The sequence below is a fragment of the Planococcus sp. CAU13 genome, assembly GCF_000775575.1.
In the GTDB taxonomy this organism is placed as follows: domain Bacteria; phylum Bacillota; class Bacilli; order Bacillales_A; family Planococcaceae; genus Planococcus.
In genome coordinates this window covers 1-55,137 of the sequence record NZ_JRGN01000216.1, presented here as the reverse complement: position 1 = coordinate 55,137, position 55,137 = coordinate 1, and the positions used below count along the sequence as shown (strand labels likewise).

Genomic DNA, 55,137 nt, shown 5'->3' with positions numbered 1-55,137 from the left:
AAAGGTCGTTACCGCATCTGCGGTAGCGGCTTTTTTTTCGCGTCGCTTTATAATACTTTGTTATGTTGTATGTAGCACGAGTATGAGGTTTTATTTGAAATATAATGGAATTCTTGATGTTTTTTCAGGAATTTAAGTATCTGGTTAATCAGAGTAAATACAAGCACACTACTTAAGAAAAATTACTAGTATTTATATGTTATTATTTGCCGAATAGAAAAGAAACGATTGGATCACGGGCCATGGTTAATTAGTGGGCAAGACAACATAGAGTCTTTCAAAAGTAAGATACATTCAAGTAAATTTAAAAGAACAATAAATCAATAACTAGAGATTATCTAATTTTTCAGATAAAATAGGTTCTATAGATATTACTAATAAAAATTTTTGGTTTGTTTATGTTAACGTATCTTAAATACACAAAAATTAATAAAGAATTTTTAAAACTTAAGATATAGAAAAATAGAAATGAGGCGGCTATTATGAAGTCAGGTATATATAAAGTAGAAATTATTGATAAAAGAACTGCATTATTAAAACCTTTAAATGAGGAAGATGAACAGTATACCTTCCCTGTAAGTGAGTTTACACATGAAGTATCAGCTGGAGATATGGTTGAGATTTGGCTTGAAGGTACCCACTGGAGAACAAAATACCTTGAAGAAGAAACGAGATCAGTTAAAAGTCATTTAAAAGATTTTAAGAAGCGTTTACTTAATGAAGATTAAAAGCTTACCCGGAATAAAATATTCCGGGATTTTTTTAATTTCAGTACGTACTATTTGAATTATATAAAAAACATAGGCTATAATTAAGTCAAAGATAGTCAAAGTCAATTTTAGAAATGCAGGATGTAGAGGTGAATGCAATGCGTAACATTTCTGATGTGATTGAAGGTTATTTAAAGCAGGTTATCGAATTAAGCGAAAGAGAATATATTGAAATTAAAAGAAATGAAGTAGCAGAAAAATTTCAATGTGTTCCTTCCCAGATTAATTATGTAATTAATACAAGGTTTACCCCGGAGAGAGGATATCTGGTGGAGAGTAAAAGAGGTGGCGGTGGCTATATCCGCATTAAACGTATACGTCTTCACCGCAAGTCAGATGTTATTGCAGGTATTGTAAAGCACTTGGAGAATGGCGCTACTCAAAGCATGGCTGAAGACATTGTGTATCGATTATTAGATGAAGACATTGTAACGAAGCGGGAAGCAAAAATGATTTTAAGTGCGATCGATCGATCGACACTTTTGCTGGGGCTCCCTTTAAGAGATGAAGTCAGGGCACGAATTCTAATAGCCATGTTATTCACAATTAAATTTGAGTCGAGTTAACGAGGAGTGGTAAGATGATTTGCAACCAATGCGGAGAACGTCCTGCATCTGTATTAGTGAAACAAAAAAGAAATGGACAACTGACGGAGAGACATCTTTGCCATGTGTGTGCAGCGGAAAATCATAATTTGAATTTAGCATTTGAGCAGGATCCACTGGCAATTCACCAACTGCTTTCAAATTGGTTTCCGGTTCAATCGCCGTCTGTTAGTCCAGTTAAAAAAGAAGTTTCAGTCTGTCCTTCATGCGGATTTACTTTCAACAATTTTTTGAAGTTAGGTAAATTCGGTTGTGCGAATTGCTATGAAGCTTTCGAATCGAATCTGGAAGAGATTTTTAAACGTCTCCATAATGGCAATAAAGAACATGCCGGTAAAATACCTGCCTCTTATGGAAGTACATTAAAAATAAAAAAAGAAATCGAAGAGTTAAGGAAACAACTGAAAGCCTCAATAGACGCAGAGGAGTTTGAAGAAGCAGCAAGACTGCGTGATAAAGTTCGTGAATTGAGTAAAGAGCTCGAAGGGAGTGCTAATCATGGCGATTGACCGTTTTTTAGAGCCAAAAGCGAGCAGTTGGATGGCTAATGAGGGTGAAAATACCGATATAGCCATGAGTACCAGAATCAGGTTGGCACGAAATCTAAGTGAATTTAAATTTCCTTATGCTTTTACAGAAGATGAAGCTTTGAAAGTTGATAAGGCTATTTCTTCGGTTCTATTGGATAAAGGAAATGAATTAAATCAGGAGTTCACCCATATTGACATCCATGAGATTTCTCCGTTGCATAGAGAATTATTAGTGGAAAAGCATTTGATCAGTCCGCATTTGGCGGCTGGAGCACATGCTGGTTCAGTTCTATTGTCGAAGAATGAAGAACTGAGTATTATGGTGAATGAAGAAGATCATCTTCGGATTCAGAGTTTGCAATCCGGTTTTCATCTGCAGGAAACTTATAAAATTGCAAACGAGCTGGATACTTTGATAGAAGAGAATCTGCAGTATGCATTTCACGAGAAATTCGGGTATTTGACAAGTTGTCCGACGAATACGGGAACGGGCATGAGAGCTTCGGTAATGCTCCATTTGCCGGCTTTGACAATGTCGCAGCAGATTACTCGCATTATTCCTGCTATTTCACGCTTAGGAATGGTCGTGAGGGGTATCTATGGAGAAGGAAGCGAAGCTTTGGGCAACGTTTACCAGATTTCCAATCAATTGACGCTTGGAAAATCAGAATATGAAATTCTTCAGGATCTGCAGAATATGACCGAGCAGATTATTGAGCAGGAGCGCAGGGCAAGAGAGGCAATTTTAAATAATTCGCCATTGAAGCTTGAGGACCGTATTTACCGCTCGCTCGGTATTCTGACTTATTCAAGATTGCTGACGACTGAAGAAGCGGCAAAATGCCTTTCAGATGTCCGTTTGGGAATAGATTTAAGATTGATTAAGAATATTGATATGTCGATTCTGAACGAGTTGATGATATTTATGCAACCGGCTTTTCTGCAGCGCTATTCAGAAAAACCATTGTCACCAAACGAACGGGATATCGCCCGGGCACAGCTTTTCCGGGAACGCCTGAAAGAAGAATATAAAATTAATGGAGATAAAGAAGGAGAGGATTCTGAATGATGTTAAACAGATTTACACAAAGAGCACAGAAGGTTCTTCAACTGGCTCAAGAAGAAGCGATTCGCATGAAACATGATTCTATCGGAACAGAACATATTTTACTTGGTTTAATTCATGAAGGCGGCGGTATTGCAGCTAAAGCTTTGGAAGCAATCGAAGTCAATACGCAATTGATCGAAGAAGGAGTTACCGAACTTGTAGGAATTGGCGAAAAAAATGTGGGACCGATTGTACATTATACGCCGAGAGCAAAAAAAGTTATTGAATTATCGGTTGATGAATCCAGAAAACTGGGTCATTCTTATATAGGTACTGAACATTTGCTGTTGGCTCTGATCCGTGAAGGTGAAGGAGTAGCGGCACGGGTGCTTGGCAACGCTGGAGTGAGCCTGAACAAAGCACGCCAGCAAGTGCTGCAGCTGCTGGGCAGCAATGAACAGGCGTCGGCTGGCGGCATGAGCCCGAACGCATCAGCCAATACACCGACACTGGATGGTTTGGCCCGTGATTTGACACAGGTTGCGCGTGAAGGCAGCCTGGATCCGGTAATCGGCAGAAACGATGAAATTACGCGAGTGATTGAAATATTAAGCCGCCGTACCAAGAATAACCCGGTTCTGATCGGAGAGCCTGGTGTCGGTAAAACGGCAATTGCAGAAGGTTTGGCGCAACAAATTGTAAACAATGAAATTCCCGAAACGCTTCGCGATAAACGCGTTATGGTGCTGGATATGGGTACAGTTGTTGCGGGCACGAAATACCGGGGTGAATTTGAAGACCGCCTGAAAAAAGTGATGGATGAAATCCGTCAGGCAGGCAACGTCATCCTGTTTATCGATGAGCTTCACACATTGATCGGTGCAGGCGGAGCAGAAGGTGCGATTGACGCTTCGAATATCCTTAAGCCGGCACTGGCAAGAGGGGAACTGCAATGTATCGGTGCTACGACATTGGATGAATACCGTAAATATATTGAAAAAGATGCGGCTCTTGAACGACGTTTCCAGCCGATTCAAGTGGATGAGCCGACTGTGGAAGAGTCAATCCAAATCATCAAAGGTCTGCGTGACCGCTATGAAGCGCATCACCGCGTGAAAATTACGGACGAAGCGATTGATGCTGCAGCCAGAATGTCTGACCGTTACATCTCCGACCGTTTCCTGCCGGACAAAGCGATTGATTTGATTGATGAAGCGGGTTCGAAAGTTAGACTTCGCTCGTATACAACTCCACCGGATCTGAAAGAATTGGAAGCGAAGCTCGAAGCTGCACGTTCTGAAAAGAATGAAGCGGTGCAAAGCCAGGAATTTGAAAAAGCGGCTTCTCTCCGTGATTCTGAACAGAAATTAAAAGATCAATTGGAGAAAACCAAGAAAGAATGGAAAGAAAAGCAAGGCAAGGAAGAGTCTGAAGTGACTGTGGAAGATATTGCGAAAGTCGTATCCATGTGGACAGGCATTCCGGTATCAAGACTGGCACAGACTGAATCCGATAAATTATTGAATCTGGAAGAGATTCTTCATGGACGTGTTATTGGCCAGTCTGAAGCTGTCACTTCCATCTCGAAAGCGATCAGACGTGCACGTGCTGGATTGAAAGATCCGAAACGTCCTATCGGGTCATTTATCTTCCTTGGCCCAACTGGTGTCGGTAAAACAGAATTGGCACGCGCTTTGGCTGAATCCATGTTCGGTGACGAAGAAGCGATGATCCGCATCGATATGTCCGAGTATATGGAAAGACATTCAACTTCGCGTCTTGTCGGTTCACCTCCAGGGTATGTCGGCTATGACGAAGGTGGTCAGCTGACTGAAAAAGTCCGCAGAAAACCATATTCTGTCGTGCTCCTTGATGAAATTGAAAAAGCGCATCCGGATGTATTCAATATCCTCCTGCAGGTGCTTGAAGACGGACGCTTAACAGACTCAAAAGGGCGCCGGGTCGATTTCCGCAACACGGTCATCATCATGACTTCGAACGTTGGAGCGGAAGAATTGAAGTACAATAAATACGTCGGTTTCAATCTCGAAGACTCGAAGACGGATTATAAAGACATGAAATCAAAAATGCTTGCAGAATTGAAAAAAGCATTCCGTCCTGAATTCCTGAACCGGATTGACGATATGATTGTGTTCCATTCACTTGAAAAAGAAAATCTGCGCGAAATTGTGACATTGATGTCGAAACAATTGGCTGACAGACTGAAAGAGCAGGATATCAATCTTGAATTGACAGACGCGGCTCTTGATAAGATTGCGAAAGAAGGCTACGATCCGGAATACGGAGCGCGTCCGCTTCGCCGGGCATTGCAAAAGCATGTCGAGGACCGTTTGTCTGAAGAGCTGTTGAAAGGCAACGCACTCGCTGGACAGCAAATTGTCTTTGATGTCGAAAATGATGAATTTGTAGTGCGTACAAATGAAACAGTTAAGAAATAAGCGATAAGATATTCCGCTCGCCGGAGAGATTTCCCGGCGGGCGGTTTTTCATTAGAAGGAGGAGCCCATGGCTAAAAAGAAATCAAAGTTCGTCTGCCAATCGTGTGGCTACGAATCGGCAAAATGGATGGGGAAATGCCCGAACTGCGGCGAATGGAATCAAATGACCGAAGAAGTGGAGATGGCTGTCCCGAAAGGCACAAGAAATGCTTTCCAGCACACAGCATCTGCGCCTCAAAAAGCCATTCCCATCAATTCGATTGAAACAAAAGAAGAACCACGGGTGGAAACGGAACTCAGTGAACTGAACCGGGTACTCGGTGGGGGGATTGTGCCGGGCTCTCTGATCTTAATCGGAGGAGATCCGGGAATCGGGAAATCGACGCTGCTGCTGCAAGTGTCGGCGATGCTCGCGAACAGCGGCAGCCGCGTGCTTTACATTTCCGGGGAAGAATCGGTGCGCCAGACAAAACTGCGGGCAGAGCGCCTTGACGCTTCCTCATCGGAGTTGTACATTTACGCCGAAACGAATCTCGAGATGATCAACCACACCATCGAAGAAGTGGCTCCTGATTTCGTTATCGTCGATTCCATTCAGACTGTCCATCACCCTGAAGTGACATCCGCTCCCGGCAGTGTCACGCAAGTTCGTGAAAGTACAGCGGAATTGATGCGGATTGCCAAGACGAAAAATATTGCCATCTTCCTTGTCGGGCATGTGACAAAAGAAGGCCAGATTGCCGGACCGCGAATCCTTGAACATATGGTGGATACTGTGCTGTATTTTGAAGGGGAACGCCATCACACGTACCGGATTTTGCGCAGTGTGAAAAACCGTTTTGGTTCAACGAATGAAATCGCGATTTTTGAAATGCTGCAAAGCGGGCTGAAAGAAGTGTTGAACCCATCTGAATTGTTCCTGCAGGAGCGTTCAAGCGGATCGGCAGGTTCAACTGTAGTCGCTTCAATGGAAGGGACACGGCCGATTCTGGTGGAAATCCAGGCACTTGTTACACAGTCCAGCTTTAATTATCCGAAGCGGATGGCGACAGGGCTGGATCAGAACCGGGTGTCTCTTTTGATGGCTGTGCTGGAAAAACGGATGGGCATGCTCCTGCAGGCTCAGGATGCTTATATTAAAGTGGCGGGTGGTGTTAAACTGGATGAGCCGGCAATCGATCTGGCGGTTCTTGCGAGTATTGTGTCCAGTTACCGAGATACCGCCCCCAACGGCTTTGATTGTATTATCGGTGAAGTCGGCCTGACCGGCGAAGTGCGGCGCGTCTCCCGAATTGAACAACGGGTGCAGGAAGCGGCGAAACTTGGATTCAAGCGGGCGATTATTCCCAAGTCCAATATCGGGGGCTGGGATTTCCCGGAAGGCATTCGGGTAGTTGGCGTTGAAACAGTGAATGATGCATTAAAAGAGATTTTTCCACAATAAGGGGGCTTTTAGCCTCCTTTATTTTTTTCAGTGCATGGTCATAACAGCGTTTTGTAAATGATGTGTGTATAATTAAGTACAAGGAGGTGGAAAAATGTTAAAAAGAATTATTCAAGTGTTATTTTTATTGATCGGTGCAACTGTCGGAATTATATTCTTACCTTATGTTTTTGAACTTATACCTATTGTCGACAATCCTTGGATCAATAATGCAATTGTTTCCGCTCTTGTGGGAGCCGTCATTTTTTTCCTGTTATCTCTGTTGTTTGCAGATACGCTGGTGCGGTTTATGAAGTGGATGGAAGAGAAATTGCTTCATGCGCCGACGCCGGATCTGTTATTCGGGACCGTGGGGCTAATTATAGGTCTGATTGTGGCATTCCTCATCGGATTTGCGCTCAGTACGATTGATATTCCGCTTGTTGCGACTGCCGCTCCGATCATACTTTCAGTGGTGCTCGGTTACCTCGGATTTCAGGTAGGTTTTCAGAAACGCGAAGAAATGCTGGGCATGCTGACGCCAACCCGGCTTTCATTAAATTCCAAGAAAAATGAAGCGGGGCAGGAAATCACAGCTTTGCCTGCAGAGAAAACGGCTTATAAACTATTGGATACAAGCGTCATCATCGATGGCCGGATTGCAGATATTTCAGCTACCGGATTTATGGAAGGAACTTTTGTGGTGCCGCAATTTGTGTTATCGGAACTGCAGCATATCGCGGATTCGTCGGATACGCTGAAACGCACAAGAGGACGCCGCGGACTAGATATTTTAAAACGGCTTCAAAGTGAGCGCGAAGGTGCGATCATGATCACGGAAGAGAATTTCGATGAAGTGGCGGAAGTCGATTTGAAGCTGATGCGCGCTGCCAAGAAAATGGGCGGCCAGGTCGTGACGAACGATTTCAATCTTAATAAAGTTTGCGAATTGCATAATGTGCCTGTTCTGAACATCAACGATTTGGCGAACGCCGTAAAACCGGTGGTCATACCCGGTGAGGATATGCACGTGGTCGTCATTAAAGACGGCAAAGAACAGAACCAGGGTGTCGCCTATCTCGATGACGGCACGATGATCGTCATTGAAGACGGCAAGAAATACATCGGCGATGCGATTGATGTTACGGTGACAAGTGTGCTGCAGACTTCTGCGGGACGCATGATTTTCGCTAAGCCACGTAACGGGAAATGATGGATAAAAGGATGTAAGCTCATGAAATATACAGTAGTACTGCCTGCCGCCGGGAGCGGCAAGCGCATGAAAGCTGATAAAAATAAATTACTGCTGGAATTATTCGATAAACCGATTTTCATCTATACGCTGGAAGTTTTTCAGCGGGACCCGAACTGCGAGTCGATTTGGCTGGCTGTAAAGGAAGAAGAGCGGTTGTTGATCAAGAATTATGTGGGGAAATATGGAATTTCGAAAGTGGCGGGTTTTGCTGCAGGCGGCGCTGAACGGCAGGATAGCGTCAGAGCCTGTCTCGACATGATTCCTGCGTGTGACGTGGTACTGGTCCATGACGCGGCACGGCCTTTTATTGAACCGGCTGTGATTTCCGGTCTTGCGGAAGAAGCGGCGGAAACTGGAGCAGCGATTGCCGCTGTGCGGGTAAAGGATACGATCAAAAAAGCGGAATCCGGCATTATTACGGAGACCGTGGAGCGGGATAAATTGTGGATCATCCAGACTCCGCAGGCATTTGATTATTCATTGATCAAACGAGCGGCAACTACGGCTTTTGAAGACGGATATCTGGGAACTGATGAAGCGATGCTTGTGGAACGGCTGGGGCATCCCGTGAAGATAGTGGAAAGCAATTATGAAAATGTGAAAATGACGACGCCGGATGATCTGATTTATGGAAAAGCCATTTTGGAGAGCCGCAGACAGGAGGAGCAGCAATGATTCGGATTGGACAGGGATATGATGTGCATCAATTGGTGGGGGGCAGGCCACTCATATTAGGAGGGATTGAAATTCCCCATAGTAAAGGGCTTCTCGGACATTCGGATGCGGATGTGCTGCTGCATACCATTACGGATGCGGCACTCGGCGCGATTGGCGGAGGCGACATCGGCAAGCATTTCCCGGATACGGATCCGGAATTCAAGGATGCCGATTCACGCAAGCTGCTGACGCACATTTGGCAGTATGTGAAAGAGCAGGGCTATGAACTCGGCAATGTGGATTGCACGGTGATTGCGCAAAAACCGAAATTGGCACCTTATATCGAACAATTGCGGGAGTCGATCGCCGGTTTACTGGAAGCGGATGTTTCGCAGGTAAACGTCAAGGCGACAACGAATGAAAAGCTCGGATATTTAGGGCGAGAAGAAGGAATTGCGGCACTGGCCGTGATTTTATTGGTGGAACGGAAGGTTTAAACGCTTTCCCGGAAGTGATAGAATAGCAGAAGATAAACGTTTTCTAGGAGGAAATTTTATGACACAGGAAGTACGCGTACGCTATGCGCCGAGTCCGACCGGACATTTACATATCGGCGGAGCACGCACAGCGCTTTTCAATTATTTATATGCACGTCATCATGACGGCAAATTCATCGTCCGCATTGAAGATACGGACACGGCCCGCAATATCGAAACGGGAATTGAATCACAGCTTGATAATCTGAAATGGCTTGGCATCGATTACGACGAATCGGTGGATGTTGGAGGCGATTATGGTCCGTACCGCCAGATGGAGCGGTTGGATATCTATAAAGGCTATGCCGATGAAATGCTGGAAAAAGGCCTGGCGTTCAAATGTTTCTGTACGGCAGAAGAATTGGAAGCAGAGCGCGAGTCGCAAAAAGCTTCCGGCATTGCTGCGCCGCAGTACAGCGGAACTTGCCGCAATTTGACGGCTGACGAAGTGGCAGAGCGGGAAGCTGCTGGCAAAACGTATACACTGCGTGCGAAAGTGCCGACTGACGTTACGTATAAGTTTGACGATTTGGTGCGCGGACCGATTTCATTCGAATCAAAAGATGTCGGCGATTGGGTTATGGTGAAGACGAACGGCATCCCAACGTATAATTTCGCTGTTGTAATCGATGATCACCTGATGAAGATCACGCATGTGTTCCGCGGAGAAGAGCATCTGTCTAACACGCCGCGTCAGCAGATGATTTACGATGCATTCGGCTGGGAGCATCCGACTTACGGCCATATGACATTAATCATTAATGAAGACCGCAAGAAACTGTCGAAACGTGATGAGTCGATCATCCAGTTCATCTCTCAATATAAAGATCTTGGTTATATCCCTGAAGCGCTTTTCAATTTCTTCGCGCTGCTCGGCTGGTCGCCTGAAGGGGAAGAGGAAATTTTCTCGAAAGAGGAATTGATCCGAATTTTTGACGCCAACCGGCTGTCGAAATCGCCGTCGATGTTCGACAAGCAGAAGCTGACATGGATGAACAACCAGTACATCAAGCAAATGCCTCTCGAAGAAGTGGTGAAACTTGCTGTGCCTCATCTGCAGAAAGCGGGCAGACTGCCGGAAACAATGAATGCGGATCAGCAGGACTGGGCACACCGCCTGGTTGCTCTTTACCATGATCAATTAAGTTTCGGAGCAGAAATCACTGAGCTGTCAGAACAATTCTTCACGGATGATCTTCATTACGGGGAAGAAGAGCAGGCAGTGCTTGCAGGGGAACAGGTTCCTGAAGTGATGGCTTCATTCAAAGAGCAGCTGGAAGCGCTGGAAGCGTTCGAACCCGCTGAAATCAAAGCGGCGATCAAAGCGGTGCAAAAAGCGACCGGCCATAAAGGGAAAAACCTCTTTATGCCAATCCGTGTCGTAACGACCGGGCAGACGCATGGCCCGGAATTGCCGGACGCCATCGCGCTCTTGGGCAAAGACAAGACAATCGCACGGGTAGCCCAATACGCAAGTGCATAAGATTGACTTATAGGTACAAAAGTGTAAAATGAATTTACTATCAGAAAATCGTTGACGGGAAGAAGTACATGCAGCATGCTCTCCAGAGAAGATCCTCACCGGCTGAAAGGGATCCGGGCCGCTGCCGCATGGAAATGCCTCTCCGAGTGCTGAGTCGAATCGAGTAGACCAGACGTTTCACCTGCGTTAAAGGTGCCGAGAGAAAAAGGGTGAGCCCTTTTTAATCAGAGTGGAACCGCGCAGGCATGCGTCTCTGTCAATTTATTGACAGGGGCGCTTTTTATTTTGCATTAAAAGGAGTTGAGATAGATGTTTAAGAGAATAAAAGAAGATGTGGATGTCGTTTTCGAACAGGATCCGGCGGCAAGGAGTTATCTCGAAGTGATTCTCACTTATTCGGGGCTGCATGCGATTTGGGCTCACCGGCTGGCACATTTCTTCTTTAAGAATAAATTGTTTTTCATTGCACGCGTGATTTCACAGATCAGCCGTTTTTTCACAGGCATCGAAATCCACCCGGGCGCTGTGATCGGCCGCCGCTTTTTCATTGACCATGGAATGGGGGTAGTAATCGGGGAAACGTGTATGATCGGGGATAATGTAACGCTGTTCCAGGGAGTCACCCTGGGCGGAACGGGAAAAGAGACTGGAAAAAGGCACCCGACACTGGAAGACCATGTGCTGGTGGCAACTGGAGCCAAAGTGCTGGGATCTATTACGATTGGTGAGAGTTCTAAAGTTGGTGCAGGCTCTGTCGTATTGAAAAATGTGCCGCCGAATTCAACGGTTGTCGGGATTCCGGGGAAAGTGGTCGTCAGGGACGGCGTACGGATCAACAAGGACCTGAACCATCAGGATATGCCGGACCCGGTAGCAGATATGTGCTATTCAATGGAATTGAAGATCGCCGAACTTCGGCGCGAAGTGGAATTATTAAAACAAGCCAGGAAGAAAGAAGGAGATGCCGAATGACAATTCAGATTTTTAATTCACTGACACGCACGAAAGAGCCGTTTGTCCCGCTCGAAGAAGGAAAAGTGAAAATGTATGTCTGCGGACCGACTGTCTATAATTACATTCATATTGGCAACGCACGGCCGGTTATCGTTTATGATACAGTCCGCCGCTACCTCGAATACCGCGGCTATGATGTGAAATATGTGTCCAACTTTACGGATGTGGATGACAAACTGATCAAGGCTGCCAATGAATTGGGGCAGACTGTGCCGGAAATCGCTGAACGTTTCATCAAAGCATATTTCGATGACACGGAGGCGCTTGGCTGTGCAGCTGCTGATGTGCACCCGCGTGTCATGGATCATATCGAGCAGATCGTTGAATTTATTGAGGCGCTGATCGAAAAAGGTTTTGCCTATGAATCGCAGGGCGATGTCTATTACCGGACCCGCAAATTCGAAGGCTACGGAAAATTGTCGCATCAGTCGGTTGATGAGCTGAAAATCGGTGCGCGCATCGAAACCGGCGACAAAAAAGAAGACGAACTGGATTTTGTGCTGTGGAAAGCAGCCAAGCCAAATGAAATCTCATGGGTAAGTCCGTGGGGCGAAGGGCGCCCGGGCTGGCACATCGAGTGCTCGGTGATGGCGCGCGAACATCTGGGCGACACCATCGATATCCACGCCGGCGGACAGGATTTGACGTTCCCGCATCATGAAAACGAGATCGCGCAGTCGGAAGCCTTTACAGGTAAACCGTTTGCGCATTACTGGATGCACAACGGCTATATCAATATCGACAATGAAAAAATGTCGAAGTCGCTGAATAATTTCGTGTTGGTGAACGATATTCTGAAAGAGATGGATCCGCAAGTGCTGCGTTTCTTCATGCTGTCGGTGCATTACCGCCACCCGATCAATTATTCGCAGCAATTGGTGGAAGACGCCATTGCAGGGCTGGAGCGTCTGCGCACTTCGTATGCCAACCTGAAGCATCGCCTCGGTGTAACAGCAGGACTAGGCGATCATTCCGATATTTGGCTGTCGAAAATTGAAGCAATCAAAAAAGAATTTATTGAAACGATGGATGATGATTTCAACACGGCACACGGAATTTCGAAGCTGTTTGATCTGTCGCGTCTTGCGAACACGTATCTGTTGGAAAAGCAGACATCAGCAGAAGTGCTGGAAGCGTTCCTGGCTGTCTTTGATGAATTGGCGGATGTGCTCGGCTTGCCGTTCAAACAAGAGGAAGAATTGCTGGATGCGGAAATCGAGGCTTTATTGGAAGAGCGGATCAGTGCACGCAAGAACCGCGATTTTGCCCGCGCCGATGAGATCCGTGATTTGTTCAAAGAGAAAAATATCATTTTAGAAGACACTGCCCAGGGCACGCGTTGGAAGAGGGGGTAAGGTCTTGGAAGTGTTGCGCAACCAGGATGTGGATCAATTGAACGCACTGGCACTCGCCTATATGGGCGATGCGGTGTATGAGCAGGCAGTGCGTGAGCATTTGCTGCGCTCGGGCCGGGTCAAACCGAATACGCTGCACCGCATGTCGACGACTTTCGTTTCCGCAAAAGCGCAGGCAATCGTGCTGAAGCGGCTGACGGAAGAAGGCTTTTTATCCGAAGAGGAACTGGCTGTCATGCGGCGCGGCCGCAATGCCAAATCAGGCTCGGTGCCGAAAAACACCGATGTCCAGACGTATAATTTCAGTACCGCGTTCGAAGCGGTGCTGGGCTGGAATTATTTAAAAGGGCATACGGAGCGGGTCAGTGAAATCATTTCGTACAGCATCGATATAATAGAAGAAGTGAAAGGAGTGATCAAATGACTGAGGAATTGGAGCCTGAAATTATCGGAGGCAAAAACCCGGTGCTCGAAGCATTGCGGGCAAATCGCGATATCAATAAAATCTGGATTGCAGAAGGCGTTCAGAAAAAAGGGATTGCTGAACTGCTGCAATTGGCGAAAGAGAAAAAGGTCATTGTCCAGTTTGTGCCGAAGAAAAAAATCGACGGCCTGACGGATTCGAATCATCAGGGCATTGCAGCTGCAGTCGCCGCTTATAATTATGCGGAACTGGATGATTTATTCAAGGTGGCAGAGTCGCGTTCGGAAGATCCGTTCTTTCTGATCCTTGATGAACTGGAAGACCCGCATAACCTCGGCTCAATCATGCGGACCGCGGATGCAGTAGGCGCACACGGATTGATTATCCCGAGACGCCGCGCAGTCGGTTTGACGGCGGTCGTCGCAAAGTCTTCCACCGGAGCCATTGAACATATTCCGGTCGTTCGCGTCAATAACCTTTCGCAGACAGTGGATGAACTGAAAAAACGCAGCGTCTGGATTGCGGGAACCGATGCCAAAGAATCGGTGGATTACCGCCGGATGGATGCCAATTTGCCGCTCGCTGTCATAATCGGCAGCGAAGGCAAAGGCATGAGCCGGATCCTGCGCGAGAAATGTGATTTCCTTTACCAATTGCCGATGGTCGGCCATGTTACTTCCCTGAACGCTTCGGTGGCAGCGAGCCTGCTCATGTACGAAGTCTACCGGAAGCGCCATCCACTGGGTTAAGCGATATGGACATTCTGCTGGTTGATGGCTATAACATCATTGGAGACTGGGTGGAACTAAGGGAATTGAAAAAAGACAAACTGGCGGATGCCAGGGACCGGCTGATCGAGCGGATGGCGGAATATCGCGGTTATAAAGGCTGGCGGGTCATCATCGTTTTTGACGCTCATCTAGTGCCCGGGATAGAAGCCCGTGATTTGAAATCAGATGTCGAAGTGATATACACGAAAGAAAGTGAAACTGCCGATGAACGCATTGAAAAACTGGCAACCAGTTTAAACAACAGGCGTGACCAGATTTATGTCGCCACTTCAGATTTGACGGAACAATCGGTGATTTTTGCCAAAGGAGCACTTCGGATCTCCGCCCGTGAACTGGAAATTGAAGTGGAGGAAATCCAACAGAAAATTTCGAAAAAAGTGAAAGAAATCCAGGAGCAGCAAGCCTTCTCAAAAATCACGCTGCCGAAAGAAATTGCTGAAATATTTGAAAAATGGCGGCGTGGGCTGAAATGAACGGTTGACGCTCAATTTTTGGTTCCTGTATACTGATGATATCGAGGTTCGCGCGACCGGAGGGATAACCGTGGGAAATCAGGAACAAGTTCAAGCCCGGCGATTTATGGAAATGACAGATGAGGAACTTGTCAGTTTGGTCCACGACGGAAATACTGAAGCACTGGATTTTCTGATCAATAAATTTCGGCATTTCGTTCGAATGAAAGCCCGATCCTATTTTCTGATTGGAGCTGACAAAGAAGACATTATCCAGGAAGGCATGATTGGCCTGTATAAAGCCATCCGTGATTTCCGCAGCGATAAACTGTCTTCTTTCAGGGCGTTTGCCGAACTGTGCATCATCCGGCAGATTATCACCGCCATCAAAACTGCCACACGGCAAAAGCATATTCCGCTGAATTCCTATGTCTCTCTGGACAAGCCGATCTATGACGAGGAATCCGACCGGACGCTGATGGACGTTTTGACAGATAACGGAGTAGATGATCCGCAGCAATTAATGATCAATAATGAAGAGTTCATGTATATGGAAGAAAAAATGGGCGAAGTGCTCAGTGAACTTGAACGGGAGGTGCTGACCCTGTATCTGGACGGACAGACCTACCAGGAAATATCAGAAAAATTGGAGCGCCATGTCAAATCGATCGATAATGCATTGCAGCGTGTGAAAAGGAAACTGGAGCGGCATCTTCAAATAGATGAAACCCGCACCTCCTGATGCGCTGTTGACATGGAAGTTTTAAGGTGATAACCTTGAAAAAGCTGCAAACTCGAATAGGGTGAGGGAAATGGCTAAAAAAATCGTTTTAAGCTGCTCGAAATGTGCATCCCGCAATTACACGGTTCCTGCGAAAGCGGAATCCAGCACACGTTTGGAACTTAATAAATTCTGTGCTCATTGCAATGGGCATACCGTGCATAAACAAACGTTATGAATTTAAGTGAATGCCGAGCGATATAGAGTAATTTTTAAACTTCGGAGGTTTTTGAACAATGGGCAACATTGGGGATTTCTTTAAAAACGTCGTTTCGGAAATGAGAAAAGTAAGCTGGCCTAAACGCAAAGAACTGACGCGCTATACAATCGTTGTTCTTTCCACGTGTATCTTTATGGCGCTGTTCTTCGCATTGATCGATACAGGCATATCAGAATTATTCCGTTGGTTCTTAGCGCTGTAATCATAAGCGTGCAACAAGAATAATGAATAAAAAATAGCCCGTCATTCTACGAGAACGGGTTTTTTCATTTGGAAAAAAGGAGGGATGGACGTCTAGTCCGTGCGAATATGGAAAAGAATTGGTATGTAGTCCACACGTATTCCGGTTATGAAAATAAAGTTAAAGCGAATCTGGAAAAGCGTGTTGAAACGATGGGCATGCAGGATAAGATCTTCCGCGTCATCATTCCTGAAGAGCAGGAAACGGATTTTAAAGATGGCAAAAAACGCACTGTCATGCGTAAAACATTCCCCGGCTATGTGCTGGTCGAATTGATCATGACGGATGAATCGTGGTATGTGGTCCGCAATACACCGGGAGTGACCGGCTTTATCGGTTCTTCGGGAGGCGGAGCGAAACCGACGCCGCTGCTTGATGAGGAAGTCGACTTTATTCTGAAGCAGATGGGCATGACGGAACGCCGCGTCGACATCAACTTCAAGGTTACGGATATTGTCGAAGTAATGGAAGGGCCATTCGCGAACTTCCAGGGCAAAGTGGAAGAAATCGATGAAACAAAAGGCAAAGTAAAAGTTTCCATTGATATCTTCGGCCGTGAAACGAAAATGGAACTTGATTTCGAACAAGTCCAAAAAATATAAAAGCTGCTTGCTATTCTGATTCAGAAGTGGTATTATTTCATAGGTCAGACTGTCATAGGGCAATCTGTACAATTTAACTAATTCTTTCAACATAGTTGACAGACAGATATTGAGTGGGAGGGGAAACCCTATTACCACATCACGGACTTAAGGAGGTGTGTTTCGTGGCTAAAAAAGTTATTAAAGTTGTAAAGTTGCAGATTCCTGCAGCAAAAGCAAATCCAGCACCCCCGGTTGGTCCAGCATTGGGTCAAGCAGGTGTTAACATCATGGGATTCTGTAAAGAGTTCAACGCGCGTACAGCGGATCAAGCAGGACTGATCATTCCAGTTGAGATTTCGGTATTTGAAGACCGTTCATTTACATTCATTACGAAAACTCCACCCGCAGCTGTTCTACTTAAAGTAGCAGCCGGTATTGAATCAGGTTCAGGTGAACCGAACCGCAATAAAGTAGCGACTGTGAAACGCGACAAAGTTCGCGAAATCGCAGAAACTAAAATGCCAGATCTAAATGCTGCTTCAGTTGAAGCTGCAATGTTGATGGTTGAAGGTACTGCTCGCAGCATGGGCATTACAATCGAAGACTAATCTAGCAGTTGTTTTTGGACGGGTTGCGCAAGTTCGTAAAGGGCTGCGCAGCCTTTAATCGTGGGAGGTTTAAGACCGCTCGACCACAACAAGGAGGACGTTAAAATGGCTAAAACAGGCAAAAAGCTGCAAGAAGCAGCAAAATTGATCGACCGCACAAAATTATACGACGCGAATGAAGCGATTGAACTTGCGAAAAAAGCAAGCACAGTCAACTTTGATGCAACAGTGGAAGTGGCTTTCCGTCTTGGAATCGATACACGCAAAAACGATCAGCAAATCCGTGGGGCAGTAGTGCTTCCAAACGGAACTGGTAAAACGCAAAGCGTATTGGTATTCGCTAAAGGCGATAAAGTGAAAGAAGCTGAAGCAGCTGGAGCGGATTTCGTGGGCGATGCTGAATATATCCAAAAAATCCAACAGGGATGGTTTGACTTCGATGTAATCGTTGCTACACCGGACATGATGGGTGAAGTTGGTAAAATCGGTCGCGTATTGGGACCAAAAGGCTTGATGCCAAACCCGAAAACAGGCACTGTTACATTTGATGTAGCGAAAGCTGTTCAGGAAATCAAAGCTGGTAAAGTGGAATACCGTGCAGACAAAACAGGTATCATCCACGCGCCAATCGGAAAAGTCTCTTTTGATGACAGCAAACTTGCTGAAAACTTAGCGGCTATCCATGATGTAGTTCTTAAAGCTAAGCCATCGGCTGCAAAAGGAACTTACATCAAATCACTTAACGTAACAACTACGATGGGACCTGCTGTAAAAGTGGATCCACTGAAAGTTGTCGTTAAATAATTTATTGACATCGCAGAAATTCTCCGTTATAATAGCGGAGTTGTGAAATATACGTTTGTACCGCAGACAGCAGGGGCGCCAGTCGCTTAAATTATCCCTGCCGAGGACAATGAATTCAGTAAACATCTTTTTGATGCTGACTTTATGCCTCTGTGTCTGTAATGGACCAGGGGCTTTTCTTATGGAAACGGTATGAATGGAAAATCTATGGGAGGTGCCAAAATGACAAAAGCAGTTGAAACGAAAAAAGTTGTCGTGCAAACAATCGCTGATAAATTCGGCTCTGCAGCATCTGTAGTAGTTGTTGATTACCGCGGTTTGAACGTTGCACAATTGACAGAACTTCGTAAACAGCTTCGTGAAGCAGGCGTTGAGTTTAAAGTTTACAAAAACTCAATGACTCGCCGTGCTACTGAAATGCATGGTCTTGAAGCGATCAACGAACACTTTACAGGTCCTAATGCAATCGCATTTTCTAACGAAGATGTAGTTGCGCCAGCGAGAATCATCAACGATTTCGCGAAAAAGAACGAAGCGCTTGAAATTAAAGCGGGCGTTATCGAAGGCGCTGTATCTTCTGCGGAAGATATCAAAGCATTGGCAGAACTTCCATCACGCGAAGGTCTATTGTCCATGCTACTCAGCGTACTTCAAGCTCCAATCCGCAACTTTGCTGCCACTACGAAAGCAGTTGCAGATCACAAAGAAGAACAAGGCGCGTAATTCAATCCGCCTCATAGCCCCGGCTTAGCAACACAAAAAAATTACCTATCATAGGAGGAAATTATAATGACACAAGAACAAATCTTAGACGCAATCAAAGAAATGACAGTTCTTCAACTTAACGACCTAGTAAAAGCAATCGAAGAAGAATTCGGCGTAACTGCTGCTGCACCTGTGGCTGCTGCTGCTGGCGGCGCTGCTGTTGCTGAAGAGCAAACAGAATTCGACGTAGTACTTGCATCTGCTGGCGATCAGAAGATCAAAGTTATCAAAGCAGTACGCGAAATCACAGGCCTAGGCTTGAAAGAAGCTAAAGCACTAGTTGACGAAGCTCCTAAAGCTCTTAAAGAAGGCGTTACTAAAGAAGAAGCAGAAGAAATCAAAGGCAAACTTGAAGAAGTTGGCGCTGGAGTAGAAGTTAAGTAATTTCTATGCCCGATAGCAATACAGAAAAAGCTCGTCAGTATACACCGACGAGCTTTTTCTTCATTTTCATTTTAATTCCGTCACCGCTGGTTGATTAATGTAAGGAGGGCTTTTTATGTCACAGCATTATTATTCCAAAAATCCTCAGACCACAAGCAAACCCCAAGAATGGACTTACACATTGCGAGGCGAAAAAATCCATTTTCAGACGGATGCCGGTGTATTCAGCAAAAATGAAGTGGATTTCGGTTCGCGCCTATTGATCGAAGCGTTTGAAGAATCTTCCGTGGTAGGGCCGCTGCTCGATGTCGGCTGTGGCTACGGTCCGATCGGAATCGCCATTGCCCGATCCTTTCCCCAGAAAAAAGTTCATATGGTGGACGTCAATTTGCGCGCCATCGAACTTGCCAGGAAAAATGCAGCAAGAAATAATGCGGAAAACGTTGAAATCTACGAAAGTGATGGACTTTCTTCGGTAAAAGAGGAAGGGTTTTCTGCCATCCTGACCAATCCGCCGATACGGGCCGGAAAAGAGACGGTTTTCAGATTCTATGAGGAAGCCGGCATGAAACTTGCGGCAGGCGGATCACTGTGGGTCGTCATCCAGAAAAAACAGGGCGCTGCTTCAACGCAGGCTAAACTGGAAGAGCTTTTCGGCAATTGCCGGGTGGCTGATAAGAAGAAGGGATACTTCATTTTTGAGGCCAGAAAAATTTGACTTGACAAAATCCCTGTGATATTATAATGAAATGCAAAATTTATTATTTTGAGGTCGTTTGCCCTTTTTTGGGCAGAGCATGGCGACAGTACCAATCACGTGTTAACCGAAAATGAGCTGATTCAATTGGACTCGTTTTCTTTTTGTCTTTTCGATATCATACACTATTTTGTGGGAATCGCAAAGACCTATAATCGTTTTATTGAGGGGTGAATAAGTTGGTAGGTCAACTAGTTCAGTACGGTCAACATCGTCAACGCAGAAGTTTTTCGAGAATCAGTGAAGTGCTGGATCTTCCGAACCTGATTGAAATTCAATCATCATCTTATGAGTGGTTCCTAGAAGAAGGGCTGCGCGAAATGTTCCGCGATATTTCGCCGATTGAAGATTTCACAGGAAATCTTTCGCTCGAGTTTGTTGATTACAGTCTTGCAGAACCAAAGTATCCAGTGGACGAATCAAAAGAACGGGACGTCACTTACGCAGCTCCGCTGCGCGTGAAAGTGCGACTGCACAACAAAGAAACGGATGAAGTGAAAGAGCAGGATGTCTTCATGGGAGATTTCCCTCTGATGACAGAAACCGGCACTTTCGTGATCAATGGCGCTGAACGCGTTATCGTTTCACAGCTTGTTCGTTCACCTAGTGTTTATTTCCATGACAAGACAGACAAAAACGGTAAAAAAGGATTTGGCGCAACTGTCATTCCAAACCGCGGTGCTTGGCTTGAATATGAAACAGATGCAAAAGATGTTGTGTACGTCAGAATTGACCGCACACGAAAGCTTCCTGTCACTGTCCTTTTAAGAGCGCTTGGCTTTGGCTCTGACCAGGAAATCATCGATTTGCTGGGTGATAATGAATACTTGCGCAACACGCTTGAAAAAGATAATACAGAAAGCACTGAAAAAGCGCTTCTGGAAATTTATGAGCGTCTGCGTCCAGGTGAACCCCCAACAGTAGAAAGCGCCAAGAGTTTATTGTATTCGCGCTTCTTTGACCCAAAACGCTATGACCTGGCCAATGTTGGCCGTTATAAAATGAATAAAAAGCTTCACATCAAGAACCGCCTCTTCAATCAGACCATTGCTGAAACACTGGTCGATCCTGAAACAGGTGAAATTCTGGTGGAAGCCGGCACGCTTATCGATCGCCGCGTCCTTGACAGAATCATTCCGAATCTTGAAAGTGGTGTGGGCTTCCAGACTGTTTCTCAAGCGGGAGGCGTTCTGGAAGGCGACGTAACGCTGCAGTCTGTTAAAATCTTTGCTCCGAATGATGAAGAGCAAAAAGAAATCACTGTTATCAGCAACGCTTATATAGAAGACAAGATCAAACATGTAACGCCTGCAGATATTATTGCTTCCATCAGTTACTTCTTTAACCTTTTATACGGAGTTGGAAACACGGATGATATCGATCACCTTGGAAACCGCCGCCTGCGTTCAGTAGGGGAACTTCTGCAAAACCAGTTCCGCATCGGTTTATCCCGGATGGAGCGTGTTGTGCGTGAGCGCATGTCGATCAACGACACACAAGCGATCGTACCGCAGCAACTGATCAATATCCGTCCTGTTATCGCTTCGATCAAAGAGTTCTTCGGCAGTTCCCAGTTGTCACAGTTCATGGATCAGACGAACCCGCTTGCTGAATTGACGCATAAACGCCGTCTGTCTGCGCTTGGGCCCGGTGGTCTGACGCGTGAACGCGCAGGTTTCGAAGTCCGTGACGTCCATTACTCGCATTATGGGCGCATGTGTCCGATTGAAACGCCTGAGGGGCCGAACATCGGCTTGATCAACACACTTTCCACTTTTGCGAAAGTGAATAAATTTGGTTTTATTGAAACACCGTATCGCCGCGTTGATCCCGAAACTCACCTTGTGACTGGACAAATTGATTATCTGACAGCTGATGAAGAAGATAATTATGTAGTTGCACAGGCGAACTCTGTATTAAACCCGGATGGTTCATTCCTTGAAGACGAAGTAGTGGCCCGTTTCCGCGGTGAGAACACGCTTTATAAACGCAGCAGCGTGGATTATATGGATGTTTCGCCGAAACAGGTCGTTTCAGTCGCGACAGCCTGTATCCCGTTCCTAGAAAATGATGACTCCAACCGTGCCCTGATGGGTGCAAACATGCAGCGTCAGGCTGTTCCTTTGCTGAATCCGGAAGCTCCATTTGTAGGTACCGGCATGGAACACCTGGCAGCAAGAGATTCAGGTGCCGCGGTCATCGCTAAAAATGACGGAATCGTTGAATACGTGGAAGCGAAGGAAATTCGCGTCCGCCGCATCGAAGAAGTCGACGGCAATGAAGTCAAAGGTGACACGGACATTTACAGATTGCAGAAATTTATCCGTTCCAACCAGGGAACAAGCTATAACCAGCGTCCGATCGTCAAAGTCGGAGACCGCGTTTCAAAACGCGATATCCTGGCTGACGGTCCTTCAATGGAACGAGGAGAAATGGCGTTGGGCCGAAACGTCCTGGTAGCATTCATGACGTGGGACGGCTTTAACTATGAAGATGCGATCATCATGAGTGAGCGTCTGGTTAAAGACGATGTTTATACTTCTGTTCATATTGAAGAATATGAATCGGATTCCCGTGATACGAAACTTGGGCCTGAAGAAATTACGCGTGATATTCCAAATGTCGGAGAAGATGCGCTTCGCAACCTTGATGACCGCGGAATCATCCGTGTAGGGGCAGAAGTAAAAGACGGAGACATCCTCGTCGGTAAAGTAACGCCTAAAGGTGTAACGGAATTGACGGCGGAAGAGCGCCTGCTGCACGCTATTTTTGGTGAAAAAGCACGTGAAGTCCGCGATACATCACTTCGAGTGCCTCATGGCGCCGGCGGTATTGTATTGGATGTTAAAATCTTCAACCGTGAAGACGGCGACGAGCTGCCACCGGGTGTAAACCAGCTGGTCCGCGCTTATATCGTCCAGAAACGTAAAATTTCTGTCGGTGATAAGATGGCTGGCCGCCACGGTAACAAAGGGGTTATCTCCCGGATTCTTCCGGAAGAAGATATGCCGTTCATGCCGGATGGCACTCCTGTAGATATCATGTTAAACCCGCTTGGCGTTCCTTCCCGTATGAATATCGGACAGGTGCTGGAACTCCATTTGGGAATGGCTTCCCGTTCACTCGGAATTCATATGGCCTCAGCTGTATTTGATGGAGCCAATGAAGATGATGTGCTGGAAACAATGGAAGAAGCAGGGATGCCGCGTGACGGAAAAACCATCCTGTATGATGGCCGCTCCGGCGAAGCTTTCGATAACCGTGTGTCTGTGGGAATCATGTACATGATCAAACTGGCCCACATGGTCGACGATAAGCTGCATGCCCGTTCAACTGGGCCATACTCGCTTGTTACGCAGCAGCCGCTTGGTGGTAAAGCACAATTCGGTGGACAGCGTTTCGGAGAGATGGAAGTTTGGGCGCTTGAAGCATATGGTGCCGCTCACACATTGCAGGAAATCCTGACAGTCAAGTCGGATGATGTAGTTGGCCGTGTGAAAACTTATGAAGCAATTGTCAAAGGCGAAAGTGTACCGCAACCAAGCGTGCCGGAATCATTTAAAGTATTGATAAAAGAACTTCAAAGTTTGGGTATGGACGTGAAAATGCTGACAATCGACGATGAGGAAATTGAATTGCGCGATTTGGATGAAGAAGAAGATCTTCAGCCGGCTGATTCTTTAAATATCCTGCCGATTGCAGATCAGGAAAAAGCTATTGGAACAGTTGATTGATAATTAATTGGATAAGGGCAGCCACCAACTGCCCCATTTCCATTCACTTGGTCATAAACGAGGAAGAGCCACGTAGAAACTCGAGACAAAAGGGAGGTAGGCTCCTTGATAGATGTTAATAATTTTGAGTATATGAAAATCGGATTGGCGTCACCCGATAAAATTCGCTCATGGTCTTATGGAGAAGTCAAAAAGCCGGAAACAATTAACTACCGTACATTAAAACCTGAAAAAGACGGTTTGTTCTGTGAACGTATCTTCGGTCCTACAAAAGACTGGGAATGCCATTGCGGAAAATACAAACGCGTCCGTTATAAAGGTGTAGTCTGTGATCGCTGTGGCGTTGAAGTCACACGTTCAAAAGTCCGCCGCGAACGCATGGGCCATATCGAACTGGCTGCACCTGTGTCGCATATCTGGTATTTCAAAGGAATCCCGAGCCGTATGGGACTCATCCTTGATATGTCACCGCGCTCGTTGGAAGAAGTTATTTATTTCGCTTCATATGTTGTTATCGATCCGGCGGATACGCCGCTTGAAAAGAAACAGCTGCTGTCAGAAAAAGAGTATCGCGCTTATCGTGATAAGTTCGGTAAAAAATTCCAGGCGGCAATGGGAGCGGAAGCAATCAAACGCCTTCTTCAGGAAATCGATCTCGAGCGTGAAACCGATTCATTGAAAGAAGAATTGAAAACAGCTCAGGGACAGCGCCGTACACGTGCGATCAAACGCCTTGAAGTTGTGGAATCTTTCCGTAATTCAGGCAACAACCCGGATTGGATGATTCTGGATGTTCTTCCTGTAATCCCGCCGGAACTTCGTCCGATGGTTCAATTGGACGGCGGCCGTTTTGCGACATCTGATTTGAATGACCTTTACCGTCGCGTAATCAACCGGAATAACCGATTGAAACGCCTGTTGGATCTTGGCGCGCCAAGCATCATTGTGCAAAACGAAAAACGCATGCTGCAGGAAGCTGTAGATGCGCTGATCGATAACGGCCGCCGTGGCCGCCCTGTAACAGGGCCGGGTAACCGTCCGTTGAAATCTCTTTCTCATATGCTGAAAGGGAAACAAGGACGTTTCCGTCAAAACCTTCTGGGTAAACGTGTCGATTATTCAGGACGCTCCGTTATTGTTGTCGGACCGAACCTGAAAATGTATCAATGCGGTTTGCCGAAAGGGATGGCGATTGAGCTGTTCAAGCCTTTCGTTATGAAAGAGCTTGTTGAACGCGGCCTTGCCCATAACATCAAAAGTGCCAAACGCAAAATCGAACGTCTTCACCCTGAAGTGTGGGATGTACTGGAAGAAGTCATCAAGGAGCATCCGGTTCTTTTGAACCGTGCACCGACGCTTCACAGACTCGGTATCCAGGCTTTTGAACCGACATTGGTCGAAGGTAAGGCGATTCGCCTTCACCCGTTAGTATGTACAGCGTACAACGCCGACTTTGACGGTGACCAGATGGCTGTTCACGTACCGCTTTCATCTGAAGCACAGGCTGAAGCAAGATTATTGATGCTTGCCGCGCAGAACATTTTGAACCCGAAAGACGGAAAACCAGTCGTTACACCTTCACAGGATATGGTTTTGGGCAACTATTACCTTACGTTGGAGCGCAAAGGCGCAACTGGCGAAGGTGCTGTATTCTCAGGACCCGATGAAGTGCTGGTTGCATACCAGACGGGCCATGTGCATTTGCATACCCGTGTCGCAATCAAAGCCAGCTCTGTCAACAACCCGACATTCACGGCTGAACAGAATAAAATGTTATTGCTGACAACTGTCGGTAAAATCATTTTCAATGAAATTCTGCCGAAGTCATTCCCTTATATCAATGAACCGACCGATTATAACCTGCAAGTTGAAACCCCGGCGAAATATTTTGTTTCAACAACAACAGACATTTCGAAACATATTGCAGAAGCAGAATTGGTGACTCCATTCAAGAAAAAAATCCTTGGGGAAATCATTGCTGAAGTATTCAAGCGTTACCATATTACGGAAACATCAAGAATGCTTGACCGCATGAAGAGCCTTGGATTCAAGTATTCGACTCAGGCAGGTATTACGGTTGGTATTTCCGATATCGTCGTTCTTCCTGACAAAGGAGAAATCCTTGTAGAAGCACAGGAAAATGTTGATAAAGTCATGAAGCAATTCCGTCGCGGTCTTATTACTGAAGAGGAACGCTATGCACGTGTTATTTCCTTCTGGAGCAGCGCGAAAGATGTTATTCAGGAAAAATTGATGGCTTCCCTAGACAATATGAACCCGATTTTCATGATGAGTGACTCCGGAGCACGTGGTAACGCATCCAACTTTACACAATTAGCCGGTATGCGCGGACTTATGGCCAACCCGGCAGGACGCATCATCGAACTTCCGATCAAGTCTTCATTCCGTGAAGGTTTGACGGTACTTGAATACTTCATCTCGACTCACGGTGCGCGTAAAGGTCTTGCCGATACAGCACTGAAAACAGCCGATTCAGGTTATTTGACCCGTCGCCTCGTAGACGTTGCACAAGATGCAATCGTCCGTGAAAACGACTGTGGCACTGACCGCGGATTACTGGTTGGAGCATTGATGGAAGGTTCTGAAGTAATCGAAGAGCTGGAAGAGCGCATCGTAGGGCGTCACGCCAAGAAAACGATCCGCCATCCGGAAACAAAAGATATTATTGTCGCGAAAGACGAATTGATTACACAAGATTTGACCCGTCTCATTGTTGAAGCAGGGATCAAAGAAGTGACAATCCGCTCTGCGTTTACATGTAATACGAAACACGGCGTCTGCAAAAAATGTTACGGCACAAACCTGGCGACTGGTGACGAAGTTGAAGTGGGCGAGGCAGTTGGTATTATTGCCGCTCAGTCAATCGGGGAACCGGGAACTCAGCTTACGATGCGTACATTCCATACAGGCGGGGTAGCAGGAGACGATATTACACAAGGTCTTCCGCGTATCCAGGAAATTTTCGAATCAAGAAATCCGAAAGGCCAGGCAGTGATCTCAGAAATTACAGGTACGGTTACTGAAATTGATGAAATCCGCGAAGGCCAGAAAGAAATCACGATTCAAGGTGAAGTTGAAACCCGTAAATATTTGGCGCCATATAACGCCCGCCTGAAAGTTCAGGAGAATGATGCAATCGTTCGCGGCCAGGTATTGACGGATGGTTCGATCGATCCGAAACAATTATTGCAAGTTAAAGATGTTCAGGCTGTTCAAGTGTATCTATTGAAGGAAGTTCAAAAAGTTTACCGGATGCAGGGTGTTGAAATCGGCGACAAACACGTGGAAGTCATGGTTCGCCAGATGTTCCGTAAAGTGCGTGTCATTGAAGCCGGCGATACAGAATTGCTGCCAGGTTCACTGCTTGATATCCATCAGTTCACAGAAGCGAACGTTAAAGCGGTTCTTGAAGGCAACCTTCCGGCGACAAGCCGTCCGGTTATCCTCGGAATCACGAAAGCTTCTCTTGAAACAGAATCATTCCTGTCAGCTGCATCCTTCCAGGAGACTACGCGCGTCTTAACCGATGCCGCAATCAAAGGGAAGCGTGATGAGCTGCTTGGCTTGAAAGAGAACGTCATCATCGGTAAACTCGTTCCGGCTGGTACCGGAATGCAGCGTTACCGCCAGATAAAAATTGCACAAAGCGAAAAAAAAGCCGCTGAAGAGATTGTCGGCTCTGAATCGTAATTCAGACAAAACGGTTTCGGGGAGTGCCATTAACTCCCCGGAATTTTTATGAATCTAGTTGACATGAAATTCATAGGGTGATATTATGTTGAAGGTTGATGGTTAGCGGACTTTCATTTCTGCAGCATGCAAATGCCTGGATGAATGTGTAAGAACCGCGAATTATCTTCGGTACTAAGCAACAGTAATGGCGTATAAAGTGGCATTGTCCAAGAATATATAAGTGGAACGATTGATTGATTTGTCAGATCGTCCGGACATCTAGACAAAGTCAGGTCAACCGGATTCACTCAAGATTTAAGCTTGGCTGAGCAGTGGAAATCCAACCCCTGCAGCTGCTGAAGCAATTACTGGATACCAGTTTTTGTGTAGAAAACACAAAGACTTTGTTTTTTACCCAAAAATGAACCACCTGGATATGTGGTATTAGAACACCTTTTGAGAGGAGGAAAAAATCGATGCCTACAATTAACCAATTAGTTAACAAGCCTCGTAAACCGAAAAACACAAAATCAGACTCACCAGCTTTGGGCAAAGGGTATAACAGCTTCAAAAAGTCTCAGACTGATGTTAACTCACCACAAAAACGTGGAGTTTGTACACGTGTTGGTACGATGACACCGAAAAAACCTAACTCTGCATTGCGTAAATATGCGCGTGTACGGTTGACAAACCAACTTGAGGTCAACGCATACATCCCTGGCGAAGGCCACAACCTTCAAGAGCACAGTGTAGTTCTTCTTCGCGGCGGACGCGTAAAAGACTTACCGGGTGTACGTTACCACATCGTTCGTGGAGCACTTGATACTGCTGGCGTAAACGGCCGTATGCAAGGACGTTCTAAATACGGAACTAAACGCCCTAAAGAAAAAAAATAATCAATTAAGTTAACGAATAACTTTCGTTGAAAGGAGGAACATACATGCCTCGTAAAGGTCCTGTAGCAAAACGTGATGTGTTGCCAGATCCGATTTATAATTCCAAATTGGTGACACGCTTAATTAATAAAATGATGGTTGACGGAAAAAGAGGTACTTCACAAAAGATCCTATACGGAGCGTTCGAACTAGTTAAAGAACGCAGCGGTAAAGATCCACTTGAAGTATACGAGCAGGCATTGACTAACGTTATGCCAGTTCTTGAAGTTCGCGCACGCCGTGTTGGTGGAGCTAACTATCAGGTACCGGTTGAAGTTCGTCCTGAACGCCGTACAACTCTAGGTCTTCGCTACCTTGTAAACTATTCACGTCTTCGTGGAGAGAAAACAATGGAAGAGCGTTTGGCTAATGAAATCATGGATGCTGCCAATAACACTGGTGCGTCAGTTAAGAAACGCGAAGATATCCACAAAATGGCAGAAGCGAACAAAGCATTCGCCCATTACCGCTGGTAATTTCTTACAAGATTTTAAAATCTTAATCCGAGACGGAAGGAGAAGAACATCATGGCAAGAGAGTTCTCCTTAGACAAAACACGTAATATCGGAATCATGGCACACATCGATGCCGGTAAAACGACTACTACGGAGCGTATTCTATATTACACAGGCCGAATCCATAAAATCGGCGAAACGCATGAAGGTGCTTCTCAAATGGACTGGATGGAGCAAGAGCAAGAGCGTGGAATCACAATCACTTCTGCTGCAACAACAGCTTCATGGAAAGAACACCGCGTCAACATCATCGATACTCCAGGACACGTAGACTTCACAGTTGAAGTTGAACGTTCACTGCGCGTACTTGATGGTGCAGTTACAGTTCTTGATGCTCAATCAGGTGTTGAGCCGCAAACTGAAACTGTATGGCGTCAAGCAACAACTTACGGAGTACCACGTATCGTGTTCATCAACAAGATGGACAAAATCGGTGCTGACTTCCTTTACTCGGTAGGAACGCTGCATGACCGCCTACAAGCGAATGCACATCCTATCCAATTGCCAATCGGTGCAGAAGACGAATTCTCAGCAATTATTGACCTTGTTGAAATGAATGCGCGTTTCTATGCAAACGATTTGGGAACTGAAATAACAGAAGGTGAAATTCCTGAAGAGTACCGCGAGCTCGCTGAAGAATGGCACACTAAATTAGTGGAAGCTGTTGCTGAGCTTGACGAAGATTTGATGGAAAAATACCTTGGCGGCGAAGAAATCACTAAAGAAGAACTTAAAGCTGGTATCCGTAAAGGAACGCTAGATGTTGAGTTTTACCCAGTGGTTTGCGGAACTGCATTCAAAAACAAAGGGGTTCAATTAATGCTTGATGCAGTAATTGATTACCTGCCATCACCACTGGATGTACCTCCAATGACAGGTGTTCTTCCGGATTCTGATGAAGAAGTATTGCGTAAACCTGATGAAAGCGAGCCGTTCTCGGCATTGGCGTTTAAAGTAATGACAGATCCATACGTTGGGAAATTGACTTTCTTCCGTGTGTATTCTGGAATGCTTAAATCGGGATCTTATGTTCAAAACTCTTCTAAAGGAAAACGTGAACGTGTAGGACGTATCCTGCAAATGCACGCGAACTCCCGTGAAGAAATCGCTGAAGTTTACTGTGGAGATATTGCTGCTGCAATCGGCCTTAAAGATACATCGACGGGTGATACTTTAAGTGACGAGAAGCACCAGGTAATCCTTGAGCGCATGGTATTCCCAGAACCGGTTATCTCCCTTTCTGTGGAACCGAAATCAAAAGCGGACCAAGACAAAATGGGTCAAGCCCTTTCGAAACTGCAAGAAGAAGATCCTACTTTCCGCGCGCACACTGACCAGGAAACTGGCCAAACGATCATCGCGGGTATGGGTGAGCTTCACCTTGATATCCTGGTTGACCGTATGAGACGCGAATTCAATGTTGAAGCAAACGTGGGTGCACCTCAGGTATCTTACCGTGAGACATTCCGTCAGTCTGCTCAAGTTGAAGGGAAATTCGTACGCCAATCTGGTGGTCGTGGACAATTCGGACACGTTTGGATTGAATTCTCTCCAAACGAAGAAGGAGCAGGTTTCGAGTTTGAAAACGCGATCGTTGGTGGTGTTGTTCCGCGTGAATACATCCCAGCAGTTGAAGCGGGTCTTCGCGACTCTCTTGATAACGGTGTTATCGCCGGCTATCCATTGATCGACATCAAAGCTAAATTGTTCGACGGATCTTACCATGATGTTGACTCCAACGAAATGGCATTTAAAGTTGCTGCATCTATGGCTCTTAAAAACGCCATCTCTAAAGTTAACCCGGTAATCCTTGAGCCTATCATGCGCGTTGAAGTTGTTATCCCTGAGGAATACCTTGGAGATATCATGGGTGACATCACGTCACGCCGTGGACGCGTAGAAGGTATGGACGCCCGCGGAAACGCACAGGTTGTCCGTGCAATGGTTCCACTTGCTGAAATGTTCGGTTATGCAACTTCATTGCGTTCAAACACGCAAGGCCGCGGTGTATTCTCAATGCACTTCGATCACTATGAAGAAGTTCCGAAATCAATTTCTGAAGAAATCATCAAAAAAAATAAAGGCCAATAATTGAATTTTGACCTTTAATGAAGTATAAATGATTTGTATGCCAGGAATAATAGGGCCCTGTTATTCCGGCACAGCAAATTAATAATCAACTTAAATTATGAGGAGGATTTTTCTAATGGGTAAAGCTAAATTTGACCGCTCTAAAACACACGCAAACATCGGTACAATTGGTCACGTTGACCATGGTAAAACAACTTTGACTGCAGCAATCGCTACAGTACTTTCAAAACGTTCTGGCGGTACTGCAATGAGCTATGCTCAAATCGACAACGCTCCAGAAGAAAAAGAGCGCGGTATCACAATCAACACTTCTCACGTTGAGTATGAAACTGAGTCTCGTCACTATGCACACGTTGACTGCCCAGGACACGCTGACTATGTTAAAAACATGATCACTGGCGCTGCTCAAATGGACGGCGGGATCCTAGTAGTATCTGCTGCTGACGGCCCAATGCCACAAACTCGTGAGCACATCCTTCTTTCACGTCAAGTAGGTGTACCTTACCTTGTAGTATTCATGAACAAATGTGATATGGTAGACGACGAAGAGCTTCTTGAACTAGTTGAAATGGAAGTTCGCGACCTACTATCTGAATATGACTTCCCTGGCGATGACATCCCAGTTATCAAAGGTTCTGCTCTTAAAGCTCTTGAAGGTGAAGCAGAATGGGAAGATAAAATTGTTGAATTGATGGATGCTGTAGACAGCTACATCCCAACTCCACCGCGTGACACTGAAAAACCATTCATGATGCCTGTTGAGGACGTATTCTCAATCACTGGCCGTGGTACGGTTGCAACTGGACGCGTTGAGCGTGGACAAATCAAAGTCGGTGACACTGTAGATATCATTGGTCTTACTGAAGAGCCAAAACCTACAACTGTAACTGGTGTAGAAATGTTCCGTAAATTGCTTGACTATGCTGAAGCTGGCGATAACATTGGTGCACTTCTTCGCGGGATTTCACGCGACGACGTACAACGTGGACAAGTATTGGCTAAACCAGGCACAATCACTCCACACACGACTTTCAAAGCTGAAGTTTATGTTCTTTCAAAAGAAGAGGGTGGACGTCACACTCCATTCTTCACAAACTACCGTCCGCAGTTCTACTTCCGTACAACTGACGTAACTGGTGTTTGCAACCTTCCTGAAGGTGTAGAAATGGTTATGCCTGGCGACAACATCGAAATGAATGTTGAGCTGATCTCTCCAATCGCACTTGAAGAAGGAACTAAGTTCTCTATCCGTGAGGGTGGACGTACTGTAGGCGCTGGAGTAGTAGCTACTATCCAGAAGTAATTTCCTTTCCAAAATCCCCTGTCTCTTAAATGAGGCGGGGGATTTTTTTGTGTGAACGTAGAGAGCTATTAAAAATACGAATAAAAAATGGAACACCGCTTGTTTGACAAGGCGTTTCCGATTTGTTATTTTAATTATTGTGCTTTAGCGCTTTAGCAAACTAAAGGGGTTTTTATACATGAATGCTGTTATCCTGGCCGTACTGGTCATGCTGGTTCTAAGTCTTTTGAGAGTCAACGTAGTTTTTGCACTGCTGATCGGCGCTCTTGCCGGAGGGGTTATTGGCGGCCTGTCATTTATGGACACAATCACTGCATTTACGGAGGGCCTCGGAGCTGGTGCAACCATCGCCCTCAGTTATGCAATGCTTGGAGGGTTTGCGGTAGCCATTTCCCGCACAGGCATACCGGAACTGCTGGTGCAGGGGGTTTTAAAAGTTGTAAATAAGGACGGCAAGACGAGCAGAGAGGGCCTGGCAAGGGCTTTGATTATCTTCGCGCTGCTGTCTATGGCGATCCTGTCGCAAAATGCCATACCGATACACATCGCTTTCATCCCGCTGCTCGTTCCGCCCATTCTTCACATATTGAATGAATTGCGGATTGACCGCCGATTGATTGCCGCGGTATTAACTTTCGGATTGACCGCGCCATATATTTTATTGCCGTATGGCTTTGGGTTGATTTTTCACGGGATCCTGGCAACTCAGATGGAGCTTGCCGGCCTGACAATTGATATAGCAGATATTCCAAGGGCGATGGCATTGCCAGTCGCGGGGCTTGCGGTCGGCCTGATCATTGCAGTCTTTTTCTCCTACCGGAAACCGAGAGACTATCAAACGGCGGTTACTATAGAAGAAACTCAAAAAAAGAAAGCTTCCACCAAAGATGTAATCGTCACAGTAATCGCACTTGCCGCCGCATTATATGCGCAGATTGAAACAAACTCGATGATTATCGGCGCGCTGGCCGGCATCGTGGTACTGTATGTGTTCGGCGCGATGAAATGGCGGGAAGCGGACGACGTGCTGACGGAAGGGATGCGCATGATGGCGTTCATCGGATTCGTCATGATTACGGCCAATGGATTCGCTTCGGTGATTCAGGCCACGGGAGCTGTTGAACCGCTGGTGAGCAGCGTCTCGGAATTGTTTGCTGGCAACAGAGCCGCAGCAGCGCTGATGATGCTGGTTGTCGGTCTGGTGGTGACAATGGGCATCGGTTCATCGTTCGCAACGATTCCGATCATCGCAGCCATCTTCGTGCCGCTTGCGATGGAGTTTGGATTTTCAACGACAGCGATCATCGCTTTAATCGGAACAGCCGGAGCGCTGGGGGATGCTGGGTCCCCGGCATCCGACTCGACACTCGGGCCGACCGCCGGCTTGAATGTGGACGGTCAGCACAATCACATATGGGATACAGTCGTCCCCACGTTCATCCACTACAATATACCGCTCATCATTTTTGGCTGGGCAGCCGTGATGCTGCTGGGCTGAGAAAAAAATATTCAGAATTACGTCGAATGGGTTGAATCTCGAGAGAATCCTGTTATACTAATAAAAGCGAATTAGAAAGAATTTCGTGGAAACACTTGCGAAGTTCTTTTTTATTTTGTATAATGGTGAATGTTGGTCTTTGACTGCGATGAAGCGAGAGGTTACCGATACACCCGGCCGCTTTGCCATGGCGAGTGATTGGAAAATTTTCGTGGAGAATGTCTATCAAAAATAGGCGAAAAGGAGGGAAAATAATGGCAAAACAAAAGATTCGTATCCGTTTAAAAGCATATGATCACAGAATTCTGGATCAGTCTGCAGAGAAAATCGTGGAAACTGCAAAACGTTCAGGTGCAAGTGTTTCGGGACCGATCCCGTTGCCGACTGAAAAGTCTGTATACACGATCCTGCGTTCAGTCCACATCTATAAAGATTCTCGTGAGCAATTTGAAATGCGCACACATAAACGTCTGATCGATATCGTCAATCCTACACCACAAACTGTAGATGCATTGATGAAATTGGATTTACCATCCGGCGTTGACATTGAAATTAAACTTTAATCGGCAACGAAATAGAAAACACAAAAATTTGCAGGAGGTGTGACAAATGACCAAAGGAATCTTAGGTAGAAAAATCGGTATGACGCAAGTTTTTGCTGAGAACGGTGATTTAATCCCTGTAACTGTAATTGAAGCTTCTCCAAACGTAGTGCTTCAAAAGAAAACAGTTGAGGTTGACGGCTATGAAGCAATCCAGATTGGATTTGAAGACAAGCGCGAGAAGCTTGCCAACAAACCTTCTAAAGGACACGTCGCAAAAGCTAACACTGCTCCTAAGCGCTTCATTCGCGAACTTCGCAATGTAAACTTAGCTGATTATGAGATTGGTCAGGAAGTCAAAGTTGATATATTCGCAGAAGGCGATGTAGTAGATGTTACAGGAACAACGAAAGGTAAAGGTTTCCAGGGTGTTATTAAACGCCACGGACAATCACGCGGACCAATGAGTCACGGTTCACGCTACCACCGTCGTCCTGGTTCAATGGGTGCGGTTGCTCCTAACCGTGTATTCAAGCAGAAGAAATTACCTGGTCAAATGGGTGGCACGACAATTACGATTCAAAACCTTCACATCGTGAAAGTTGACGTTGAACGTAACTTGCTTCTTATTAAAGGTAATGTTCCTGGATCTCGCAAAGCATTGATTCGCGTTAAATCAGCAATCAAAGCTAAATAATTATTTTTTGAAGAAAGGAGGAAACAGGAATGCCTAAAGTAGCTTTATTAAATCAAACAGGTTCTCAGGTTGGAGATATCGAGTTAAACGATTACGTTTTCGGTATCGAACCAAATGAAGCCGTACTATTTGACGCAGTCATCGCACAACGCGCTTCACTTCGTCAAGGTAACCATAAAGTAAAAAACCGTTCTGAAGTAGCCGGTGGCGGTAAAAAGCCATGGCGTCAAAAAGGGACTGGACGTGCCCGTCAAGGTTCGATCCGTTCACCACAATGGCGCGGCGGTGGTATTGTCTTCGGACCAACACCACGCAGCTACAGCTATAAATTGCCTAAGAAAGTACGTCGTCTGGCAATGCGTTCGGCTTTGTCTTCGACAGTAGTCAACGAAAACCTGATGGTACTTGAAGGGTTGACTTTTGATGCACCAAAAACAAAATCGTTCCTTCAATTGAAGAATGATCTGTCATTGGGCAAAAAAGTATTGTTCGTAACAGCTGATGTAAATGAAAATTTAGCATTGTCTGCACGCAACATTCAAGGTATGACAGTAATCTCGGCAACTGGTATCAATGTTCTTGATCTTCTTGGACACGAGAAAGTTGTAATGACGAAAGCTGCAATCGAAAAAATTGAGGAGGTGCTTAGTTAATGGAAGCACGTGATGTAATAAAACGTCCGGTCATTACTGAGCGATCTTCTGAAGTAATGGCAGATAAGAAGTACACTTTTGAAGTGGACACTCGCGCAAACAAAACACAAGTTAAACAAGCGATTCAAGAAATCTTTGGTGTTCAAGTTGAGAAAGTCAACATCATGAACTACAAAGGTAAATTCAAACGCATGGGCAAACACGCAGGCTATACGAACAAACGCCGCAAAGCGATTGTAAAGTTGACTGCTGAATCTAAAGATATCGAATTGTTCGATATTTAATTTCCTAAAGTTCTGCTAGGAACTATTTAAAGAAGGAGGGAAACAACGTGGGGATTAGAAAATACAAACCTACCACTAACGGTCGTCGTAACATGACGAGTTCAGATTTCGCTGAAATCACTACGAACAAGCCTGAAAAATCGCTTTTAGCACCAGTTAAGCGTAAAGGCGGCCGTAACAACCAAGGTAAAATCACTGTACGCCACCACGGTGGTGGACATAAGCGCCAATACCGCATCATCGATTTCAAACGTAACAAAGATGGCATTCCAGGACGCGTTGCTACGATCGAATACGATCCGAACCGTTCGGCCAACATCGCGTTGATCCACTACGCTGATGGGGAAAAACGTTACATCCTTGCTCCTAAAGGAGTCGGCGTTGGAACAATGATCATGTCAGGTGAGACTGCTGACATCAAACCAGGTAACGCTTTGGCGTTGTCAGACATTCCAATGGGTTCTACAATCCATAACATTGAAATGAAGCCGGGCGCAGGCGGACAATTGGTTCGTTCAGCTGGTACTTCAGCTCAGGTTCTTGGTAAAGAAGGCAAATACGTAACAGTTCGTCTGCAATCAGGTGAAGTTCGTATGATCCTTGCTACTTGCCGCGCTACAATCGGTGCAGTAGGAAATGAACAGCACGAATTGATCAACATCGGTAAAGCAGGCCGTAACCGCTGGAAGGGCAATCGCCCAACAGTCCGCGGATCTGTAATGAACCCTAACGATCACCCGCACGGTGGTGGTGAAGGACGTTCGCCAATCGGACGTAAATCACCGATGTCTCCATGGGGCAAACCGACTCTTGGATACAAAACTCGTAAGAAAACGAACAAATCCGATAAATTTATCGTACGTCGCCGTAAAAAATAATTTGATTCCGCTGCGGTTCGAGGTACGAACCGTGGTGCAATCACGAAGGGAGGATCCCAAATGGGCCGCAGCTTGAAAAAAGGACCTTTTGCAGATGATCATCTTTTGAAAAAAGTTGACGCACAAAAGGACTCTGAGAAAAAACAAGTGATCAAAACTTGGTCTCGCCGTTCTACAATTTTCCCGACATTCATCGGACAAACAATCGCAGTTTATGATGGTCACAAACACATTCCCGTTTATGTGACTGAAGATATGGTAGGCCATAAACTTGGTGAATTCGCACCAACACGCAAATACGCCAGCCATGGTGCTGACGATAAGAAAACAAGACGTTAATTGAGAGGAGGATTTCCCCATGCAAGCAAAAGCTGTCGCTAGAACAGTACGTATTGCTCCTCGTAAAGTCCGTTTAGTAGTAGATTTAATCCGAGGCAAGCAAATCGGCGAAGCCGTTGCAATTTTACAGCACACTCCGAAAGCATCATCTATTGTTGTTGAGAAGTTGTTGAAATCTGCAGCTGCTAACGCTGAACACAACTACGAAATGGATCTGAACAACCTGGTTGTCAGTGAAGTATTCGTTGACGAAGGTCCAACATTGAAACGTTTCCGTCCAAGAGCAATGGGACGCGCGAGCGCAATTAATAAACGTACAAGCCACATCACTTTAGTGGTATCTGACAAGAAGGAGGGATAATTCGTGGGACAAAAAATACATCCAATAGGGATGCGTATCGGAATCATCCGTGACTGGGAGTCCAAATGGTACGCTGAAAAAGACTATGCGACACTTCTTCACGAAGATATTAAAATCCGTGAATACATCGAAGCACGTTTGAAAGAAGCTTCAGTTTCCAAAATCGAAATTGAACGCGCTGCAAACCGTGTGAACGTTACAATTCATACTGCAAAACCAGGAATGGTAATCGGTAAAGGTGGTTCTGAAGTAGAAGTACTTCGTAAACAGCTTAACTCCATGACTGGCAAACGCGTACACATCAACATCATTGAAATCAAAAGAGCTGACCTTGATGCGAGACTAGTTGCTGAAAGTGTTGCACGTCAACTGGAAAACCGTGTGTCTTTCCGCCGTGCACAAAAACAGGCAATCCAGCGCACTATGCGTTCTGGCGCTAAAGGGATCAAAACTCAAGTATCTGGACGTCTAGGCGGCGCTGACATTGCGCGTGCTGAACACTACAGTGAAGGTACTGTTCCGCTCCATACGCTTCGTGCTGATATCGATTATGCACATGCTGAAGCTGACACAACTTACGGCAAACTTGGCGTAAAAGTATGGATCTATCGCGGTGAAGTCCTTCCAACTAAGAAGAAAACTGAGGAAGGAGGCAAATAATATGTTATTGCCTAAACGCGTTAAATATCGTCGTGAGCACCGAGGCAAGATGCGCGGGGAAGCTAAAGGCGGCAAGGAAATCGCATTCGGCGAATACGGTCTTCAAGCACTGGAATCATCTTGGATCACTAACCGTCAAATCGAATCTGCACGTATTGCAATGACACGTTACATGAAACGTGGCGGTAAAGTTTGGATCAAAATTTTCCCGCATAAACCATACACGAAAAAGCCTCTTGAGGTTCGTATGGGTTCTGGTAAAGGTTCACCTGAAGGCTGGGTAGCTGTAGTAAAAACTGGTAAAATAATGTTTGAACTTGCTGGAGTATCCGAAGAAGTGGCACGCGAAGCATTGCGCCTTGCAGCTCACAAACTTCCGGTTAAAACCAAGTTCGTAAAACGTCAAGAAATTGGTGGTGAATCGAATGAAAGCTAATGAAATCCGTGACCTTACCACTGCTGAAATCGAACAAAAAGTGAAATCACTGAAAGAAGAGCTTTTCAACCTTCGCTTCCAATTGGCTACTGGTCAATTAGAAAATACGGCTCGCATCCGCGAAGTTCGTAAAGCGATTGCCCGTATGAAAACTGTGATTCACGAAAGAGTACTCAGTGGCAATAACTGATAAATCGAGAGGAGGTTTGCAAGTATGACTGAGCGTAATCAACGCAAAGTATACACAGGCCGTGTTGTGTCTGACAAAATGGACAAAACCGTTACAGTAATGGTTGAAACTCAAAAGAAGCATTCATTTTACGGCAAACGTGTAAAATACTCGAAGAAATATAAAGCTCATGATGAGCAGAACGAAGCTAAAATCGGCGATATCGTCCGCATCATGGAAACTCGCCCACTATCAGCTACGAAACGCTTCCGTTTGTTGGAAGTTGTAGAAAAAGCGGTTATCATTTAATTTAAATAATTTCGGAACTTAAGAAATTCCGGAGGGAGGTTACCTAAGTGATCCAACAGGAAAGTCGTTTAAAAGTTGCAGACAACTCGGGTGCTCGTGAAGTACTTACGATTAAAGTACTTGGTGGTTCTGGTCGCAAGACAGCAAACATCGGTGACGTAATCGTTTGTACCGTGAAAAAAGCAACACCAGGTGGCGTTGTTAAGAAAGGTGAAGTCGTTAAGGCTGTCATCGTTCGCACGAAAAGCGGAGCTCGCCGCAAAGACGGTACTTACATCAAATTTGATGAAAATGCATGCGTCATTATCCGTGACGATAAAGGTCCACGCGGAACTCGTATTTTCGGACCTGTTGCACGTGAACTGCGTGACAACAACTTCATGAAAATCGTTTCACTTGCTCCTGAAGTTCTTTAATAAATCAATGTGCCATACCAAGGAGGTGCGACAGAATGCATGTTAAAAAAGGTGATACAGTTAAGGTGATCTCAGGCAAAGACAAAGGCAAAACAGGCGTTGTTTTGACTGCGATTCCTAAAAAAGACCGTGTGATCGTTGAAGGTATCAATATCATCAAAAAACACACAAAACCGAACCAGGCAAACCCGCAAGGCGGAATTGTCAGCCAGGAAGCAGCTATCCACGTTTCAAACGTAATGTTGCTTGATCCTAAATCAGGTGAGCCGACACGCGTTGGATACAAGATTGAAGATGGCAAAAAAGTTCGTGTTGCAAAAAAATCCGGTGAAAAGTTTAACAACTAAAACTCTTGAATGAAGGGAGGTACACACATGAACCGCCTAAAAGAAAAATATGTGAATGAAATCACTCCTGCTCTAGTGAGCAAGTTTGAATATAAATCAGTCATGCAGGCTCCAAAAGTTGATAAGATTGTTATCAACATGGGTGTCGGCGAAGCAGTCCAAAACACTAAATCACTTGATGCAGCTGTTGAAGAATTGCAGACAATCTCTGGTCAAAAACCAGTTATCACAAAAGCTAAGAAATCCATTGCTGGCTTCCGTCTTCGCGAAGGTATGCCAATCGGATGTAAAGTTACACTGCGCGGAGAGCGTATGTATGACTTCCTGGATAAATTGATTGCTATCTCACTTCCACGTGTACGTGACTTCCGTGGTGTCTCGAATAAATCATTCGACGGCCGCGGCAACTATACACTTGGTGTGAAAGAACAATTGATCTTCCCTGAAATCGACTACGATAAAGTTAACAAAGTACGCGGTATGGATATCGTAATTGTAACAACTGCGAACTCTGATGAAGAAGCTCGTGAGTTATTGACACAATTCGGAATGCCGTTCCAAAAGTAAACGTGAGGGAGGCGTAAACGTGGCTAAAAAATCTATGATCGCAAAACAAAAACGCACGCCAAAGTTTAAAGTACAAGAGTACACACGCTGTGAACGATGCGGACGACCGCATTCAGTACTGCGCAAATTCAAACTTTGCCGTATTTGTTTCCGTGAACTTGCATATGTGGGACAAATTCCTGGTGTCAAAAAAGCCAGCTGGTAATCCCCTAATTTGGGAAGGAGGTAAATGTAATGACAATGACTGATCCGATTGCAGATATGCTTACTCGCATTCGTAATGCGAATATGGTTCGTCACGAGAAATTAGAGCTTCCGGCTTCTAATGTGAAAAAAGACATCGCTGAAATTCTTAAGCGTGAAGGTTTCGTCCGTGACGTTGAATATGTTGAAGATGACAAGCAAGGCATGATCCGGATTTTCTTGAAATACGGATCAAACAACGAACGCGTTATTACTGGATTGAAACGTATTTCAAAACCAGGACTGCGTGTTTATGCGAAAACTGACGAGGTGCCACGCGTACTGAATGGTCTAGGAATCGCTTTAGTATCTACATCTCAAGGTCTAATTACTGATAAAGAAGCCCGCGCGAAACAAATCGGCGGAGAAATCATAGCATACGTTTGGTAATAAGCAACAAACGAATGGAGGTGCAACAGAATGTCACGTGTAGGTAAAAAACCAATCGAGGTACCGGCTGGCGTTACAATCACTATTGGCGACAAGAATGAAGTAACGGTTAAAGGACCTAAAGGCGAGTTGACTCGCGTATTCCATCAAGATATCACTATTTCTCAAGAAGACAACGTGTTGACTTTGACACGCCCTTCTGATTCAAAAGAACACCGCACAAACCACGGTACAAGCCGTGCGTTGCTTTCGAACATGGTTACTGGCGTTTCACAAGGATTCGAGCGTACGCTTGAACTGGTGGGTGTCGGGTATCGTGCTCAGCAGCAAGGTGCTAAATTGATCCTTAACGTAGGCTACTCTCATCCGGTTGAATTCACTCCGGCAGAGGGCGTTGAAGTTGAAGTTCAAGGAAACACAAAAGTCATCGTAAGAGGCATCAACAAAGAACACGTTGGAGCTCTTGCTTCAAACATCCGCGCAACGCGTCCACCAGAGCCGTATAAAGGCAAAGGTATCCGTTACGAAGGTGAAGTTGTTCGCCGCAAAGAAGGTAAAACAGGTAAATAATGCTGCTTAGGCAGGCTGAAAGGAGTGACCTCAGTGATTACGAAACTCGATAAAAACGCATCACGTAAAAAACGTCACGCTCGCGTACGTTCTAAAATTACGGGTACAGCAGAACGTCCGCGTTTGAACGTATTCCGTTCGAATAAATACATTTATGCACAATTGATCGACGATGTGAATGGTGTAACACTTGCAAGCGCATCATCAATGGATAAAGATTTTTCCGGAGATGTAACCGGCAACGTGGAAGCAGCAGCTAAAGTTGGCGAAACAATTGCGAAAAAAGCTACTGAAAAGGGCTTGGAATCGGTTGTTTTCGACCGCGGTGGTTATTTATATCATGGACGTGTAAAAGCTCTTGCAGATGCTGCACGTGAAAATGGTTTACAATTTTAAAAGAAGGAGGGACACATTTCATGCGTCGTATTGATCCAAACAAACTTGAACTTGAAGAACGCGTAGTTACGATTAACCGCGTAGCGAAAGTTGTAAAAGGTGGACGTCGTTTCCGTTTCTCCGCATTAGTTGTTGTAGGCGACAAAAATGGTAAAGTCGGCTTTGGTACTGGGAAAGCACAAGAAGTTCCAGATGCCATCCGTAAAGCTATTGAAGATGCGAAGAAAAACCTGATTGAAGTACCTATGGTTAAAGGTACAACTCCACATCTGGTAACTGGACGTTTTGGTGCAGGCCAGATTCTTATCAAACCTGCTTCACCGGGTACTGGAGTAATTGCCGGCGGACCTGTCCGTGCGGTGCTTGAGCTTGCAGGAGTACAGGACATCCTGTCTAAATCTCTCGGATCCAGCACACCAATCAACATGGTTCGTGCAACAATCAACGGATTGACTCAACTGAAAAGTGCTGATGACGTTGCAAAACTTCGCGGCAAAACTAAAGAAGAGCTATTCAGCTAAGGAGGGAAAATATCATGGCTGCTAAATTAGAAGTTACCCTCACAAAATCTGTGATCGGTTCTAAACCGGCACAACGCATAACTGTTCAGACACTGGGCTTACGCAAAATGCATCAAACAGTTGAGCATCAGGACAATGCCGCAATCCGCGGTATGCTTGATAAAGTCGCTCACTTAGTAACTATCAAAGAAGTTTAATCCCTGATTTCTATAGAAGGAGGTGCCAACTAAATGAAACTTCATGAATTAAAACCAGCAGAAGGTTCACGCAGCTCAAGAAAGCGCATCGGACGCGGTATCGGTTCAGGTACTGGTAAAACAGCAGGTAAAGGTCATAAAGGTCAAAACGCACGTTCAGGCGGCGGTGTTCGTCCTGGATTTGAGGGTGGCCAAAACCCTATTTACCGTCGTTTGCCAAAACGTGGATTCACTAACATCAACCGTAAGGACTATGCAATCGTGAACTTGGATGTATTGAACCGTTTCGATGAAGGCACAGAAATTACACCTGCATTGCTTATTGAATCTGGTGTTGTCAGCAACGAAAGATCTGGAATCAAGATCCTTGGTAATGGTAGCTTAGAAAAGAAATTGAATGTTAAAGCTCACAAATTCTCTGGATCAGCTAAAGAAGCGATAGAAGCTGCCGGTGGACAAGCAGAGGTGCTTTAATGTTTCAGACAATCTCAAATTTTATGCGCGTGACTGATATTCGAAATAAAATCATCTTTACATTATTGATGCTCGTCATTTTCCGTATCGGAACTTTTGTTCCGGTGCCGAATGTCGATGCGTCAGTTTTGCAGGCTGCCGATCAGGTCGGTCTGATTGGCTTCTTAAATACTTTCGGTGGAGGCGCCCTTGCCAACTTCTCGATTTTGGCAATGGGAATCATGCCTTACATTACAGCGTCGATCATCGTGCAATTATTGCAGATGGATGTTGTACCGAAATTTGCTGAGTGGGCGAAACAAGGAGAAGTCGGAAGACGGAAACTTGCTCAATTCACTCGATACTTCACAATCGTACTTGCCTTCATCCAGGCAATTGGTATGTCCTACGGGTTCAACCAGATGAATAACGGGATGTTGATCACTGACGATTCAATTTCAACTTACATTGTAATTGCAATCGTTTTGACTGGCGGTACGGCGTTTCTACTGTGGCTGGGTGAGCAGATTACGGCAAAAGGTGTGGGGAACGGTATTTCGATTATCATCTTCGCGGGGATTGTCGCTGCAGTACCAGGTGCAATTAACCAATTATATGCACAGCAGATCCAAGGAGCTGGCGATCAGCTTCCGATCAACATCGCTATCATGGCGTTGCTTGCATTAGCAGTTGTTGCCATTACTGTATTGGTCATCTACGTTCAGCAAGCGCTGCGTAAAATTCCGATCCAGTATGCAAAACGTGTTGCTGGCCGTGGCCAGACAACAGGCGGGCAGCAAACGCATTTACCTTTGAAAGTGAACGCGGCCGGAGTTATCCCGGTAATCTTTGCAGTAGCGTTTCTTATCACGCCTCAAACCATTGCTTCTTTCTTCGGAGCCAATGCGTTTACGGAAGCGATCGAGAATACGTTTGATTATACTCAGCCTGTCGGCATGATCATTTATGTCGCTCTGATTATTGCCTTTACGTATTTCTACGCATTCATTCAGGTTAATCCTGAAAACGTATCGGACAACCTGAAAAAGCAGGGTGCATACATCCCGGGTATCCGGCCGGGTAAAAATACACAGGATTACTTAACGAGCGTGCTTTACCGATTGACATTTGTCGGAGCCATCTTCCTTGCCGTCATTTCTGTTCTGCCAATTTTCTTCATCAACGTTGCGGGATTGCCGCAATCAGCACAAATCGGTGGTACCAGCCTATTGATCGTCGTAGGGGTTGCGCTTGAGACAATGAAACAATTGGAATCGCAGCTTGTGAAACGTCATTACAAAGGCTTTATGAAATAAAAGATGTTTGGTGGGAACGTGAAAACGTTCCTTATCCGCTTGTCTGAGGGGGCATTCCGTATGAATATCGTATTAATGGGTCTGCCGGGAGCCGGCAAAGGCACACAGGCAGACAAAATTGTTGAGAAGTACGACATCCCTCATATTTCTACAGGTGATATGTTTCGTGCAGCCATTAAAGGCGGCACGGAATTGGGCTTGAAAGCAAAATCGTTCATGGATCAAGGTGCTTTGGTGCCTGATGAAGTGACTATCGGTATCGTCCGTGAGCGCCTTAGTAAAGCGGATTGTGAAGATGGCTTTCTATTAGATGGCTTTCCCAGAACAGTCCCTCAAGCTGAAGCTCTAGAATCTCTTCTTGCTGATATCGGCAAAAGAATCGAGCATGTCGTAAATATTAAAGTTGATCAGGACGAATTGATTGCACGGCTGACTGGCCGCTGGATCTGTAAAGTTTGTGGAACTGCTTACCATACTGTGTTCAATCCGCCGCAAGTTGCGGGCGTATGCGACAAGGATGGCGGAGAGCTCTACCAGCGTGAAGATGACAAGCCTGAAACCGTCAAGAACCGTCTCGAAGTCAACATGGAACAAACTCAGCCGCTTCTTGACTTCTACGGAAGCAAAGGTGTGCTGGAAAATATAAATGGACAGCAGGACATTCAAAAAGTATTTGCTGACATTGATGCTCTTTTAAAGGGCGACCGATGATAATCCCCGGCGCCGGGCGCAGTTAGTTGCCTCCATGCGGCTTTAGGGAGCACCGGAGATATGAATTTTCGAGAGCTGCAAAAGCTTGGTGCTTATTATATGAAAGCCGGTGCGAGATGCATGCAGACCTGGTCTGAATCGTGCAATTCAGCACTGGAAATAGTATAATGGGTTTCGTGGAAGCATCTGTGTAACGGGTTTGGAACTCATCCAAAACAGTCCGGGCGCTCGAGGATACGTGAGGCTGTAGGGCCTAACCGGATTATTCCGACCTGCCCATCGTGGGAAGCGGAACCCGGAAGATGTCTTTTATATGTCACTTACGCATTCCTGGTGAATGAATAGAAAACAATTATTCAATCAGCATCTACTGTTCGAAGATGAGGGCTGACTTGTATACAGAAGGGAGACTGGGTCGATGGCGAAAGACGATGTAATTGAAATCGAAGGAACAGTCGTTGAGACTTTGCCTAACGCGATGTTTAAAGTAGAATTGGAAAATGGCCATACGATTCTTGCACATGTATCTGGCAAGATTCGCATGCATTTTATCCGCATTCTGCCTGGAGACAAAGTTACAGTTGAACTATCTCCTTACGATTTAACGCGCGGTCGTATCACATACCGTTTTAAATAATCTTTTGCACTCCGGACTACTAAGGAGGTTGGGTTAGATGAAAGTGAGACCATCTGTGAAACCGATCTGCGAAAAATGTAAAGTTATTCGCAGAAACGGAAAAGTCATGGTAATCTGTGAAAATCCGAAACACAAACAAAGACAAGGCTAATATTGAAGGAGGTGCATCGAACACATGGCACGTATTGCTGGTGTTGACATTCCGCGCGACAAACGCGTAGTTATTTCATTAACTTACATTTTCGGTGTTGGTAAAACAACAGCTCAGAAAGTTCTTTCTGCTGCTGGTATCTCTGAAGATACACGAGTTCGTGATCTTACAGAAGATGAGTTGAACAATATCCGTGAACAATTGGATCAATACAAAATCGAAGGTGACCTTCGCCGTGAAGTATCAATGAACATCAAACGCTTGATGGAAATTGCAAGCTTCCGCGGTATCCGCCACCGCCGTGGACTACCTGTACGCGGTCAAAATACGAAGAACAATGCGCGTACGCGTAAAGGTCCTCGTAAAACTGTTGCGAACAAGAAAAAATAATCAGTAAAGGAGGTTTCTTCTTAACATGGCACGTAAACAACAAACTCGTAAGCGTCGTGTGAAAAAGAATATCGAATCAGGTATTGCTCACATCCGCTCAACATTCAACAATACAATTGTTACGATTACAGATATGCAAGGTAACGCAGTATCTTGGTCAAGCGCAGGTGCACTAGGATTTAGAGGATCACGTAAATCTACACCTTTCGCTGCACAAATGGCTGCAGAAACCGCTGCTAAAACATCGATTGAACACGGTCTAAAGACTTTGGAAGTTACAGTTAAAGGTCCTGGTTCAGGTCGTGAGGCTGCTATCCGTGCACTTCAAGCTGCCGGACTAGAAGTTACAGCTATCAAAGATGTAACTCCAGTTCCTCACAACGGTTGCCGTCCGCCAAAACGCCGTCGCGTATAATCGTTAATCTGAATAGGATTTTTGAACATCACGACTTACTGAATGTGTTCCGAATCGTTGCGAAAGTCTGTGACTATCGAATTCTTGATTTAACGAAAACACCGACGTTTTGAAGGAGGGTAAAATGAATGCTCGAAATAGAAAAACCAAAGATTGAAACGGTTGAGATCGATAACAATGCCAAATTCGGCAAGTTTGTTATTGAACCCCTTGAGCGTGGATATGGAACCACTTTAGGAAACTCCTTACGTCGAATCTTACTTTCATCTTTACCAGGCGCCGCGGTTACTTCCATTCAAATTGATGGCGTGTTGCACGAATTCTCCACTGTCGAAGGTGTAGAAGAAGATGTGGCATCAATCATCCTGAATATCAAGAAACTGGCTCTGAAAATTTACTCTGACGAAGAAAAAGTCATTGAAATTGATGTAAAAGGTGATGGAACGGTTACGGCTGCAGATATTACTCACGACAGTGATGTAGAAATTCTGAATCCGGATCTATATATCGCAACAATCGCCAAAGGCGGCCACCTGCGCATGCGCATGTATGCCAACAGAGGCCGTGGATACGCTCGAGCAGATCAGAACAAACGTGAAGATCTTCCGATCGGTGTTATCCCGATTGACTCAATTTATACTCCAGTTTCACGCGTGAATTACCAGGTGGAAAATACTCGTGTGGGCCAGTTGGCGCATTTCGATAAACTTTCACTCGATGTTTGGACAGATGGCAGCATTGGTCCAAAAGAGGCGATTGCGCTTGGAGCTAAAATCTTTACTGAGCATTTGAATATCTTTGTAGGATTGACAGATGAGGCGCAAACTGCTGAAATCATGGTTGAAAAAGAAGAAGACCAAAAAGAGAAAGTCTTGGAGATGACTATCGAAGAGCTTGATCTTTCAGTCCGTTCATACAACTGCTTAAAACGTGCGGGTATCAACACGGTACACGAACTGGCAAGCAAGTCGGAAGATGACATGATGAAAGTACGTAACCTTGGACGTAAATCACTTGAAGAAGTCAAAGTGAAGTTGGAAGATTTGGGCCTTGGCCTTCGTAAAGAAGACTGAGTTCCGAACTCGGATCCGAACTATTTTTAATAAAGGAGGGAAACTTCAATGAGAAAGCTTCAACGTACAAGTTCTCAACGTAAAGCACTATTACGTGACCTTACAACAGACCTGATCGTACACGAACGCATTCAAACAACTGAAGCCCGTGCGAAAGAAGTGCGCTCGACTGTAGAAAAAATGATTACTCTTGGTAAACGTGGAGATCTTCACGCTCGCCGTAAAGCAGCAGAATGGATGCGCCGTGAATTGGTAACATCTACTGATGCTGAAGGCAACGAAACGACAATTTTTGCTTTGCAGAAATTGTTTGATGATGTTGCACCACGTTACGCTGACCGTCAAGGCGGCTACACGCGCATCATGAAAATGGGGCCTCGTCGCGGAGATGGCGCACCAATCGTTATCATCGAATTAGTTTAATTTTCATCTGGAGAGGGTTCAAACCCTCTTCTTTTAGCATATTGATTTATACGACACATATGAAAAGCTGAGTGTTATGATGAGCGAGCCTTAACCGGCGGCGTCTTGTCTAGCTCTACGCACCTCATTCACCCCCGGCTTAAGCAACCGGGTCGCCATAGAGACAGAAAAGCGCATTTCTCTGAATGAGGTGCGCGCTTTTTTTTATTCTTTTTAGATTTTACATACGCTTCTTGTAACGAGTAGAGTAGAGATGAGAAGAGCCAGAGGAGGTCAGCTGAGATGAATCAGGAAATCTTGTCACTGGAAAACGTGACATTCACATACGATACAGAGGATGAAACGGTACGGCCGGCAGTGGAGGATGTCTCTTTTTCTATTTTACAGGGACAATGGGTCGCGCTGGTTGGCCATAACGGTTCCGGAAAATCAACCATTGCGAAACTGATGAACGGCCTGCTGTTTCCGCAAAAAGGGACAGTAAAGGTCTTTGGCCATGCAATGTCTGAAGAAACGCTGTGGGATATAAGGTCGCAGATGGGCATGGTGTTTCAGAATCCGGACAACCAGTTTGTCGGCGCGACTGTCCAGGACGACGTTGCGTTCGCACTCGAAAATAACGGGGTGCCGCATGCTGAAATGGTAGACCGGGTGCATGAAGCTTTGCATCAGGTAAAAATGGCGGATTATAAAGATCATGAACCCCATCATCTGTCCGGTGGGCAAAAGCAGCGGGTGGCCATAGCAGGAGCACTCGCAATGCGTCCGAAGCTGCTGATTTTGGATGAAGCGACTTCGATGCTTGATCCCCAGGGACGGCTGGAAGTTATTGATACCATCCGGCGCTTGCGCGAATCAACCGGTCTCACAGTAATTTCCATTACCCATGATCTTGAGGAAGCGGCCCTCGCGGAACGCATGATTGTCATGAATGAAGGACATAAGCATGTGGAAGGTGCACCGAAAGATGTTTTTAAGCGCGGCGACGAACTTACCGGAATGGGCCTCGATCTGCCTTTTGCGATGCGGATGACGCATTTATTGCAGGGGGCGGGAGTCGGGCTGCAGGAAGAGCATATGACAGAAGATAAGTTGGTGGATGAACTGTGGAAATATTACTCGAAGGCTTAGGCTATAGTTACGCAAAAGATACGCCTTTTGAAAAAAGGGCATTAACGGATGTAAACCTTCATATCCCTTCCGGTTCCTATACTGCCATTATCGGTCATACCGGTTCCGGAAAATCAACCGTACTGCAGCATTTGAATGCGCTTTTGAAACCGACAGAAGGCACAGTGCTGATAGGGGACCGGAAGATCGAAGCCGGTGTGAAAGCGAAAGATCTCCGGGGGGTTCGCCGCCAGGTAGGGATCGTCTTTCAATTTCCGGAGCAGCAGCTGTTCGATGAGACCGTTTTGAAAGATATCATGTTCGGTCCGCTCAATTTTGGCGTTCCGGAGGAAGAAGCTGAAAGGCGTGCGCGTGAGCTTGTGGTGCAATTGGGGCTGCCAGCCGGTGTATTGGAGAAATCGCCGTTTGATCTATCCGGGGGCCAGATGCGGCGTGTCGCTATCGCCGGTGTGCTGGCAATGGAACCGGAAGTGCTGGTGCTGGATGAACCGACAGCGGGCCTCGATCCGAGAGGGCGCAGGGAGATCATGGACCTTTTCCATGAATTGCACATGACGAAAAACCTGACAACCATTTTGGTGACTCACAGTATGGAAGATGCGGCAAGATATGCCGACCGTGTAGCCATTATGCATAAAGGGCATTGCGTGGCAACGGGAGAACCGGCAGCGATTTTTTCCAATGAAGAGCAATTGGGTGATTTCAGTCTCCAGCCGCCGAGGAGTGTAAAGCTTCAGCAGGATTTTGAAGAACGCACGGGTTTATTGCTGGGCAGTGTTTCGCTCACTGAAGAAGCGCTGGCGAAAAATATCGCAGCGGCTCTCTCGGAAGGGCGTGGACGGCTATGATGGAGAAAATGATTTTCGGACGCTTTATTCCTGGTGATTCATTGGTCCACCGGCTGGACCCGCGGGCAAAAATTCTTTTTGTCTTTCTGTTCATTGCCATCGTTTTTGTGGCCAATAATGCGATAGGCTATGCATTGCTGCTTGGGTTTACATTATTGATCGTTTTTCTGTCGAAAATTCGATTGTATTTTTTGATAAATGGCTTAAAACCGGTCTTTATTTTATTGATATTCACCTTTTTCCTGCACCTTTTCTTTACGAGGGAAGGGGACCTGTTATTCAGTTTCTGGATTATAGAAGTCTACGAAGAAGGATTGCGGCAAGGGATTTTCATTTCGATCCGATTTTTGGTGCTGGTGTTCATGACGAGCATCCTGACGCTGACCACTTCACCGATTTCCATAACGGACGGCATTGAAATTCTTCTCGGACCGTTCAAAAAGATCAAATTGCCGGTCCATGAGCTGGCATTGATGATGTCGATTTCCTTGCGTTTCATCCCGACGCTGATGGATGAAACCGGCAAGATCATCAAGGCGCAGATGGCACGGGGCTCGGATATCGGTTCGGGTCCGATGAAAGAACGCATCAAAGCGGTCGTTCCTTTGCTGATTCCGTTATTCGTCAGCGCCTTTAAACGCGCGGAAGATCTGGCGACCGCCATGGAAGTGCGGGGATACCGCGGAGGAGAAGGAAGAACACGCTTTAGACAGCTTGACTGGCGAGTGGCGGACACGCTCAGTTTCGTATTGCTTGGAAGTCTGGCTGCTGTGCTGTGGTATTTCCGGACATAAGGAGAGAAATTATGAAACGAATGAAAGCGATGATTGCATACGATGGTTCAGGTTTCGCCGGCTATCAGATCCAGCCTGACTCGCGGACTGTGCAAATCGAATTGCTGAAAGTGCTGAAGAGGATCCACAAAGGGCGGGACGTGCAAGTGGTGGCGAGCGGCCGGACAGATGCAAAAGTGCATGCAACCGGCCAGGTCATTCATTTTGATACGGAATTCGACATTCCTTCTGAAGGCTGGCTGAAGGCATTGAATGTATTGCTGCCGGAAGATATCCGCGTCAATCATATTGAAGAGGCTCAGCCCGGGTTTCATGCGCGCTACCATACAAGCGGTAAAACATACCGCTATAAATGGGACCGCAGCCCGATCATCAGTCCGTTCACCCGCAATTACATGGTTCACTTGAAACAGCGCCCGGATGTCGCAGCGATGCGGGAAGCGGCAAAAGCGATTCTCGGCACCCATGATTTTTCCTGTTTTTGCGCGGCAAACACCGGAGTGGTCGATAAAGTGCGCACGGTCCGGAGGCTGGATTTCGAAGAGCACGGTGAAGAACTGCATATGATCATCGAAGGTTCCGGTTTCCTCTATAATATGGTGCGCATCATCGCCGGCACATTGATGGAAGTCGGAACCGGCAAACTGCAGCCGGAAGCTGTGGCGGAAATCATCCGTTCGGCAGACCGGGGAGCGGCCGGAAAAACTGCAGCTCCCCACGGTTTATACCTTGAAAACGTCGAGTATGAAGGCTGAAGCAACCAATCCAGGTGTTTTTAGAAAAACCCTTGACTTTTGAGCGCTGGCGTTATATGATGATGTATGGTATTTTCATTACCCCCACGATATGCCCCGGAAGGTTATTAGTGCTTGGGATAACGAAAAAACGGAACAGCGGAACACTGTATTTTAAAATTTTAAACGAGACGATTTATTAGGAGGACAATATACATGCGTACAACATTCATGGCTAAAGGTCACGAAGTAGAGCGTAAATGGTTGGTTGTCGATGCAGAAGGGCAAACTCTTGGACGTTTAGCTTCTGAAGTCGCTTCAATCCTACGCGGTAAATACAAACCAACATTCACACCACACGTTGACACAGGTGATCACGTAATCATCATCAACGCTGACAAGATCCATCTTACAGGTAACAAATTGGCTGATAAGATCTACTATCGCCACACACAATTCACTGGCGGCTTGAAACAGCGCACAGCAGGCGAAATGCGTGATAAATACCCAACTAAAATGCTTGAATTGGCTATCAAAGGGATGCTTCCTAAGAACTCTCTTGGACGTCAGACTTTCAAGAAACTTCATGTCTATGCAGGCCCAGACCATAACCACCAGGCACAACAACCGGAAGTCTACGAACTTCGCGGATAATAATCAGTAAATAAGAGGAGGATACACCTTTGGCACAAGTTCAATATTTAGGTACAGGTCGCCGTAAAAATTCAACAGCACGCGTCCGTTTAGTACCAGGAGACGGCACAATTACAATTAACAACCGTGACGTATCGGATTACGTTCCATACGAAACTCTTGAGCAAATCATCAAACAACCATTGGTAGCTACTGAAACTCTTGGAAGCTACGATGTTCTTGTAAACGTAAGAGGCGGAGGCTTCACAGGTCAAGCTGGAGCAGTACGCCACGGAATTGCACGCGCTCTACTTACTGTAGACCCTGCTTTCCGTCCAGCACTTAAATCTGCTGGCTTGCTGACTCGTGACCCACGTATGAAAGAACGTAAGAAACCAGGTCTTCGTTCAGCTCGTCGTGCACCACAGTTCTCAAAACGTTAATATTCCTGAAACCCCTTTTCTCTTTGGAGAAGAGGGGTTTTATTATGTGTACAAAAGTCAGAATAGATTTAAAAAGAATTTCGCTATGGTATACTTTACGGTGAGCAAAAGTGATAAGGAGTGTATTTATATGATGACTGAAGTACAGGTTCGCGAATTACTCGGAGAGCTTCAAGATCCGTTTTTACATAGATCGCTGACAGAAACAGACGGCATTACTTCTGTAAGAATCAAAGAAGAAAAAAGCCATGTCAGCGTGAAATTGGCCATTGCCAAGGTCAATACGCCTGAACAGATGCAATTGCAGATGAAAGTGGTTGAAATTCTGAAAGGTGCCGGAGCCGATTCAGTCGGTATCCGTTTTGAAGAGCTGGCTCCGGAAGCGATGGCTAAATTCCGCGGCACAGCTAATGAATCCGAAGCACAGGATCTGTTGTCTCCGCTCAACAAAGTGGAGTTTATCTCGATTGCCAGCGGTAAAGGCGGCGTCGGTAAATCCACCGTTTCTGTGAACCTGGCGATTGCGCTTGCACGCCTCGGTAAAAAAGTCGGTTTGATTGATGCGGATATTTACGGTTTCAGTGTGCCGGATATGATGGGCATTGAAAAAACACCGGTCGTGCGCGGCGATACGATCATCCCGGTTGAGCGCTTTGGCGTTAAAGTCATTTCGATGGGCTTCTTCGTTGAAGAGAACATGCCGGTTGTATGGCGCGGGCCAATGCTTGGTAAAGTTCTGGATCAATTCTTCCGCGATGTGGAATGGGGCGATCTGGATTATCTTCTATTGGACCTGCCTCCGGGCACAGGAGATGTGGCGCTTGATATTCATCAGATGCTGCCGGCTTCCAAAGAGATCGTCGTTACCACTCCTCACCCGACTGCAGCATTTGTAGCGGCAAGAGCGGGAGCGATGGCCCTGCAGACGGACCACGAAGTATTGGGTGTTATTGAAAATATGTCGTGGTTCGAGAGCAAAGAAACGGGCAAGAAAGAATATCTATTCGGACAGGGCGGCGGACCGAAACTTGCAGAAGAGCTGCAGGTGCCGTTGCTTGGACAGATTCCTCTGGGCCAGCCTGACTGGAATGAAGCTGATTTTGCTCCTTCCGTTTATCTGGAAAATCATCCGACAGGGAAACTTTATGGAGAAATTGCTGAAGGCATCCTTAAGCAATTTGAAGCGAAACGCCAATAATCTGAACCCGGAACCTCTTAAAGGTTTCGGGTTTTTACATGTGCCCAAAATCTGAACAGAACCTTTGACTTCAAGGTTTGTTCACATCTCACGGGTTTCGTTTATGGATTTTTGCCTTTGTGATTGGTACAATCTTAAAAGAACTTCAAATAACGGAGGCATTAATGTGACAATACGAAATTGGGTGAAATTCTCTCTGACCGCACTGCTGATAGGCGGCGGGATAACCGGTCTATTGGGATTATTTATACGCTGGAACGATGTTTTCGCAGCACCATTCGCAAATGGCGAGTGGGGGGAATTCATTGCCGGCTTCATATGGATGGTAGTTGTCGGAATGACGATGAGTCTGATTGCACAGATGGGCTTTTTCGCATATTTAACGATTCACCAATTTGGAATCAATATGTTCAGAACGCTGACACTGTGGAATTGGGTGCAGCTGCTGATCATTGCTGTCGTTATATTTGATCTGATCGTCTTCCGCTTTATGCCGAACGCCGAAACTGCAGCTCAAGGCTGGCTGTACGCCGGGCTTCTGGCAATTCTGATCGGGACAGCGCTGGTGACAGCATATTTCAAAGCCAAGTGGACGACAAAATCCACGTTCATTTCCGCCCTGTTCTTCATGATTGCCGTCACAACGCTCGAGTGGCTGCCGGCTTTGATGGTTCAGGCGGGCAATATCGACAGCTGGGTAACCCTGCTGCTGTTCCCGTTCCTTGCGGTGAATGCTTATCAGCTTCTGATGCTGCCGAAATACAATGCCAAGTCTGATGAAGACCGGGATAAACTCGCAGCGCGCCGTGCAGCCCGGAGAGAAAATGCAAAACCGGCTGTTAAAAAATCATAGGATTTTGAAATGCCTGCTGAGTGAGCAGGCATTTTTTTATTTGGAATAAATTCTGGAGAGCGCTGAAGATATATAGAACATTTTCATTGGACGGTTATCGGAGTGAAGAGAGAATTACAGAAGGAAAAACTAATTTCAAAAAAACTTTTCTAAATCTGTTGACAGTGGTTTGAAGATGCTTTAATATAATAAAAGTCGCCAAGCAACAACGACGGCAAACATGAACCTTGAAAACTGAACAGCA

Annotated in this window: 68 protein-coding genes and 2 other annotated features; all 68 genes read left to right on the top strand. The window is 45.8% G+C overall.

Annotated elements, in window-relative coordinates; translation table 11 throughout:
- The first annotated feature begins 482 nt into the window (after positions 1-482).
- The 68 genes from KW93_RS09810 (at position 483) to KW93_RS09485 (ending at position 54,893) form a co-directional block, all read left to right on the top strand.
- Positions 483-728, top strand: a complete 246-nt coding sequence (locus tag KW93_RS09810; protein WP_033542830.1) for a hypothetical protein — start codon at positions 483-485, stop codon at positions 726-728.
- Between the two features lie 140 nt (positions 729-868).
- Positions 869-1,336: a CtsR family transcriptional regulator gene (locus KW93_RS09805; RefSeq protein ID WP_033542829.1), complete on the top strand. Its 468-nt coding sequence runs from the start codon at positions 869-871 to the stop codon at positions 1,334-1,336.
- A gap of 14 nt (positions 1,337-1,350) precedes the next feature.
- Positions 1,351-1,884: a UvrB/UvrC motif-containing protein gene (locus KW93_RS09800; RefSeq protein WP_033542828.1), complete on the top strand. Its 534-nt coding sequence runs from the start codon at positions 1,351-1,353 to the stop codon at positions 1,882-1,884.
- Entirely contained in the window at positions 1,874-2,974 is a 1,101-nt protein-coding gene (locus tag KW93_RS09795) for a protein arginine kinase (protein ID WP_033542827.1), read from the top strand. Before KW93_RS09800 ends, KW93_RS09795 begins: the two co-directional genes overlap by 11 nt.
- Complete coding sequence (clpC, locus tag KW93_RS09790; protein ID WP_033542826.1) at positions 2,971-5,412, top strand: ATP-dependent protease ATP-binding subunit ClpC; 2,442 nt, start codon at positions 2,971-2,973, stop codon at positions 5,410-5,412. Before KW93_RS09795 ends, clpC begins: the two co-directional genes overlap by 4 nt.
- Before the next feature lie 67 nt (positions 5,413-5,479).
- A complete protein-coding gene (gene radA, locus KW93_RS09785) occupies positions 5,480-6,856 on the top strand; it encodes a DNA repair protein RadA (RefSeq protein WP_033542825.1) in 1,377 nt (458 codons plus the stop codon).
- A gap of 94 nt (positions 6,857-6,950) precedes the next feature.
- Positions 6,951-8,048 carry a PIN/TRAM domain-containing protein gene (locus KW93_RS09780; RefSeq protein ID WP_033542824.1) on the top strand — a complete coding sequence of 366 codons (1,098 nt, stop codon included), beginning with the start codon at positions 6,951-6,953 and terminating at the stop codon, positions 8,046-8,048.
- Between the two features lie 21 nt (positions 8,049-8,069).
- A complete protein-coding gene (gene ispD / locus KW93_RS09775; RefSeq protein ID WP_033542823.1) occupies positions 8,070-8,765 on the top strand; it encodes a 2-C-methyl-D-erythritol 4-phosphate cytidylyltransferase in 696 nt (231 codons plus the stop codon).
- Entirely contained in the window at positions 8,762-9,244 is a 483-nt protein-coding gene (gene ispF, locus KW93_RS09770; RefSeq protein WP_033542822.1) for a 2-C-methyl-D-erythritol 2,4-cyclodiphosphate synthase, read from the top strand. The genes ispD and ispF overlap by 4 nt, the downstream gene beginning before the upstream one ends.
- 58 nt (positions 9,245-9,302) lie before the next feature.
- The gene (gene gltX / locus KW93_RS09765) at positions 9,303-10,766 is read left to right on the top strand and encodes a glutamate--tRNA ligase (RefSeq protein ID WP_033542821.1); all 1,464 of its coding nucleotides are present in this window, start codon (positions 9,303-9,305) and stop codon (positions 10,764-10,766) included.
- Between the two features lie 42 nt (positions 10,767-10,808).
- Positions 10,809-11,024 (top strand) — a binding site (T-box leader).
- Positions 11,025-11,075: 51 nt separating this feature from the next.
- Positions 11,076-11,738, top strand: coding sequence for a serine O-acetyltransferase EpsC (gene epsC / locus KW93_RS09760; protein WP_033542820.1), 663 nt, complete (start codon positions 11,076-11,078; stop codon positions 11,736-11,738).
- Positions 11,735-13,135: a cysteine--tRNA ligase gene (gene cysS / locus KW93_RS09755; protein ID WP_033542819.1), complete on the top strand. Its 1,401-nt coding sequence runs from the start codon at positions 11,735-11,737 to the stop codon at positions 13,133-13,135. Before epsC ends, cysS begins: the two co-directional genes overlap by 4 nt.
- A 4-nt stretch (positions 13,136-13,139) precedes the next feature.
- Complete coding sequence (locus tag KW93_RS09750) at positions 13,140-13,559, top strand: Mini-ribonuclease 3 (RefSeq protein WP_033542818.1); 420 nt, start codon at positions 13,140-13,142, stop codon at positions 13,557-13,559.
- Positions 13,556-14,308: a 23S rRNA (guanosine(2251)-2'-O)-methyltransferase RlmB gene (rlmB, locus tag KW93_RS09745; protein WP_033542817.1), complete on the top strand. Its 753-nt coding sequence runs from the start codon at positions 13,556-13,558 to the stop codon at positions 14,306-14,308. Before KW93_RS09750 ends, rlmB begins: the two co-directional genes overlap by 4 nt.
- Positions 14,309-14,313: 5 nt before the next feature.
- On the top strand, positions 14,314-14,823 hold the full coding sequence (locus tag KW93_RS09740; protein ID WP_033542816.1) for an NYN domain-containing protein: 510 nt from the start codon (positions 14,314-14,316) through the stop codon (positions 14,821-14,823).
- A 4-nt stretch (positions 14,824-14,827) separates the two neighbouring features.
- Entirely contained in the window at positions 14,828-15,544 is a 717-nt protein-coding gene (gene sigH / locus KW93_RS09735; RefSeq protein WP_442956621.1) for an RNA polymerase sporulation sigma factor SigH, read from the top strand.
- Between the two features lie 70 nt (positions 15,545-15,614).
- Positions 15,615-15,761 (top strand): 50S ribosomal protein L33, encoded by a 147-nt coding sequence (rpmG, locus tag KW93_RS17130; RefSeq protein ID WP_081986982.1) that lies wholly within the window; start codon positions 15,615-15,617, stop codon positions 15,759-15,761.
- Between the two features lie 58 nt (positions 15,762-15,819).
- Positions 15,820-16,005 (top strand): preprotein translocase subunit SecE, encoded by a 186-nt coding sequence (gene secE / locus KW93_RS09730; RefSeq protein WP_033542814.1) that lies wholly within the window; start codon positions 15,820-15,822, stop codon positions 16,003-16,005.
- A gap of 107 nt (positions 16,006-16,112) precedes the next feature.
- Positions 16,113-16,646: a transcription termination/antitermination protein NusG gene (gene nusG, locus KW93_RS09725; protein ID WP_033542813.1), complete on the top strand. Its 534-nt coding sequence runs from the start codon at positions 16,113-16,115 to the stop codon at positions 16,644-16,646.
- Between the two features lie 164 nt (positions 16,647-16,810).
- Positions 16,811-17,236, top strand: coding sequence for a 50S ribosomal protein L11 (gene rplK, locus KW93_RS09720; RefSeq protein ID WP_033542812.1), 426 nt, complete (start codon positions 16,811-16,813; stop codon positions 17,234-17,236).
- 105 nt (positions 17,237-17,341) lie between these two features.
- Positions 17,342-18,040 (top strand): 50S ribosomal protein L1, encoded by a 699-nt coding sequence (gene rplA / locus KW93_RS09715; RefSeq protein ID WP_033542811.1) that lies wholly within the window; start codon positions 17,342-17,344, stop codon positions 18,038-18,040.
- Positions 18,041-18,082: 42 nt separating this feature from the next.
- Positions 18,083-18,229, top strand: a sequence feature (ribosomal protein L10 leader region).
- A gap of 33 nt (positions 18,230-18,262) precedes the next feature.
- On the top strand, positions 18,263-18,763 hold the full coding sequence (gene rplJ / locus KW93_RS09710; protein ID WP_033542810.1) for a 50S ribosomal protein L10: 501 nt from the start codon (positions 18,263-18,265) through the stop codon (positions 18,761-18,763).
- A 66-nt stretch (positions 18,764-18,829) separates the two neighbouring features.
- Entirely contained in the window at positions 18,830-19,189 is a 360-nt protein-coding gene (gene rplL / locus KW93_RS09705; protein ID WP_033542809.1) for a 50S ribosomal protein L7/L12, read from the top strand.
- 115 nt (positions 19,190-19,304) lie between these two features.
- Positions 19,305-19,907 carry a class I SAM-dependent methyltransferase gene (locus KW93_RS09700; protein WP_033542808.1) on the top strand — a complete coding sequence of 201 codons (603 nt, stop codon included), beginning with the start codon at positions 19,305-19,307 and terminating at the stop codon, positions 19,905-19,907.
- Between the two features lie 218 nt (positions 19,908-20,125).
- Positions 20,126-23,680: a DNA-directed RNA polymerase subunit beta gene (gene rpoB, locus KW93_RS09695; protein ID WP_033542807.1), complete on the top strand. Its 3,555-nt coding sequence runs from the start codon at positions 20,126-20,128 to the stop codon at positions 23,678-23,680.
- Between the two features lie 132 nt (positions 23,681-23,812).
- The gene (rpoC, locus tag KW93_RS09690) at positions 23,813-27,391 is read left to right on the top strand and encodes a DNA-directed RNA polymerase subunit beta' (protein ID WP_442956622.1); all 3,579 of its coding nucleotides are present in this window, start codon (positions 23,813-23,815) and stop codon (positions 27,389-27,391) included.
- A 458-nt stretch (positions 27,392-27,849) separates the two neighbouring features.
- Positions 27,850-28,269 carry a 30S ribosomal protein S12 gene (rpsL, locus tag KW93_RS09685; protein WP_033542805.1) on the top strand — a complete coding sequence of 140 codons (420 nt, stop codon included), beginning with the start codon at positions 27,850-27,852 and terminating at the stop codon, positions 28,267-28,269.
- A gap of 44 nt (positions 28,270-28,313) precedes the next feature.
- A complete protein-coding gene (rpsG, locus tag KW93_RS09680; RefSeq protein WP_033542804.1) occupies positions 28,314-28,784 on the top strand; it encodes a 30S ribosomal protein S7 in 471 nt (156 codons plus the stop codon).
- Positions 28,785-28,835: 51 nt separating this feature from the next.
- On the top strand, positions 28,836-30,914 hold the full coding sequence (fusA, locus tag KW93_RS09675) for an elongation factor G (RefSeq protein WP_033542803.1): 2,079 nt from the start codon (positions 28,836-28,838) through the stop codon (positions 30,912-30,914).
- 115 nt (positions 30,915-31,029) lie between these two features.
- A complete protein-coding gene (gene tuf, locus KW93_RS09670) occupies positions 31,030-32,217 on the top strand; it encodes an elongation factor Tu (protein ID WP_033542802.1) in 1,188 nt (395 codons plus the stop codon).
- 178 nt (positions 32,218-32,395) lie between these two features.
- A complete protein-coding gene (locus KW93_RS09665) occupies positions 32,396-33,715 on the top strand; it encodes a Na+/H+ antiporter family protein (RefSeq protein ID WP_033542801.1) in 1,320 nt (439 codons plus the stop codon).
- 254 nt (positions 33,716-33,969) lie between these two features.
- Positions 33,970-34,278 (top strand): 30S ribosomal protein S10, encoded by a 309-nt coding sequence (gene rpsJ, locus KW93_RS09660; protein ID WP_033542800.1) that lies wholly within the window; start codon positions 33,970-33,972, stop codon positions 34,276-34,278.
- Positions 34,279-34,324: 46 nt separating this feature from the next.
- A complete protein-coding gene (gene rplC / locus KW93_RS09655; RefSeq protein WP_033542799.1) occupies positions 34,325-34,954 on the top strand; it encodes a 50S ribosomal protein L3 in 630 nt (209 codons plus the stop codon).
- A 29-nt stretch (positions 34,955-34,983) separates the two neighbouring features.
- Positions 34,984-35,607, top strand: coding sequence for a 50S ribosomal protein L4 (gene rplD, locus KW93_RS09650; RefSeq protein ID WP_033542798.1), 624 nt, complete (start codon positions 34,984-34,986; stop codon positions 35,605-35,607).
- Positions 35,607-35,891 (top strand): 50S ribosomal protein L23, encoded by a 285-nt coding sequence (rplW, locus tag KW93_RS09645; protein ID WP_033542797.1) that lies wholly within the window; start codon positions 35,607-35,609, stop codon positions 35,889-35,891. The genes rplD and rplW overlap by 1 nt, the downstream gene beginning before the upstream one ends.
- 47 nt (positions 35,892-35,938) lie before the next feature.
- On the top strand, positions 35,939-36,769 hold the full coding sequence (rplB, locus tag KW93_RS09640; RefSeq protein WP_033542796.1) for a 50S ribosomal protein L2: 831 nt from the start codon (positions 35,939-35,941) through the stop codon (positions 36,767-36,769).
- Positions 36,770-36,829: 60 nt separating this feature from the next.
- A complete protein-coding gene (gene rpsS, locus KW93_RS09635; protein WP_033542795.1) occupies positions 36,830-37,108 on the top strand; it encodes a 30S ribosomal protein S19 in 279 nt (92 codons plus the stop codon).
- Between the two features lie 19 nt (positions 37,109-37,127).
- Positions 37,128-37,469, top strand: a complete 342-nt coding sequence (gene rplV, locus KW93_RS09630; protein ID WP_033542794.1) for a 50S ribosomal protein L22 — start codon at positions 37,128-37,130, stop codon at positions 37,467-37,469.
- A 3-nt stretch (positions 37,470-37,472) separates the two neighbouring features.
- A complete protein-coding gene (gene rpsC, locus KW93_RS09625) occupies positions 37,473-38,129 on the top strand; it encodes a 30S ribosomal protein S3 (protein ID WP_033542793.1) in 657 nt (218 codons plus the stop codon).
- Between the two features lies 1 nt (position 38,130).
- Entirely contained in the window at positions 38,131-38,565 is a 435-nt protein-coding gene (gene rplP / locus KW93_RS09620) for a 50S ribosomal protein L16 (RefSeq protein ID WP_033542792.1), read from the top strand.
- On the top strand, positions 38,555-38,755 hold the full coding sequence (rpmC, locus tag KW93_RS09615; RefSeq protein WP_006828936.1) for a 50S ribosomal protein L29: 201 nt from the start codon (positions 38,555-38,557) through the stop codon (positions 38,753-38,755). The genes rplP and rpmC overlap by 11 nt, the downstream gene beginning before the upstream one ends.
- 24 nt (positions 38,756-38,779) lie before the next feature.
- Positions 38,780-39,043: a 30S ribosomal protein S17 gene (gene rpsQ, locus KW93_RS09610; RefSeq protein WP_033542791.1), complete on the top strand. Its 264-nt coding sequence runs from the start codon at positions 38,780-38,782 to the stop codon at positions 39,041-39,043.
- A 47-nt stretch (positions 39,044-39,090) separates the two neighbouring features.
- Positions 39,091-39,459 (top strand): 50S ribosomal protein L14, encoded by a 369-nt coding sequence (rplN, locus tag KW93_RS09605; protein WP_033542790.1) that lies wholly within the window; start codon positions 39,091-39,093, stop codon positions 39,457-39,459.
- Between the two features lie 35 nt (positions 39,460-39,494).
- Positions 39,495-39,806 (top strand): 50S ribosomal protein L24, encoded by a 312-nt coding sequence (gene rplX, locus KW93_RS09600; protein WP_033542789.1) that lies wholly within the window; start codon positions 39,495-39,497, stop codon positions 39,804-39,806.
- Positions 39,807-39,833: 27 nt separating this feature from the next.
- Positions 39,834-40,373 carry a 50S ribosomal protein L5 gene (rplE, locus tag KW93_RS09595; RefSeq protein WP_033542788.1) on the top strand — a complete coding sequence of 180 codons (540 nt, stop codon included), beginning with the start codon at positions 39,834-39,836 and terminating at the stop codon, positions 40,371-40,373.
- A gap of 19 nt (positions 40,374-40,392) precedes the next feature.
- Positions 40,393-40,578 carry a 30S ribosomal protein S14 gene (rpsN, locus tag KW93_RS17125; RefSeq protein WP_006828941.1) on the top strand — a complete coding sequence of 62 codons (186 nt, stop codon included), beginning with the start codon at positions 40,393-40,395 and terminating at the stop codon, positions 40,576-40,578.
- A 29-nt stretch (positions 40,579-40,607) separates the two neighbouring features.
- Positions 40,608-41,006 (top strand): 30S ribosomal protein S8, encoded by a 399-nt coding sequence (gene rpsH / locus KW93_RS09590; protein WP_033542787.1) that lies wholly within the window; start codon positions 40,608-40,610, stop codon positions 41,004-41,006.
- A gap of 30 nt (positions 41,007-41,036) precedes the next feature.
- On the top strand, positions 41,037-41,576 hold the full coding sequence (rplF, locus tag KW93_RS09585; protein WP_033542786.1) for a 50S ribosomal protein L6: 540 nt from the start codon (positions 41,037-41,039) through the stop codon (positions 41,574-41,576).
- Between the two features lie 33 nt (positions 41,577-41,609).
- Positions 41,610-41,972 carry a 50S ribosomal protein L18 gene (gene rplR / locus KW93_RS09580; protein ID WP_033542785.1) on the top strand — a complete coding sequence of 121 codons (363 nt, stop codon included), beginning with the start codon at positions 41,610-41,612 and terminating at the stop codon, positions 41,970-41,972.
- A 20-nt stretch (positions 41,973-41,992) separates the two neighbouring features.
- Positions 41,993-42,493 (top strand): 30S ribosomal protein S5, encoded by a 501-nt coding sequence (gene rpsE, locus KW93_RS09575; protein ID WP_033542784.1) that lies wholly within the window; start codon positions 41,993-41,995, stop codon positions 42,491-42,493.
- Between the two features lie 14 nt (positions 42,494-42,507).
- Positions 42,508-42,690 carry a 50S ribosomal protein L30 gene (rpmD, locus tag KW93_RS09570; RefSeq protein ID WP_033542783.1) on the top strand — a complete coding sequence of 61 codons (183 nt, stop codon included), beginning with the start codon at positions 42,508-42,510 and terminating at the stop codon, positions 42,688-42,690.
- Between the two features lie 33 nt (positions 42,691-42,723).
- Positions 42,724-43,164, top strand: coding sequence for a 50S ribosomal protein L15 (rplO, locus tag KW93_RS09565; RefSeq protein WP_033542782.1), 441 nt, complete (start codon positions 42,724-42,726; stop codon positions 43,162-43,164).
- Positions 43,164-44,459, top strand: a complete 1,296-nt coding sequence (gene secY, locus KW93_RS09560; protein ID WP_033542781.1) for a preprotein translocase subunit SecY — start codon at positions 43,164-43,166, stop codon at positions 44,457-44,459. Before rplO ends, secY begins: the two co-directional genes overlap by 1 nt.
- 60 nt (positions 44,460-44,519) lie before the next feature.
- A complete protein-coding gene (locus KW93_RS09555) occupies positions 44,520-45,170 on the top strand; it encodes an adenylate kinase (protein ID WP_033542780.1) in 651 nt (216 codons plus the stop codon).
- Positions 45,171-45,588: 418 nt separating this feature from the next.
- Positions 45,589-45,807, top strand: a complete 219-nt coding sequence (gene infA / locus KW93_RS09550) for a translation initiation factor IF-1 (RefSeq protein WP_006828950.1) — start codon at positions 45,589-45,591, stop codon at positions 45,805-45,807.
- A 37-nt stretch (positions 45,808-45,844) separates the two neighbouring features.
- Entirely contained in the window at positions 45,845-45,958 is a 114-nt protein-coding gene (gene rpmJ, locus KW93_RS09545) for a 50S ribosomal protein L36 (RefSeq protein WP_006828951.1), read from the top strand.
- 24 nt (positions 45,959-45,982) lie between these two features.
- Positions 45,983-46,348: a 30S ribosomal protein S13 gene (rpsM, locus tag KW93_RS09540; protein ID WP_033542779.1), complete on the top strand. Its 366-nt coding sequence runs from the start codon at positions 45,983-45,985 to the stop codon at positions 46,346-46,348.
- A gap of 25 nt (positions 46,349-46,373) precedes the next feature.
- On the top strand, positions 46,374-46,763 hold the full coding sequence (rpsK, locus tag KW93_RS09535) for a 30S ribosomal protein S11 (protein WP_006828953.1): 390 nt from the start codon (positions 46,374-46,376) through the stop codon (positions 46,761-46,763).
- A gap of 128 nt (positions 46,764-46,891) precedes the next feature.
- Positions 46,892-47,836, top strand: a complete 945-nt coding sequence (locus KW93_RS09530) for a DNA-directed RNA polymerase subunit alpha (protein WP_033542778.1) — start codon at positions 46,892-46,894, stop codon at positions 47,834-47,836.
- Between the two features lie 48 nt (positions 47,837-47,884).
- Entirely contained in the window at positions 47,885-48,259 is a 375-nt protein-coding gene (rplQ, locus tag KW93_RS09525) for a 50S ribosomal protein L17 (RefSeq protein WP_033542777.1), read from the top strand.
- A gap of 282 nt (positions 48,260-48,541) precedes the next feature.
- On the top strand, positions 48,542-49,390 hold the full coding sequence (locus KW93_RS09520; protein WP_033542776.1) for an energy-coupling factor ABC transporter ATP-binding protein: 849 nt from the start codon (positions 48,542-48,544) through the stop codon (positions 49,388-49,390).
- On the top strand, positions 49,366-50,238 hold the full coding sequence (locus KW93_RS09515; RefSeq protein ID WP_033542775.1) for an energy-coupling factor ABC transporter ATP-binding protein: 873 nt from the start codon (positions 49,366-49,368) through the stop codon (positions 50,236-50,238). Before KW93_RS09520 ends, KW93_RS09515 begins: the two co-directional genes overlap by 25 nt.
- Complete coding sequence (locus tag KW93_RS09510; protein ID WP_033542774.1) at positions 50,235-51,032, top strand: energy-coupling factor transporter transmembrane component T family protein; 798 nt, start codon at positions 50,235-50,237, stop codon at positions 51,030-51,032. The genes KW93_RS09515 and KW93_RS09510 overlap by 4 nt, the downstream gene beginning before the upstream one ends.
- Positions 51,033-51,043: 11 nt before the next feature.
- Entirely contained in the window at positions 51,044-51,787 is a 744-nt protein-coding gene (gene truA / locus KW93_RS09505; RefSeq protein ID WP_033542773.1) for a tRNA pseudouridine(38-40) synthase TruA, read from the top strand.
- 195 nt (positions 51,788-51,982) lie between these two features.
- Complete coding sequence (gene rplM / locus KW93_RS09500; RefSeq protein WP_033542772.1) at positions 51,983-52,420, top strand: 50S ribosomal protein L13; 438 nt, start codon at positions 51,983-51,985, stop codon at positions 52,418-52,420.
- Positions 52,421-52,449: 29 nt separating this feature from the next.
- Positions 52,450-52,842, top strand: coding sequence for a 30S ribosomal protein S9 (gene rpsI / locus KW93_RS09495; RefSeq protein ID WP_033542771.1), 393 nt, complete (start codon positions 52,450-52,452; stop codon positions 52,840-52,842).
- A 130-nt stretch (positions 52,843-52,972) separates the two neighbouring features.
- Entirely contained in the window at positions 52,973-54,040 is a 1,068-nt protein-coding gene (locus tag KW93_RS09490; RefSeq protein WP_033542770.1) for an Mrp/NBP35 family ATP-binding protein, read from the top strand.
- Positions 54,041-54,206: 166 nt separating this feature from the next.
- A complete protein-coding gene (locus KW93_RS09485; RefSeq protein WP_033542769.1) occupies positions 54,207-54,893 on the top strand; it encodes a KinB-signaling pathway activation protein in 687 nt (228 codons plus the stop codon).
- Positions 54,894-55,137: the final 244 nt, after the last annotated feature.

What these genes read in the sequence shown, in the direction of transcription:
- KW93_RS09810 (WP_033542830.1), top strand. Translation starts at nt 483, where the DNA reads ATGAAGTCAGGTATATATAAAGTAGAAATTATTGATAAAAGAACTGCA.
- KW93_RS09805 (WP_033542829.1), top strand. Translation starts at nt 869, where the DNA reads ATGCGTAACATTTCTGATGTGATTGAAGGTTATTTAAAGCAGGTTATC.
- KW93_RS09800 (WP_033542828.1), top strand. Translation starts at nt 1,351, where the DNA reads ATGATTTGCAACCAATGCGGAGAACGTCCTGCATCTGTATTAGTGAAA.
- KW93_RS09795 (WP_033542827.1), top strand. Translation starts at nt 1,874, where the DNA reads ATGGCGATTGACCGTTTTTTAGAGCCAAAAGCGAGCAGTTGGATGGCT.
- clpC (WP_033542826.1), top strand. Translation starts at nt 2,971, where the DNA reads ATGATGTTAAACAGATTTACACAAAGAGCACAGAAGGTTCTTCAACTG.
- radA (WP_033542825.1), top strand. Translation starts at nt 5,480, where the DNA reads ATGGCTAAAAAGAAATCAAAGTTCGTCTGCCAATCGTGTGGCTACGAA.
- KW93_RS09780 (WP_033542824.1), top strand. Translation starts at nt 6,951, where the DNA reads ATGTTAAAAAGAATTATTCAAGTGTTATTTTTATTGATCGGTGCAACT.
- ispD (WP_033542823.1), top strand. Translation starts at nt 8,070, where the DNA reads ATGAAATATACAGTAGTACTGCCTGCCGCCGGGAGCGGCAAGCGCATG.
- ispF (WP_033542822.1), top strand. Translation starts at nt 8,762, where the DNA reads ATGATTCGGATTGGACAGGGATATGATGTGCATCAATTGGTGGGGGGC.
- gltX (WP_033542821.1), top strand. Translation starts at nt 9,303, where the DNA reads ATGACACAGGAAGTACGCGTACGCTATGCGCCGAGTCCGACCGGACAT.
- epsC (WP_033542820.1), top strand. Translation starts at nt 11,076, where the DNA reads ATGTTTAAGAGAATAAAAGAAGATGTGGATGTCGTTTTCGAACAGGAT.
- cysS (WP_033542819.1), top strand. Translation starts at nt 11,735, where the DNA reads ATGACAATTCAGATTTTTAATTCACTGACACGCACGAAAGAGCCGTTT.
- rlmB (WP_033542817.1), top strand. Translation starts at nt 13,556, where the DNA reads ATGACTGAGGAATTGGAGCCTGAAATTATCGGAGGCAAAAACCCGGTG.
- KW93_RS09740 (WP_033542816.1), top strand. Translation starts at nt 14,314, where the DNA reads ATGGACATTCTGCTGGTTGATGGCTATAACATCATTGGAGACTGGGTG.
- rpmG (WP_081986982.1), top strand. Translation starts at nt 15,615, where the DNA reads ATGGCTAAAAAAATCGTTTTAAGCTGCTCGAAATGTGCATCCCGCAAT.
- secE (WP_033542814.1), top strand. Translation starts at nt 15,820, where the DNA reads ATGGGCAACATTGGGGATTTCTTTAAAAACGTCGTTTCGGAAATGAGA.
- nusG (WP_033542813.1), top strand. Translation starts at nt 16,113, where the DNA reads ATGGAAAAGAATTGGTATGTAGTCCACACGTATTCCGGTTATGAAAAT.
- rplA (WP_033542811.1), top strand. Translation starts at nt 17,342, where the DNA reads ATGGCTAAAACAGGCAAAAAGCTGCAAGAAGCAGCAAAATTGATCGAC.
- rplJ (WP_033542810.1), top strand. Translation starts at nt 18,263, where the DNA reads ATGACAAAAGCAGTTGAAACGAAAAAAGTTGTCGTGCAAACAATCGCT.
- rplL (WP_033542809.1), top strand. Translation starts at nt 18,830, where the DNA reads ATGACACAAGAACAAATCTTAGACGCAATCAAAGAAATGACAGTTCTT.
- KW93_RS09700 (WP_033542808.1), top strand. Translation starts at nt 19,305, where the DNA reads ATGTCACAGCATTATTATTCCAAAAATCCTCAGACCACAAGCAAACCC.
- rpoC (WP_442956622.1), top strand. Translation starts at nt 23,813, where the DNA reads ATGAAAATCGGATTGGCGTCACCCGATAAAATTCGCTCATGGTCTTAT.
- rpsL (WP_033542805.1), top strand. Translation starts at nt 27,850, where the DNA reads ATGCCTACAATTAACCAATTAGTTAACAAGCCTCGTAAACCGAAAAAC.
- rpsG (WP_033542804.1), top strand. Translation starts at nt 28,314, where the DNA reads ATGCCTCGTAAAGGTCCTGTAGCAAAACGTGATGTGTTGCCAGATCCG.
- fusA (WP_033542803.1), top strand. Translation starts at nt 28,836, where the DNA reads ATGGCAAGAGAGTTCTCCTTAGACAAAACACGTAATATCGGAATCATG.
- tuf (WP_033542802.1), top strand. Translation starts at nt 31,030, where the DNA reads ATGGGTAAAGCTAAATTTGACCGCTCTAAAACACACGCAAACATCGGT.
- KW93_RS09665 (WP_033542801.1), top strand. Translation starts at nt 32,396, where the DNA reads ATGAATGCTGTTATCCTGGCCGTACTGGTCATGCTGGTTCTAAGTCTT.
- rpsJ (WP_033542800.1), top strand. Translation starts at nt 33,970, where the DNA reads ATGGCAAAACAAAAGATTCGTATCCGTTTAAAAGCATATGATCACAGA.
- rplC (WP_033542799.1), top strand. Translation starts at nt 34,325, where the DNA reads ATGACCAAAGGAATCTTAGGTAGAAAAATCGGTATGACGCAAGTTTTT.
- rplD (WP_033542798.1), top strand. Translation starts at nt 34,984, where the DNA reads ATGCCTAAAGTAGCTTTATTAAATCAAACAGGTTCTCAGGTTGGAGAT.
- rplW (WP_033542797.1), top strand. Translation starts at nt 35,607, where the DNA reads ATGGAAGCACGTGATGTAATAAAACGTCCGGTCATTACTGAGCGATCT.
- rpsS (WP_033542795.1), top strand. Translation starts at nt 36,830, where the DNA reads ATGGGCCGCAGCTTGAAAAAAGGACCTTTTGCAGATGATCATCTTTTG.
- rplV (WP_033542794.1), top strand. Translation starts at nt 37,128, where the DNA reads ATGCAAGCAAAAGCTGTCGCTAGAACAGTACGTATTGCTCCTCGTAAA.
- rplP (WP_033542792.1), top strand. Translation starts at nt 38,131, where the DNA reads ATGTTATTGCCTAAACGCGTTAAATATCGTCGTGAGCACCGAGGCAAG.
- rpmC (WP_006828936.1), top strand. Translation starts at nt 38,555, where the DNA reads ATGAAAGCTAATGAAATCCGTGACCTTACCACTGCTGAAATCGAACAA.
- rpsQ (WP_033542791.1), top strand. Translation starts at nt 38,780, where the DNA reads ATGACTGAGCGTAATCAACGCAAAGTATACACAGGCCGTGTTGTGTCT.
- rplX (WP_033542789.1), top strand. Translation starts at nt 39,495, where the DNA reads ATGCATGTTAAAAAAGGTGATACAGTTAAGGTGATCTCAGGCAAAGAC.
- rplE (WP_033542788.1), top strand. Translation starts at nt 39,834, where the DNA reads ATGAACCGCCTAAAAGAAAAATATGTGAATGAAATCACTCCTGCTCTA.
- rpsH (WP_033542787.1), top strand. Translation starts at nt 40,608, where the DNA reads ATGACAATGACTGATCCGATTGCAGATATGCTTACTCGCATTCGTAAT.
- rplF (WP_033542786.1), top strand. Translation starts at nt 41,037, where the DNA reads ATGTCACGTGTAGGTAAAAAACCAATCGAGGTACCGGCTGGCGTTACA.
- rpsE (WP_033542784.1), top strand. Translation starts at nt 41,993, where the DNA reads ATGCGTCGTATTGATCCAAACAAACTTGAACTTGAAGAACGCGTAGTT.
- rpmD (WP_033542783.1), top strand. Translation starts at nt 42,508, where the DNA reads ATGGCTGCTAAATTAGAAGTTACCCTCACAAAATCTGTGATCGGTTCT.
- rplO (WP_033542782.1), top strand. Translation starts at nt 42,724, where the DNA reads ATGAAACTTCATGAATTAAAACCAGCAGAAGGTTCACGCAGCTCAAGA.
- secY (WP_033542781.1), top strand. Translation starts at nt 43,164, where the DNA reads ATGTTTCAGACAATCTCAAATTTTATGCGCGTGACTGATATTCGAAAT.
- KW93_RS09555 (WP_033542780.1), top strand. Translation starts at nt 44,520, where the DNA reads ATGAATATCGTATTAATGGGTCTGCCGGGAGCCGGCAAAGGCACACAG.
- infA (WP_006828950.1), top strand. Translation starts at nt 45,589, where the DNA reads ATGGCGAAAGACGATGTAATTGAAATCGAAGGAACAGTCGTTGAGACT.
- rpmJ (WP_006828951.1), top strand. Translation starts at nt 45,845, where the DNA reads ATGAAAGTGAGACCATCTGTGAAACCGATCTGCGAAAAATGTAAAGTT.
- rpsM (WP_033542779.1), top strand. Translation starts at nt 45,983, where the DNA reads ATGGCACGTATTGCTGGTGTTGACATTCCGCGCGACAAACGCGTAGTT.
- rpsK (WP_006828953.1), top strand. Translation starts at nt 46,374, where the DNA reads ATGGCACGTAAACAACAAACTCGTAAGCGTCGTGTGAAAAAGAATATC.
- KW93_RS09530 (WP_033542778.1), top strand. Translation starts at nt 46,892, where the DNA reads ATGCTCGAAATAGAAAAACCAAAGATTGAAACGGTTGAGATCGATAAC.
- rplQ (WP_033542777.1), top strand. Translation starts at nt 47,885, where the DNA reads ATGAGAAAGCTTCAACGTACAAGTTCTCAACGTAAAGCACTATTACGT.
- KW93_RS09520 (WP_033542776.1), top strand. Translation starts at nt 48,542, where the DNA reads ATGAATCAGGAAATCTTGTCACTGGAAAACGTGACATTCACATACGAT.
- KW93_RS09510 (WP_033542774.1), top strand. Translation starts at nt 50,235, where the DNA reads ATGATGGAGAAAATGATTTTCGGACGCTTTATTCCTGGTGATTCATTG.
- truA (WP_033542773.1), top strand. Translation starts at nt 51,044, where the DNA reads ATGAAACGAATGAAAGCGATGATTGCATACGATGGTTCAGGTTTCGCC.
- rplM (WP_033542772.1), top strand. Translation starts at nt 51,983, where the DNA reads ATGCGTACAACATTCATGGCTAAAGGTCACGAAGTAGAGCGTAAATGG.
- KW93_RS09490 (WP_033542770.1), top strand. Translation starts at nt 52,973, where the DNA reads ATGATGACTGAAGTACAGGTTCGCGAATTACTCGGAGAGCTTCAAGAT.